We start from the raw sequence: 57,671 nt of genomic DNA on the forward strand, positions 1-57,671 counted from the left end.
TCGCCTTCAAACCTTCCAGCTTTAGTGCACGGAAGGGAGAAACGATCATCCTCCGGATATCCAAAACTGTTTTTAAGATCAGCAGGATCAAGGCCATGTTATGTGACCAACAGGGTAACGTACTAAGCGAGCAGCATCTGACCACAACGGGCGATCAAAAGTTATTCTATTTAAAATTCACCGACGACTTCCCCGATTTCGACAAGCTTAAAATCACAACGGATGAGCCGGGCGACCAGGAGTACGCCATTCATCGTTCAGCATTCATCATCCCTAGCCTCGAATTAGTGCCTCAGTAATAACCAGAAATTCAGTACCAAAGGAATCCAAATAAAATGGAAAACCTTCTGAAATATATTCACGCACTGACAGAATTTTCTGACGATAGTTGGAAACAGTTGCTGCCGGCATTAACTAAAAAAGAGCTCAGGAAAAATCAATTTTTGCTTAAAGCCGGAGACGTCTGCCATGCTCTCTTTTATATCGACAAAGGTTATTGTAAAAGTTACTATGAAGTCGATGGCATTATAAAAAATACCGGTTTCTTTTTTGAAAACGAGATCGCAACAAATATCAACAGCTTTGGCAGTGGGCAGAAATCGGCATATAGCATTATAGCCTGTGAGCCTTTAACTGCCATCTGCTTCGATAAGGAAAAACTATTTCAGGCATCTAAACAAACACCTGAAATCGAAACGTTAGGACGCAACTGTATCCGGCTATATGCGTCAAAGCAGGAAGAATTTTCAAACTTGTTTAAACTTTATTCACCCCAGGAGCGATTGGAATACATAGAATCTAAACATCCTCAAATCCTCCAACGCGTTCCGCTTACGCAATTGGCTTCATTCCTGGGCGTTGCCCGAGAAACGCTTAGCAGAATTAGAAAACGCCGCGCATTTTTGTGACGATCGTCACAGGTCAACGCGAAATGCATTTTCAAACTTTGCATAAAAATATATCACTATGCAAAAGTTGAAAAAAATAGATTCACAGACCAACATCCTGACCTGGTTTGAAATTCCTGTCGTTGATACAACAAGAGCGAAGAAATTTTATGAAACTATTCTTGACATTGAGATGACGACGCGTGCCTTTCCAGGAACCGATGAAGAACTAACCTTTTTCCCCTATGACCCCAGTGTCATACAAGCCACCTCAGGAAGAGTAACGGGTGTTTTAGCCAAGTCGAACACGAATTCTCCATCCGGCAATGGAACAATGGTTTACATCAATGCAAGTCCAAGCATCGAGATTGTGCTAAACAAAGTAACGCAGGCGGGAGGTAAAATCATTGTGCCCAAAACAGAAATGAACGCCGGCTATATAGCAGTCATTATGGATTCCGAAGGCAACAGGGTCGGGCTTCATGCAGAGCAATAAATAAAATCACACTCAGGCTGAGACTGCTTGCGTAGCGTTCTCAAAAAAATGGGCGGCAAACAAAAAAAGCATGTCGTTGTCCAACATGCTTTTTTGATTTCTTTTGATTTAGAAACGACTACTTATGGTACGCGTCAATTGGCTGAATGGTATCATCAGGGTTATACTTCAGCTCAGTTACCTTTATTGTTCTTAAATGCGTTTTATCTTCTGAGAACACGCTGTCATGGTAGAACAAATACCATTTGCCATTGATCTCAACAATGGAGTGGTGATTTGTCCAGCCCACGACAGGGTTTAAGATTACGCCTTTGTAAGTAAATGGTCCATAGGGACTGTCACCAATTGCATAAGCGATAAAATGGGTGTCGCCGGTAGAGTACGAAAAGTAATACTTGCCGTTGTATTTGTGCACCCAGGAAGCCTCGAAAAACCTTCTGTCGTGGTCACCGCCCAACAGCGGCTTTCCTTCCGGATCAAGAATTTTTACGTCCTTCACAGGTCCTGCAAAGCTTAACATATCCTTGCTCATTAATGCAACGCGCGGGCTGATCGCAGGAAGGCTGTCTTTTTTTAAATCGGTCTTTGACCCCGTAGAATCATATTTCCCATCGCTCCACCGCTGAAGCTGTCCGCCCCAGATACCACCGAAGTACATATATGATTTTCCATCTGTATCCGTAAACACGGCAGGGTCAATGCTGTAACTTCCCTTGATAAAGTTAGGCTCCGCCTTGAATGGGCCCGTCGGGGAAGCGCTTGTAGCAACGCCGATATGAAAAACGTCCTTCTTATCCTTAACCGGGAAGTACAAATAATACTTGCCATTTTTGAAAGCTGCATCCGGCGCCCACATTTGGCGGCCCGCCCAAGGCACATCTTTGATATCCAATGCCACACCATGGTCAGTCACTTTTCCGCCGATGCTATCCATCGACAGCACGTGATAATCTTTCATATCAAAATGGCCGCCTTCATCGTCCTGAGGTACGTTGGACTCTATGTCGTGGGAAGGATAAATATAAATTTTCCCATTGAACACATGGGCCGAGGGATCTGCGGTATACATGTGAGTCACCAGCGGCTCGTTTATCGGTTTTGGTAGTTCTTTTTTCGCAACAGAGTCCTGTGCGACAGAATCAGCTTCGTTTACAACCGTCTCGGTCTTTTTACCTTGACAGGCGCTGATTAGAAGCCCAATGGCGAGTAATGTGCCACCGGAAAATTTTAAATGGTTTTTCATTTTTAGTTAATTGGGTTTAATAAAAGCATTTCCAAGATAAATATTTTATCATTCGATTTATCCGAATTCATTATGAAAACAATACATTTAATAACCGTACAGCACGGGTCTTAACAATCCCACGAAAAGCAGAAGTTGAAGCTGTATAATCGTTAGATGAATATCAGAAAATGCATACGTGTCTTAAATTTTGTACTTCAGTTAACATCACCTCCTACAACCTTAAAGTAATGATAGCTAAACCAATCGTATTACAACTTTTCATTTTCATCTTTTTCATTGGCATTTCAGAAGCACAAGAACGGGTAATCAGTGCCAACAAAAGTCTTATTAGTTTGTCTGCCATTAAAGGTACGACAAGTCGATGTGATACGTTGATCCTTTTTTCAAATCGCGATTATAACATAAGAGATATAAAAATTGCAGGCACGCATGCATCCTATTTCCGTTTGACCAATAAATCCTTTTCAAAAATCTCCGTTGGTAAGCCGGCAAAAATCGCTCTCGTTTTCGAACCGCCTTCAAATTTTACTGGTATTGCAGAAGCATTTGTAAAAATCAATAGCAATACTTTAACGATACCACTTTATGGGCTCAGTACGCAAGGGCTTGAAGGTGAAAACGAGGCACCGTTGGCGCAGGTAGTGGAGGCTCTCGGACTAAAAATCAACCTCGGCTGGACCACGTTGGCAAATCACCTCCGGCCTGAATTACAAGGTGAAGAACTTACGCCGTCCCTTTTTGTGAAAGCAGATACAGGAACGGTAGTAATGATACCTGTTGCCCGTTACTCACCCGACTTTCCACTGAACTTTGGATACTACACTCAGGGAAATCATGGCCCCGTTCAACATCAAGCGGGTATATTGGCAGCGGCTGGAAATATTCCGGAGCACCAAACTTTGTATCCAGCCCTGGCAGAAGGCGCAACGTCTTTTGATCCGGGTGATAAACAATTCGGGTTTTATGCTACAAGCCCGGGGCATACGCTCTATTCTGAAGATATTTGGAACATGCTTTTTTATCCAACGCATGCCACCCATGCTATCCGCATTTACCCAGTGCGTGATAACACCGGAAAAACTATTCCCAATACCTATCTCGTTGGTATGGAGGAAGCTGCGAATGGTGATTATAATGATTATGTCTTCCTGGTGAAAAATATCAAGCCTGTAAACCTTTCAGAAAAATTCACTTCCCTGTTCAATGGCGAAAATCTTAACGGCTGGTATACCTGGCTAGAAGGTAAAGGAAAGAATAATGATCCTGAAGGAAATTTTACAGTCGCAAACGGAGAAATTGCTGACACAGGAAAAACACTTGGTTACATCATGAGTGAAAAAGCGTATGGCAATTATCATTTCACCCTAGATTTCAAATGGGGACAAAAGCGATGGCCGCCGCGTGATAACGCAAAACGCGATAGTGGCATTTGTTACAACGTACCGGCTGAGGAATCCGATAAGATTTGGCCACAATCCATTGAATGCCAGATTCAGGAAGGTGATGTTGGTGATTTTTGGCTTATAGGCTACAGCACTATACAGGTAGATAAAAAACAAAATGCACCACAACGTTATTCACAGATTGTAAAAAAGAAAGATGCCGAGAAACCAACCGGTGAGTGGAACACCGTCGAAGTAATTTCCTTCAACGGGAAATGTGTTCACATCGTCAACGGTGTTATTGTGAACTTCGGAGAGAATGCAAGCCTGATCGGTGGAAAAATTCTGCTACAATCCGAATACGCTGAGGTGTACTACCGGAATGTTAAAATCCGGGAACTGGGTTTGTAGTTGGTTAAGAGGTGAGGAATCAAAACACAAACCATCGGAAAAGCAAACACTATTTCCAGCAAGCCACGGCAATAGTCACTCGGCAGAGACTTGAACCTATTGTAGTTTTCCTCCCATCTCATAAATTTATTCAATGAATAAGATTATCTTAATTACCGGCGGGAGTCAGGGGATTGGTGCGGCAACGGCACGCCTGGCTGCCAAAAGAAATTATACTGTTTGTATAAATTATCACAAGAATGATGACGCGGCAAATAGCGTCGTAAAGGAAATTGAAAACGACGGTGGGCATGCGTTCGCCTTTAAAGCCGACATTTCAAAAGAAGCAGAAGTTCTCAGATTATTTAAACAGATCGATCATCAGATTGGAAGAATATCAGGGTTAGTGAACAACGCGGGTATCATTCTGCAACAAGAACGATTTATTAATATGACAGAAGAACGCCTTCAAAAAACTTTTGCTACCAATGTGTTTGGAAGTTTTTTATGCGCAAGGGAAGCCATTAAACGTATGTCGACGAAACTCGGCGGAGCGGGCGGAAGCATCGTCAACTTATCATCGATCGCTGCGCGATTAGGTGCACCGTTCGAATACATCGATTACGCAGCTGCCAAGGGTGCCATCGATACGATGACCATCGGATTAGCAAAAGAGATCGCGGACGAAAATATTCGTGTTAACGTTGTTCGGCCAGGTCTAATCCACACCGACATCCATGCAAAAGCCGGCGAGCCTGGCCGAATTGAACGTGTCAAGTCACTCATACCGTTAAAACGGGGCGGTCAGCCGGAAGAAGTAGCAAACATGATTCTTTGGTTGCTCTCGGACGAAGCTTCCTATGTTACCGGATCGATCTTTGACGTAACCGGTGGGAGGTGATGGTTGGGAAATGTAAGCGCCCGACATAAGCTAGTGCTGGGGCGTAGACTAGTGCTAAGGCTATACAAGTCGCATGAGATCTACACCTTTACCACCGACTACGAACTACCATTTATAACGACGATAGAAGGTAGTCCCGGCCATTAAACCTAAATCCGTTCTACTCCTAAACCGGGTTTATCCGAGCACATCATGAATCCATCTTTCAAAATGAATCCACCTTTTACGACATCGCGGCCGAGGTCGAAGCTGCCGTCGAGGTCGATGTACTTCGTGTTTGAGCAAGCAAATGCCGCGTGTAGGGCGGCAGTAATACTTACAATACTTTCGTCGTTACATCCCCAGAACAAGTCAATATTTTCGTGCAAAGCGATGTCAGCAATTTTCAAAGCCTGACTTACTCCGCCGCATTTCATCAGCTTGATGTTAAAAATGGCGGCTGCTTTCGGCGGCTTGATCAGCTCAATCGCATCGGCTGGTGTTATCAATGATTCGTCTGCTGCAATCACCTGTCTTACTTCCTTCGGCAGGCTTTTCATTTCGGAGATCTCTTTAGCGGGAAGCGGTTGTTCAATCAATTCCACATCGACATCATACGTACGTCCGTAAAACTGAATGGTTTGTTCGGTAGTGTACCCTTGGTTCGCATCACAACGGATGACAATTCCATTACCAAATTTCTCGCGCAGCTTTAAAACACGTTCTACATCTTCATCCAGGTCTTTTCCCAGTTTTACTTTGATTACCTTAAAACCACGCTTGATGTAATCCTGCGCTTCTTTCAACGTGTCTTCTACACTTTTTATTCCAATGGTATTTGACGTAGGAAGCTTCTTGATTTTTTGGCCGAGAAATTTAACCAACGGAATTCCTAAAAACTTGGTGAATGCATCATGCAACGCGATATCCAGCGCAGCTCTGGCGGAAGGGTTGTCAGGGAATTTTTTCCAGACTTCAAAATTAAGTTGATTGAATTCACGGATATCGCGCCCGATCAGGAACTGAATATTCTTTTCTTTTAATGCATCGAGACATTGATCTAACGTCTCCCCTACTACATATTCACTGGGGTTGCCTGCTCCAATGCCGGTCACACCATTGTCCAGTGTTATTTCCACAAAAGCGTTTTTTACCTCATCAATGGTTTTGAAAGCTATGGTATAGGGCTTTGTGTTTCCTAGGTCAACGCTCCAAACTTTTATGTCTTTAATTTTCATGCTGGAAGTGTTGAGGTGTTGAGGTTCGGAGTGTTGAAGTTGGGTGTTGTGTTCATCATGGTTTCTATTCTAGACTTTGGCTAAGCTATTTTTAATGAGTGTTTCAAAAATTGGTACAAGACCGCCAACACCATCTTCTAACGGTAGAATGGCGGGAATGCCTAGATCCTGTGCATATTTTTTTGCTGCAGCCCGGGCTTCCTGCTCTTTCATCTTTGCGCTATTGATGGTAACGGCTACGGTAGGCGCACCATAGATCTGGATCAAAGCAATTTCATCCTTTAAGTCAGGCAGGTAAGCGGGATAGTATTCCATATCCTTATATTGTTTTCGCGCCGGATTATGTTGTAATACAACGGCATCAGCATCCGCAGAAACGATCCACTCAGCGCCTGCGGGCCCGCTGGGGTTACGAAGCGATGATTGCCCTTCAATAAAAATGATATCCGGCTTGGCTTCATGATAACAGGTGACAACAGCATGTTCCATTTCGCCCGAAATAAAATCATTGAGGGTTGAATCGAAAACAAAACCATATTTGGCACCCTGCATCCATCCGGTTTGCCCGGTATAAATCATTTCCGCTTTGTACCCTGCCTTGCGCATTGCCTCCACCAAAAAGCGTGTGGTGGTACGTTTTCCCAAGGCACAATCTGTTCCCAGCACCGCGATTTTAGGGCATTTAACTTCCTTAATTTTCCCGGACCAGAAATGAAGATCTTTTACTTTTTTAGGCTTGCGAACGTCAATGATCTCCAATCTTTTTTCCTGGGCCAATGATACTAATTCGGGAATGTCAGAAACATATTCGTGCAACCCATTGACAATACTCAAACCTCCTTGTAATGCTTCTTTCATCACTTCACGAAGAGAATCTGGTATTACACCACCTTTCGTGGCAACACCCACGATACAATATTTCGCTTTCTGACCAGAGTTATTAAAATCCTCGACGGTTGCATAAATAGGTATCCTTCGTTTCTTGCCGTCCAAAACTTCACCAGCATCCTTACCTTGATTCTTGTCGTCTATTATTCCAAGAATTTCAAAGCGGTCAGTTCCTCTAATTAATCCATGTGCTGTTTTGGCGCTTGAGGTATCCAGGTATCCACCTGTGATAACAATGGCAGTACTTTTGTCCATGCAGAATTTTGAAGGCGGAAAATTACGGGTAATAAAACGAGTTTTCAAAGATGAAATCCGCACTTGTTTGTCCAAAATCTGATATTAAGGAAAATAAATACCGATAACGATTGATGGCCTGAATTTTGGTAACTTTGGCTAAATACGAAATGACTTATGAGAGTATTCGTTTTAGTCTTTGTTTTATGTACTGCGGGGTTGGTTTGTCAAGCACAAAGCATTGTAGGACGCTGGCAGCTGGTTAAACAAAGCAATTGTGTAGAGAGCGAATTGGGTGAAGAAGAAGCCGGCGTTAAAGAAATGGTGGACGACATGAAAGGTCTCTCGGGTGCAGAACCGCAGGTCCTCGAGTTTAAAGACAATAATACTGGATCCGAAAGCACAAAAATCATCAACAAGAAAAAGGATTATAACTCCAGGTCATTTCTTTACCGGTACAACCAGGAAACGCTCTACATACTGGATAAAAAATCCAGAACCATCATTGATGGCTTTACCGTCGAAAAAATAGATGGCGATTCCCTGATTATTTCGAACGTAGACCGCGTGTGCGAGACTAAAATCTTCGTGCGTTTAAAGTAACATAGCATCCTGGCTTCTAAAGCCCTGCGCCGGCTCGCAAAATATTTTAGGGTGCTGGAACCGCCCTTTTGCGACCAATGTTTTCCTACCTTTGCAAGATGGTAGAAACTGGTTCCAAACGTGATATCCGCAAACTCAAGCTTGAGGAGCTAACCGCGTTCTTTCAGCAGCACGGCGAAAAGCCATTCCGGGCCAAACAGGTGTACGAATGGTTGTGGAATAAATCTGCCAAGAACTTCGATCAAATGACCAATCTTTCAGTCGGCCTTCGGGATATGCTGAAAGAGCACTTCACGATCAATCACATCAAGGTTGACCAGATGCAGCGCAGTGCCGACGGTACAATAAAAAACGCCGTGATGCTCTATGATGGCATGGTTGTCGAATCAGTTTTAATCCCTACCGAAAAAAGAATCACTGCCTGTGTATCGTCGCAGGTCGGTTGCAGTTTAGCCTGTAAGTTTTGCGCTACTGCCAGGCTGAAACGTCAGCGTAACCTGAGTGCAGATGAGATTTATGATCAGGTGGTGGCGATAAAAGAACAATCAGAACTGTTCTTTGGCCGGCCGCTCACCAACATCGTGTTTATGGGTATGGGCGAACCGTTGCTAAATTATGCGAATGTAATTTCTGCCATCGACAAAATCACTGCACAGAAAGGATTGAACATGGCATCGAAAAGGATCACCGTTTCTACGGTGGGAATTGCAAAGATGATCATGAAGATGGCCGATGATGGTGTGAAGTTCAATCTCGCCGTTTCATTGCATGCCGCCTTGGACAAAACACGTTCTTCGATTATGCCGATCAATGACACCAATCCATTGGATGAATTGGCCGATGCGTTGCGCTATTGGTACGATAAAACCAAGCGTAAGGTAACTTACGAATATGTAGTATGGAAAAATATCAATGATACCGAGGCGCATGCACGGGCGTTGTTAAAATTTTGCAAAATCATTCCGTCTAAAGTCAACCTGATTGAATACAACCCTATCGATGATGGTGAATTTCAGCAAGCGTCAGAAGCATCTTTAAATATGTATATGGAACTTTTAGAAAGTAATGGTATCACCACGCGCATTCGTAAAAGTCGCGGCAAAGATATCGATGCTGCTTGCGGTCAGCTGGCCAATAAAACTTAATGATGCGTCTGCGCATCTAAAAAGCCAAACCCCGTACAAAAGCATGCTGTTAAGATGCCTTTCTAAAAAATATTATTTCATTGCATTGCTGCTGGCATTTTCAGTTCAGGGATTCGCGCAAAGAATAACGCATGGCATCGTCGTCGATTCGCTTACGCTTACACCGCTTCAAGGTGTTCATGTCAAAGTAAAAAATTCAAATAAAGGTACCGTTACCAACGACAAAGGCGATTTTAATATAACGACTACACCGGTGGATACTTTGATCTTATCACGGGTGGGCTACGTCGATCTGCAGCTTCCGTTGTTATTTGAAGAAGCTGACATTTTAATTCGATTAAGGGAACGGGTTCGCATGTTAAAGGAAATCACCATCAGCAGCACACGACTTGCTCCAAGTGAAATTGTGAGAACTACGCGAACCGCTCCACGAAAAATGTCGACGGCGGATGCGTTCTCTTCTCCATGGGAATATTTTAATAGGTCACAGCGCGATAAACGAAAGGTGGTTAAGCTGATCAACGAAAATAACCGTGTAAAGACTTATGTTGAGGTGGTACATGATCAGCTGCTGAGAGAAGAGATCATGGATGAGATGGGATTAACTGAAACAGAATTCTACTCAACGCTAGCGGAATTCAATAAGCAGAGTCAGGATATTTTATATTCGACAGATAAGCATGAGATAATTACCTCGATGAAATCTTTTTTTAAAATGCGGGTCCGGTAAAGTTATTTGCTTATTTAAAATAAGGAACCTAATTCCTCTTAAAAGGAAATTGTTACTCGCTGATCCTCCTGCACATCCTTCCCTGCTGATCAACGAATAACAACTAACCTCTCTGAGCTCCAACTATTGTGTTTTTTTAGTACCCGTGCAGGTGCCTGAATAATCCAGGAATCCTTCGGTTGTATAGGTAAAGTTTAGTTTGTCGCCGTTTAAGGTTCCATCGCCCCATACCTTGATAGTTTTACCGCTTTTTGGGTTTGTAAAGGACTGTTGTTTGATAATGATCTTGTTTCCGTCCACCGTAGCCTTTATCGGTACATTGAAAATGTCAGCAAAATTGTAAAGATCCAGGTCGCCATTTACACCGTTCGAAATGGTTACGTCGTACTCATAAATATATCCGCTGGCATTGCTCACATCTTCAACCGCATACGTACCAATAAATTGGGGGCGAGTATCTGGCTTTACTTCATCATCCTTAGAACAGCTGCTAAGGGTCAGCACCACGCCAATCATCAACAGAAACATGATGACTTCAGAGATTCTAATTTTCATTACTGGGGTTTCAATTTGCGTTTTCATTTGTTATTTGTTTTGAGGTTATTTTTAAATCTGTGTCTTACCACGCAAACCGCTCCGGCCGGATGCAAAATCGCATGATACAATTGGGACAAGGATTAACACAGATGGGACAAACACGGAAATTGAGCCAAAAAAGCAGATTTTTAGCGCAGGGAATGTCTGTTCGTTGGCGCGTTTAGCCGGAAAATATTATTCAGAAAAACAGGATGCCATAAATTGTATTCACAACATTTGGCAACTCCTTGAAATGTTAGTATGTGCCGGCGTTCTGCACTCATGAAATATTGACCTCATTCCATCGCTGGGTTGTGATCAAAAGCTTGCAAGCGGCTTTGGCTACCTTATACCTGCGTGTTTCACATTTTTTATTTGGAAGGACTTGAAACCTGCGGCTTTGAACCTGAAACAACGTACTCATTTGGTAGTACACCAAACAGCTCCTTGAAACACTTTGAAAAATAGGAGAGGTTGTTGAAACCCACCTGGTAAGCTATTTCACTGACGGTTCCGGATTTTCCGGCTAAGAGTTGGGCGGCACGTTGGAGCCGGAAGTTCCGGATAAACTCGTTTACGGATTTATCAGTCAGTGCCTTGATCTTTCGGAGCAGGTTTTTGCGACTCATTCCTATTTCTTCGGCAAACCGCTCTACAGAAAATTGTTGATCCGTCAAATGGGCCTCCATAATTTCCAAAGCGTGATTTAAAAAACGTTCATCCACGGAAGTAACGGATATATTTTTAGGCTGCACCGTAACCTCCCGGCTAAAGCTTTTCCGAAGGTTCTTCCGTTGATCCAGCAGATTTCTGATCCTCACTTTGAGCTCTTTGATGTGAAAAGGTTTGGTCAGGTATTCGTCCGCACCTAATTCCAGTCCTTCCAGTTTGTTCTCGATGGACGTTCGTGCCGTTAGTAAAATGAAAGGAATATGACTGGTTCGTTCGTCCTCCCTTATTTTGGTGCAGAGCGTAAAGCCATCCATTACCGGCATCATCATGTCGCTGAGGATCAAGTCTGGTATCAATTCAAGTGCTTTGTCAAAGCCTTGAGATCCGTTTTCCGCGACTATGATGTGATAATCGCGCTCCAGATTTTCAATTAGGAAAGATCTTAGATCAGCATTATCCTCTACGACCAGTATCAATGCGTCTGCAACCTCATTTTCATTTTCCAGCAAAACATTTAGTTCAGTTGTTGATATCGTTTCAACACTTTGATTTTCTGGCACCGCAAAATTTTGCTCTACAGTGACTTGTTGTTCCGGAACCCGCTTCAATGGTAGCTGTACCCTAAACGTTGACCCTTGTCCTTCGCTACTATCAACCCGAATGGTACCGTTCACCAACTGAACCAACTCTTTCACCAGGGACAGTCCAATACCACTGCCTTCAAATTCCCGGGAGCTTGAACTATCCACCTGATAGAAACGGTCGAAGATCTTATCGATTTCATTTGCAGGAATTCCAGGTCCCGTGTCACTAATGCTGATGGTAACAAGATCGTCAGAATTTTCACTGGGAAGGGTTACGTGTAAAGAAATGCGACCCCCGTCGGGCGTGAATTTGAACGCATTCGACAACAAGTTGTAGAGAACGGTTTCAACTTTGTCGTGATCGAAAAAAGTTTCATAAGCATTCCCTTGAATACTTAGTTCAAATTGGATGTTCCGACTTTCGGCAAGCGACTCAAATGAAGACGTAAGAACCCGTAAAAAGTAAATAAAATCTGAGCGCTGAAAATTTAGCTTCATTCCTCCTGATTCCAGTTTTGCCAGGTCGAGTAATTGATTGATCAGCTGTTGAAGTCTTTTTGCATTGCGGTGCATTCTTTCCAATTCGGTCAACCGGATATCCCGCGTTTCCTTCTCATCTATATATTTTTCAAGCGGACTTAATATAAGGGATAAGGGCGTTCTGAATTCGTGAGATATGTTCACGAAGAAATTTGATTTCACCTTATCCAGCGCTTTCAATTGCTCCGCATTTATTTTCAATTCTTCCGATTGTTCCGCTAGTTGAATATTTTGTTCGCGTATCGCCTTGGTTTGAAGTGCTACCTCCGCCTGAAGTGCTTCCTTTTCTCTCAACACACGCTGCAATCTCCAACGAACCAGACCCCAAACAAAAATAGCAGCGCCAATAAAATAAAAGGCGTATGCATAAAAACTTCTGTACCACGGTGGAGATATACTGAAAGCGAATTCCGCGGTACTTCCGAGTTGTTGCGCATAGTTCTTACTGCGAACCAAAAACTTATACCTTCCCTCCCACAACCGATTGTATTCTTTAATATTCTCAGAAGACCACGATGACCAATCATCATCAAACCCTTCCAACATGTATTGAAACTCATTATTCTCCGCTGCCGCAAAATTTGTGGAGGTAAATTCGAATCGTATCGAGTTTAATGAGTAGGGAAGCGTAAGATTTTGGGCCACACCATCGATGCCTTGAAAAAGGATTGAGTCATTAGGCAGGAGAATCTTATTCAGATGTGTATGAAAAGTATTTTTTGATGAAGATGACGATTCCGTTAATTCATACCGAACGATTCCGTCGGCGCCACCGTTCCACATCACTTCGTGTTCCTGGAAACTATTAACATGAACGTGTTCAAAAATTCTTGAGATATCATAATAGGCATGTGTGAACGAATTTCCAGATGGCGTTACCAATATTAATTGGCGATGATCTTTTGTCTTAAAGAAAAATCTTCCTGCATGATCTTCATCACTAGCCGGAAACGTATGTTTGGTTTTCAACCCGAATTTCTTCGCAAAAGCCGTATCCTCTCTAAATTGGTTATCAGCATAATCGAATCGAAAAATTCTCGATGAAATTCCAGTGCTGAAAATCTCTTCGTTTCCAATGGAATAAATCTTAAAATATCCTTCCGGCAATCCGTTTTTTTTATTTAAAAATGTCACCGTGTGCCGATCATAATCGACCACCCCATTTTTTTCCGGGAAAGTAACAAGTACCGCGCCTTGGGAATATGTGGCGAGCCATAGTTTGCCCGCATGCGTTTCGTTAAAACTTATATCGTCCAGAAATATATCCGGAATGTATCCTGCTTCGTGCCAGCGCCCTTTAGCAAAGTTTAGGGATAGTAGCCCTTTATTTTGTGCCACAATGATCCGGGTGCTGTCGCCCTTGAGTTGATGTATGGCTAATGACGGGGTCTCCCTTATTTTATGAATTTCATCTCCTACCATTTCAAATAACCCCATGTTTGAACCAATTAACATCCGTCCGGCGATCTTCAGCAAACCCCAGCAACTCATGTTGATCTGCGGGATCTTTTGAAACTGGGCGTGGTGCTGTGGAGCATCTCCATGTTTTAATACATACAGACCCGTGTTGGTTGTAACATATAGTTTATCGTTATAGCGGCAATAATTATTTATCGAACCATCAAGTCCGTTCTTGGTGTTAAAGAGGCTCAAGTGATTATTCACCTCCACTTTACTTATTCCGTTATCAAGGCAAAGCCATAGATTATCCTCCTGATCTGTCAGTAGGCCCAAAATGATGTTTGTCGGTAATCCGTTCTCTTTGTTAAGCAAATAGCGGATCTTGTGATCCCGATCCAACATGATAGCTCCTCCGTGACGCGTACCATAGACATACGAACCATCGGCCAACATTGTCCCACAGTATATTTGATTGGCTTTAAAAAAAGCATCTGCGTTGGTTTGAATTTTTTGAACGTTTACGCCGTCATATAAAAACAGTCCATCATATTGTGTGGCTAATTGAAGTTGATTTTTTTCAAAAGGAAGCGCATTGTAGATTCTTAGGTTTTTAAAATACTGCCCTTGTTCAATTAACGAGAATGAGTCGTTCTTCAACTCCATGATACCTGCACCGATTTCTTGTAAGAATATTTTGTCTTTCCACACGAAAGTGAAATGGTAAGCCTGGGGATCGGGCCATGGCCAGAAATTAAATTTTTCTCCATTCCAATAGAACAGACCGGTCTCAGATTCAAAATAAACGTCATTGTTAATGACATGCGTTTGCCAGATATTTCCCATCGAATGCAAATCAGTTTTCACTTTATCCAACAGTGAAATAAAAATGCGATTCCCGTTTTTCTGCTGTTCGAGGTATCCAAAATCATCCAGCGCTCCCACATAGATTTTTCCAGAATCATCCACCGCCATGGAGCGGACGACACTTTGCGATGGGGTTGTAATTAATGACCAAGCTTTTCCATCGAACATCAGTACACCGTCAGAATTGGAAAAAAACATAATGCCCTGCTTATCTTGAAAGCCACCCCAGTTCTGAAAAGCTGCGGCATATTCTTTGGGTGGATAATGTCGTTGGTACAGCATGCCGATCTCCTGTGATTGATGCGATTGAATCGGCCGGGCTGGGGAGGGCACAACCTGGGTATTTCCGGATAGTATCGGAATAAGAAATAAAAATGAGATGATGAATTTAAAACGCACGACTACTTGAGAGAGAAATACTGGAAGCGTTAACGTCAGATTTTTCCGATACTAAAGTCTGTTTAATTTCAGGAAGAACAATGGATGAACAATGGAATAATTTGCTACTGCTCTTCGAAACGACCCGATTTTTCCGTTAGTCGTATGCGATATATTATGGGGTTCTTTGCAAACGTACTGGTTCGTATTCCAGGTGAAGGTCCCATGCGCGGCGGGTGACTGGTTTCACTCGGCATAAGCGGCGCTAGTCTGGTTATTAATTTCTCCATCGCCTCTTCCGCTTCCTTATCTTTTAGTTCTTCGAAAGTTCCCCAGGCAATAACGCTTTTCCAGTTGGTCATGTTTTTCATGATATCTACTTCGAGACAGCATGCTGGATTTTCACGTAACATTTTTACTTTCATCCCTTCCACTGTATGTCCAAAAACAAACTCACCATCATAACAGTAAGTAACAGGAACCACATACATCTTTTGCTGGCTGCAGCACCCAAGCCTGCCAATCACATTGGATTTGAGAATGTCTTCAATTTGATCTTTGGTAAGTTCTCCTAGCATAAGTACGACAGTTCAAAAGTATGCCCCAAAGGTAGGAATATTTGTTAGGAAGTTGGCTGCTGCGAAAGCAGTTGTAATCCACGTTGAAACTTTAAAAGTTCTCTCGAGTTTTTTGTACTAAAAGAAGACCTGGATGACTCCATAAACGCCGACAGCGAAAATCGAAATCACGCTTATCCAGAAAGCGATGGTATAAAACTTACCCGACGGAATGATTTGCGTGCGTGTATACTTAAAATGGTAGGCACCATACACTACTATAAACAACATTAACGATCCAATTACGCCACCAGATAAAACCATCAGCACCGGCAACTCGATAAAGAGATACATAAACACCCACACGAAAGGAAAAGTCCAGGCTAAAACAGCGATCAGCTTTTTGCGCTGCGTAATATTAAAAAAATCGATCCATCCCAATTGACCGAAGATATCCGGAAACAATCGTGTCCAAAATGCTAACGTAGCATATACGCTTGAGAACAATACAAAGAATGCTCCCACCAAATAAACGTTTTTTACTCCTGCCCCCAGAGATTCCGTATAAATAAACGCGAGGGTATCGATCACTTCATTGCCTTGTGGAACTTCACCGCGGCTGTATAAAATGGCAGAGCCCAACAGATAAAATGAAACAGTCACCAGGGTGTAAATAATCATGGCGACCATCGCATCAAATTGCATGGTTGTAATCCAACCTTTAGCGCGTGTTTTCCAAGCTTCCGAGTTTTCACGCGGGCCAGTGTAAGCAGCATATCCTTTTTCCAAACACCAATAGTTGTAAGCAATAATTTCATCGCTGGCCACTCCCGTAATTCCAAACGCACCGATGGCAACACCCATTACCTCATTTGAGAGATTGAATTGCAGCCCCGCAAATACATCAGCGAAGGAAAACGCGTAGGCAGTAAACTGAACGAAGTACAAAGACGTAAGCGTAAGGATGGTGAACATGCCAATCATCAGCAATGATCCCTTCTCCACAATGCTGTAATTTCCTCTGAAAATAAGCGCGGCAACTGCAATAGCAACAATAAGGGCCCACGTCGTTATAGAAAAACCATCAAACAGTTTATTAAGAATAATTACGGTACCGCCGACCATGCCCCCCAGCTGAACGATTTTCAGAGACACGAAGAAAAAAATTATCCAGACTGTCCATCTGCCTTGTCTAAGCTGTGGCCCTGGCAACTTGTTAAATGCCTGCATCACAGTTTCACCCGTAAGAATGGTATGCCTGCCAAATTCCAGTTGAACAGCAACTTTAACGAGGCAGCTTACAATGATGATCCATAACGCGGCGAAGCCTGCTTTCGCGCCCAGGACAGTCGTTGCAATTAGTTCGCCAGAGCCGACAATGGATGCCGACAAAATAAATCCGGGGCCTAAAAATTTGATCTTGCCGATAAAGGATGCCGGAGGTTCCTTAACGGTATCCGCGGAAATAACGTAAGGATCTTTTTTCAAGTTGATGGCCCTTTGGAGGTTTGGTTGTTGGATGAAGGTATAGTAAAAGAAAGAAATCTTAAAACGTTTTATAAAACGAAAGTTGTTTATCCCTAAGACAAAAAAATACCCCAGGTAGCACCCCGGGGTAATAAAGTACCTAATTCTTATAAGAACGGCTAGCGAGCTCCGCCGCCCTGAATCACACTGAAATGCTTTTCCCAATTGTCTTCAACTTTCTTTGCGAGATCAGATTCGCCGTAACGATACAGAATGCGTTGAAGTTCTCCGAGAATAGCAACATTTAATTGAAGTTCCCTGCCATACTCGCGCTTTTGAATATAATAAGTTGCTAATTCATCTGAGCGCGCACTCATAACATTTGCAATCTCAAGAGCCTTTTCTTTTTCACCCACTTCAAAAAGCAAGCTTACTGTTTGGGCATTCGTATAATCAAATGGAATTGAATGATCTGGCATTTTAGCTAGATTATAAAGAACAACTTCGCGCGCCTTTGCTGTGTCGCCTTCTAAAATTAAAAACTCAGCGAGCGCATTGAAACTGCTTCTGTGATTCAGAAACATATTACGATAATCCTGATTGTAGTAAACTTTTGGATCGTCGGTATTTCTGAACTGGAATTTTTTCATCATGTTCTTATAACTCACCTTGGTGTTCACCAATTCCATTTGGTTGAATGGCCTTGGATTATAAATTGGAAGAATACGGTATGCATTACCTTCCTGTACAACGTACCGGCTAAGATCTACACTGAATTGTGCCAATGAAGTAGCATTTACATATAGCGGCCGTTCCCAATTGGCGGTGGCTAATACATCGAGCATGGCCAGGTCTTTTTTCTCCAAGCCTCCGGTCCTAACGCGCAAGCGCATCTCAGGAACGATGAGGCTATCCATTCCTTCAGGAACGATACCCATGCTCCTTATCTTTTCGACGTCGACCTTTAACACAATCTCCTTTGCGGGCAACATGTTTCGGTCACCGCCATAGTTCGGATGCAAAAGACTTTTGTTATTTTCTTTTACAAGCTGCAAGAACCGATGCAGATCCATTTGTTTAATGCCCGCATCATAAAAAGGCAGATAATCGTTCAGACCACTTTGTTTATAATTTTCCGCTGTCAGCGTATAGGGGAACGGTTCCGAGCTATAATGTTGACGCATGCTTTGCTGTATATACCAATCCGTGTTGTAATAGCTCAACACTATTACCCGGGTATCGGTGCGAACTCCTTCCACTTCCTGTGCATACCACAAGGGGAAAGTGTCGTTGTCACCACCGGTAAACAATATGCCATTCTGAGCACAGGACTGGAGGTAGTTTACAGCAGAGTCGACTGAGAAAAATCGGTTAGAGCGGTTATGATCGTCCCAACCGGCGACCGCCATGAGTACCGGGGCCGTTAATCCAATAAGGGTCGCAATGATCGCCGACGTTTTTATATTCTTTGTGAATTTTGTGAAGTATTCGGCCATCCCGATCACTGCTAAGCCAATCCAAAAACAAAAGGCATAATAAGAACCCGCATAAATATAGTCGCGTTCGCGCGGCTCCGTAGGCGGAGAGTTCAGGTATATTACCAGCGCTACCCCTGTAAGTACAAATAGCAAGGCGATGACAGCAAAGTTTTTCGTATTGTTAACGGATTGATAAAACATGCCGATGAGTCCTAGGATAAACGGCACCATAAAGAAATTATTCCGTCCTTTATTTTCCGCCAGTATCGTAGGAAGCTTTTCGAACCAGCCCAGCGGACTTAGCCAGTCGGCATTTTGAATATCGCTTTCCCTGCCCGCGAAATTGAAAAAGAAATAGCGCACGTACATCCATCCGATCTGATGCTGAAACATGAACCGCATATTATCGGAGAACGTGGGCTTCTCTCCTTCCGCTAAACCCAAATTCTCTCGGTAAATTGCTGCGTGATCGGGATCATTGCTCCAGATTCGCGGCAAAATTGTTTGCGATCCGGGGGCATAAACATATTCGAATTTACGGTCCTTTACTTCATAGCTGTCTTTTCCTTTTCTATAGGTTGCAGCACCTTCTTTATAGTCAACCGGCTGCGAGGTAAAATACGGCCCATATAATAGTGGCCGGCTACCGTATTGCTCTCTTTTTAAATAACTCACGAAGCTCATGACATCGGAAGGATCGTTTTCGTCGATGGGCGGATCATACGATGAGCGGATCACGACCATGGTATAAGAAGAATAGCCGATCAAAATGAATGCTGTGGCGGTAAGAAAAGTATTGAGTACAACTTTTTTGTTTTTCTGAGAATAAAGAATTCCCCAGATAAGCACAGCCAGTAGCAACAGTCCAAATACAATAACCCCTGACCCAAACGGAAGATTAAGACTGTTTACAAAATACAGTTCGAAGTAACTGGCCATCGTGGGCAATCCAGGTATTATCAATTCGTTGATGAAAAATATAATCATCAAGCTGATCAATAAAGTGGCGACTACCCCCCAGGTTGTAGGTGTTTTATATTTCTTAAAATAATAGATTAATGCTAATGCAGGGATGGTGACCAGATTCAAAAGATGGACGCCAATGGAAAGACCCATCATATAGAAAATCAAAAGCAACCAACGGTTCGCGGCTGACTCATCTTCTATTACTTCCCATTTTAACATGGCCCATACCACAAAGGCTGTAAAGAAAGACGACATACCATACACTTCCGCTTCAACCGCAGAGAACCAAGCCGATTCGGAGAACGTCAAGGCCAGTGCCCCAACAATACCGGCCCCCATGAGCAGCCAGGTTTTTTCTTCCGTCAGCTCTTTATCAGCAGTTATGTTCATCACCTTACGGCCGAACAATACAATCGACCAAAACAGAAAAAGAACGGCGAAGGAACTTGCCAACACGCTGGTAAAATTTATCCAGTATGCTACTTTCGTAACATCACCAAACGCTAAAAAGGAAAACAATCGCCCAATCATTAGAAACAACGGGGCGCCTGGTGGATGTGGAACTTCCAGCTTGTAGGAAACTGCAATAAATTCGCCGCAGTCCCAATAGCTTGCCGTCTCTTCCATGCTGATCCAGTACGTAATTAAGGCAACCGCAAAAACTGCCCAGCCTGTTATGTTATTTACCTTTTGAAATTTCATTCGTGAATCGTTATCTGTTAACCTTTCAGTTTTAGTCAGGCAATCAAGTCTGAGATCCCTCATCTCGCGTCCTGAAGCTTAAACCCATTAAATCAGGGCCGAAAATAGTGAAATTTTGCTTGTATGCAGGGTGCATTTATTTAGATTGGTATTTTCAGCGCATTATCTTTATCACATTGAAATCTATACCCTTTCTATCCTTAGCACCTCAGCACGCCAAAATCCGAAACGAAGTTCTGGAGGCAATAACGAATGTATATGACCGAAATTGGTTTGTGCTGGGAAATGAATTAGCGTCTTTCGAGAAAAAATTTGCTGACTTTTCGAACGTCCCTTTTTGTATAGGGGTGGGAAACGGGCTGGATGCACTTCTTATCGCACTGAAAGCATGTAACATCGGACCGGGGCATGAGGTTATCGTACCGGCTCATACCTTTTTGGCGACATGGATTGCCGTCATAAAAACGGGTGCGCGGGTCGTCCCCGTTGATTCTAATCCCGCAACTTTCAACCTCAATATCGATCGAGTCGGGGGTGCTATTACAAAAAAAACCAAGGCGATAATTCCGGTACACCTGTATGGGCAGTCTTGTGACATGACCGCCTTGTTAAAAGTTGCACATGATCGCGAAATCATGGTGATTGAAGATAATGCGCAGGCACACGGCGCCATGTGGGAAAATCAAATTACCGGAAGCTTCGGAGATTGCAGCGCAACGAGCTTTTACCCTGTGAAGAACCTGGGGGCGTTGGGTGATGGCGGTGCGCTGGTCACCCGGCATCATGATATCGCAGAATTTGCACGCCGATATCGGAATTACGGTTTTGACACAAAAAACATAGCAACCGGGCAAGGAATGAATTCCAGACTGGATGAATTGCAGGCCGCCGTTTTAAATGTCAAGCTGGCCTACCTACAAACGTGGAATGATGAGAGAATCAAGCTTGCGGCCACTTATTTAAAAGAACTAAACGATGTTGGCGACCTACAACTTCCGTCGTCCCACCCATTGGCCCATCATGTTTATCATCTTTTTGTTATTCGGACCAAAAAACGCAATGAGCTTCGCCAATACCTGGCTAGTCATCATATAGAGACTGCGATCCATTACCCGATACCGCCACATTTACAAAAAAGCTTTTATGAACTAAACTTTAAAAAAGGCGATTTTCCCATTACCGAGGCCATTACAGAAACAGCATTGAGTCTACCGCTATGGCCTGGCATGAAAGATGACGAAATAGCGTACGTTTGTGATGTCATAAAAGAATTCTTTAAATGACTCCGACTTTATAACACGTCGAACTGATTTACACCACTATTTATAGACGATCGAATAAAATATCAGCCACAAAAAGAATATCAGTATATAAGAACAAGAGACGATGATCCATACATATTTCTTGTCCTTTCGCGCGTAATGGTGAATGCCTTCAACCAGAAGAACCCAATACACAATTTCAAAAACATTCAAAGCTCTTAACGGGTATGCCCACCGTTTGTCAAGCGCTTCAAAATCGACAAAATGAATTAAAGAAAGCGGGTAAAAGGCACTGATATCGTTGTATGTAGGATCGGTCTCGACAGTCATGAACCATAAAATCTTCAAGATTTCCGGAACTAAAAAAATGTACTCAGCCGTTATTACCACTCCCCAACATTGCGTATACGTGACACGATAACCAAACATGAAACATCCGACCCAGATGACAAAAGCAATTACAGTAAACTTCCATAGGTAAACGAACGGGATAGACAGAAACTTAACAGCGCTTATGGCTCTAAGGATCATACCCTCGGGCCGGTCCTGCAAAAACTCAAAAGCAGCAGTTTCGTTTTCAATCAACGTTATTTTGATGTAAAGAAGTAATAGCGTAATAAGGCAAAGCAGTATAAATAGTAATCTTTTGTCGGCAGCAAAGAATGATTTAGTTTCGTGTTCCATAAGTGTTGTTGACGGGCGAAAGTTAAAGGTGTGTTTGGGTTTGACGTTCAGGTAACGCTTACGAGTTTATCGCCGGAAAGTTAATTCATGATGAATTATTCGTTAGTGAAAAATAGGAATAATAAGTTGATGCAGGGAACTGTGAGATGCATACCATGGGCTAAGTTATTGTTGAGTATCATTTTTCTATTGACGTTTGTTTCGGGTTCAGCGCAAACTATTGTCAAAGAGGCTACGACCAAGAAGGATACCACCATCATACTGATTTCGGATTTACATGTTCAATTGGAATGTACACAAGCATTAAACGACCTATATGATTTTAATTTTCCGAGGGCTGAACTCCAATTTAATTATTTAAAGGCCAAATTTCCCTGGCACCCACTTCCTTATTTTTTGATGGGACTAATTGAATGGTGGAAGATCATGCCGAACACAAAGGATACTTCGCACGATGATACGTTCTTCGCTTACATGGATACAACCATCTTTGTTGGAGAAAATCTTTATAAAAATCATCCTGCTTATAAAACCGAAGCTGCCTTTTTTCTCGCAGCAGCGTATGCTTTCAAAGGAAGACTATATGCTGATGAAGAACGGAAGAACTGGCGCAAAGCAATCTCGGTCGGTACCAGCGCACTTGACTATTTGAAATACGGAAAAGAAAAGGACGGACTTAATCCGGAGCTTTTATTTGGCGACGCATTGTACAATTATTTCTCGGTATGGGTACCTGAGAATTACCCCGCACTAAAACCTGTATTGTGGTTTTTTAAAAAAGGTGATAAGGCGTTGGGTTTGAAACAGCTTAAGGAGGTTTCTTACAACGCTTTTTATACACGCACAGAAGCGATGGTTTGGTTGATGCGCATTTTGAATAGTTATGAAAACGATCAACCGAGGGCATTTCAGATCAGCGAGTATTTGCATACCACTTATCCTAACAACCCATACTTTCACCGTTATTACGCGCGTATGCTCTATTCCATGGGACGATTTACGCAAGCGGAACCTGCCTGCAAAAACATACTGATGAAGATTGACAGCGGACAAGTAGGCTACGAAGCAACCAGCGGGAGGTACGCAGCATTCTTCCTGGGGCAGATATATGAAGCCCGAAAAAAACTCGACGATGCCAAAACTTATTATCAGCTGTGTATGAAATATGCTGAACAAATCGGCGCCACTGAATCGGGATACTATCTATATTCCATGATCGCACTCGGAGAAATTGCCGAACGCCAAGGTAATAAAGCCGAAGCAAAACGCTGGTTTAAGGATGTCAAGAAAAAGTCAAATCGCAAGGACGAAGCATTCAAAGACGCCCGCAGACGGCTCCGGAGAATGGAAAAGGGAGATTAAAAAACGTAATCTTTACTACAAACTTACAGCACCCCATCCGATTGTTGCTTGTTAGTATCTAAAGCGGGAAATTACTTCGAAATTCATAATCCCCTTTGAAAGTCTGCAATCAGATTGTTACACCATGTTTGCTGGCGTTTGTTTCAACCGGCAAAAGCAATTACAGTGCCTTGCGTGTGCATTCACTTATCAATCAGGGGCCTTTCAAAAAAATTTACGAATATAAATCGTCAGGAAAAGGTTTGTGCAGCACAGTAATTGGAGATAGATGACCAAACCTAATTTACAATCTTCCCCAGTTCTTCCGAAACCCACCGTATTCTTTCCCAATCTCGACGGTCTCAGGTTTTTTTGTTTCCTGGTGGTCTTTCTTTTCCACAGCTTCTATACGGAATATGATCATATTAAAAGTTCTTCCACCTATCTCTTTGTCAGATCGTTTCTGTTCAAGAACGGGAACCTGGGTGTCAATTTCTTTTTTGTACTAAGTGGTTTTTTAATCACTTACCTTCTGCTGAAGGAAAAGGAATTCTACGGGAAGATCAATGTTTTGAATTTCTGGAAACGGAGAATCCTAAGGATCTGGCCGCTGTTTTTTGCCTGCGTATTTTTTGGATTTGTAATATTTCCCGTGCTGAAAAATTTATTAGGTCAGGAATCCGGTGAATCAGCAAATGTCTTTTCTTATCTCACATTCCTCAATAATTTTGACCTTATAAAAAATGGTCTGCCCGATGCATCGGTGCTTGGCGTTTTATGGAGCGTCGCGATAGAAGAACAATTTTATTTTGTCTGGCCCTTGCTCCTCATTGTGATCCCCAGCCAGAGTTATAAATATGTTTTTTTTGTCATTATTTTTTTGACCTTAGTCTTCAGAGGTATTTTTGACAATTCTGTGTACAACGAGTATCATACTCTTTCGTGTATTGGGGATATGACCGTGGGCGGCCTCGGCGCGCTTCTGATCCATACAACGACGCTCGACAAAAAAATTGCAACTATGGCCAAAGGTTATATTGTAGCATTATATGCTGCCGTTGTTCTGATTTTTTTATTTCGCGATACGCTACAATCGTCTTATTATCTCATACGCGTTTCCGAGCGAATTCTAATTGCAGTAGTGTTTTTGATGGTTATCCTTGAACAGAACTACGCGAAAAATTCATTGTTTAAAATGGGCAATTTTAAATTGTTGTCTGAATTGGGCACGATATCGTATGGGCTATACTGCCTGCATTTTATTGGAATACTCGTCACTACCAACACCTTCAAGATACTTCATTTCAACAATCATCTTTGGCAGGTGTTAATTTTAGAGACCACCTTTGCTTTGGTGATTACCGTAATTATTGCCAAACTGAGTTATCGATACTTCGAGTCACCATTTTTGAGACTTAAGCATAAGCTGTCGTTTATTCGTACACCTGAAAAGTAATTATCGCATTGGAACTTCGGGATATTATAGTAACACCTCTTCTGATCATCATCATCTTTACGGTTGCCTATATTATAAGGCCGAGGGTAACGGATGAGATAACACGTAAATATTTCATCCCGGCATTATTTGTGAAAATTGTAGGAGCGCTCGCCGTTGGCATCATTTATCAATTTTATTATGGCGGCGGCGATACATTTAATTACCACACTCATGGAAGCAGACATATTTGGGAAGCATTTACTGACTCACCAATTAAAGGACTCCGGCTCCTTACTAACGATGGTAAAACTTATACAGACATCTATAAATACTCTTCAAAAATTATATTTTTTTCAGACCCTCAATCCTTTGCCATTGTAAAGATCGCCGCAATTTTTGACCTGATTACATTCTCGGCCTATTCTTCTACAGCCATTCTCTTTGCCATATTCAGTTTCATTGGCATGTGGATGTTTTTCTTAACATTTTATGAGCAGTATCCCCAACTTCATCGCTGGCTGGCCATTGCTGCGTTTTTTATTCCCTCGGTTTTTTTCTGGGGATCTGGACTGTTAAAAGACACGGTTACCATGGGATGCCTCGGCATTGCAACGTACCAGGTGTATCGGATTTTAATAAAAAAGAAATTTGGCATCCGCCATATTTTACTCTTAGCACTCGCGCTTTATGGCATTTACAGTATAAAAATTTACATCATTCTAACTTTTTTGCCAGCTGCGATTGTGTGGGTTTTCCTTGCCAACCTTGACGCTATCCGCTCACCAGTGCTAAAAATTATGCTGGCTCCTTTCATGATTAGTTGTGCAATTGCCCTCGGATACATTGCCATGTTAAAGGCCGGTGAAGATCATGCAAAATACTCGCTTGAAAATGTTGCCATGACGGCCAAGATTACCGCATACGATATTGGCTTTTATACTGGTCGCGATGCTGGCTCAGGATACTCTCTTGGTGAGTTGGATGGCACGTTTGGTTCAATGGTAAGGCTTGCGCCGCAGGCTGTCAATGTTTCGCTCTTCCGGCCTTATCTATGGGAGGTTAAGAATCCATTTATGCTCCTGTCAGCATTGGAAAGTGCTTGTCTTTTAGGATTAAGCCTGTACATTATTTTTAAGAAAAACATTGGATTGCCTCAAGGTCTTACCAATCCAAATGTTGTCTTCGCATTAGTCTTCTCAGTAGCCTTTGCTTTTGCAGTGGGCGTTTCAACTTTCAATTTTGGAACGTTAGTTCGTTATAAAATTCCCTTGCTTCCTTTCTTCGTAGTTGCCCTCATTTTAATATGGCATCACTCAAACAGGGATAAAAAATTACCGGTATTGGAAAGCACAGAATAATTTTCCAAAATCGTTCTCCTGCCATTTTCGCCCATGGTTTTCCTGAGTTCGGGATCCTCAATAAGTCTTCTTATTGCATTTTCCCATTCATCAGGTGTACTGCAAAGAAATCCATTGACACCCTGATTAATGATTCTTGAATTAACCCCTACCGGTGAAGCTACCGCCGGATTGCCCAGCGACATATATTGAAGTGCCTTGAAGCCACATTTTCCTTTTGCCCATTGGTCATCGGGTAATGGCATGATCCCAATATCGATTTGCATCAGATCCTGAATCTCTGTTTCACTGTTCCAGGTGACAAATTTAAAAGACGGAACGGCCTTGAGTGAGGGTGCCTGATCTGCGATAACCACAAATTCGGCTTCCGGATAATCCAGCAAAATTCGCTGTAGAACAACTTCGATTTCCTTCAGATATTTCAACGTTGAATGGGATCCCGTCCAGCCTATCCGTATCGTATCGGGCGCTCGGTTAATTGTTTTATATAATGCCGGGTTATGAAGATTTACGGTGTCAATGGTAGTTGGATTATACACTACATTCTTATTGTATAAGGCTGCATAGTTGCATAAATATTCATTGCCGCAACTAACCTTATGAGCCCACCGGGAGATTGACGCCACTTTACTGCGCCACTTGGCAAGTCCTAAGATCCATGGTTCATGGAGACGGTCAGTAAGCCATATGGCGTCGTCAAAATCGTAGATAATTTTTCTCCTGAAAACTTTTGCCAACAGCCATTCAAAAACCGGCGGGCCTAATGGAGTAACTTCACGATGAATAAAAACAAAATCATACATCGGTGATTTAACAAGAACTATCATCCTTTTGGCAAACCCGGCAACAATGGTTTTTACTTTTGTAAGCGGCCTACCAGACTTGAAAAAAACCTTCCAGTTCGAAGAATCCAAAAAACTTTGCGTCGTATAGGCATATCCGTGGTCGTTCAGGATGTCGAAATATTGCTCAAACCGGAATCGCTGAGAGGGCGATTCATGTAAGGGATAAGGAACAAGGAACAATATTCGTCTGGACATAAAGTAATTTACATGAATAATTTACTTTTTAACTGATTTCATAACTCTCGGCTACTGCAGGCAAATTGGCGTGGTCATCAATTCCTGATACCTTAGCAATAAACAACCAAAAAGATAATTTCTTGATTTCAAATCTTACACAAGCGCAAGAGCAGCAAGAATTCGTTGTCGATGCTGACAAGCGAAGGCTATTCGATTTTCAGGAGATATGGCATTACAAAGAGCTTTTTTATTTCTTCACCTGGAGAGATATAAAAATCAAGTATAAACAAACAGCGCTGGGATTCTTATGGGCAATTTTACAACCCCTGCTCATGATGGTCATCTTTACCTTCTTCTTTGGCCGGGCACTGAATGTGCCATCTCAAAATCTACCGTATCCTGTTTTTGTTTTTTCAGGATTGTTGCTGTGGAATACCTTCTCCACAGGTCTAACCAACTCGGCTAACAGCATGATCAACAATGCTCAGATTATTAAGAAGATTTACTTTCCACGACTCGTTATTCCCGTATCTTCTATTCTGGTAGCAGTGTTTGACTTTATGATGGCATTCGTTCTATTTATTCCCATCCTAATTTTTTATCAGCAGCCTGTTGCCTTTTCGGCACTGTGGAGCTGGCCACTGGCCATATTGGTTACGCTTACCGCAACCCTTGGGCCAGGCACACTGTTAGCAGCATTAAACGTAAAGTATAGAGACTTTCGTTATGTGATACCTTTTTTGGTGCAAGTGCTGTTTTTCCTAACACCCGTGATCTACCCGGTGTCCATGTTAAAATATCCGGTCCTGCAATATGTTATTGTTTTATCTCCTATGTATGCAGCCATAGAACTTTTCCGATATCCGTTAACGGGAGCTGAGCTAAATTCAACGTTTATACTTTTGAGTCTCGCATCCAGTGTAATCATCCTTTTTGCGGGACTTCTATATTTCAAAAGGACTGAAGATTTTTTTGCTGACTTCGCTTAATCGATTTGAAGGTGAAACCAATTTTAGAAGTACATCATTTAGCAAAGAAATATAAGATAAAACATCTTAGTGGTGGATACCTGAGCTTACGCGAGCGAATGCTAACTGCATTCAAGCCTGGCAACGGTAAGGCTGAAGATTTTTGGGCAGTCAATGATGTATCGTTTGAAGTGCAGGCGGGGGAATCCATTGCTATTATTGGGCATAACGGCGCTGGGAAATCTACGCTGCTTAAAATACTTTCCAAGATTACGCCACCGACTAAAGGCAAAATAATTACCCGCGGAAGAATGGCCAGCCTCCTTGAAGTTGGAACCGGTTTTCATCCTGAATTGACCGGGCGTGAGAACATATTTTTTAATGGTTCTTTGTTGGGTATGAAACGGAAAGAGATCGAAGCAAAATTTGATGAGATAATTGATTTCGCCGGTGTAGAAAAATTTCTAGATACGCCTCTGAAACATTATTCCAGTGGAATGCAACTGCGTCTGGCCTTTTCGGTAGCAGCATTTTTAGAACCTGAAATATTGGTGATTGATGAAGTACTGGCAGTAGGTGATGCTGAGTTTCAAAAAAAATGTCTCGGGAAAATGGAGGACGTGAGCAAAAGCGGAAGAACAATTCTTTTCGTAAGCCATGACCTTGCTGCTGTTGAAAAACTTTGCCCGAAAACCATCTTACTTAAAGATGGAAAAATCCACATGGCTGATGACACTGGCAAAGTGATTAATCACTACCTGCACACCAAACTGAAAGCTTCTGTATCCAGAGAATTAACGACAGGATTAAGATTGATTGAATTTCATTTGGGGTCGGACAGAATTGTGTCAAACGCAACCATACCTTTCGACATTGTTTTAGAGCACGATGGCGACAGACCGGTGATAAACGAATTTTGCATTATTATTTACACGTTGCGGGGATTCAGAGTCGCCATTCTTGATTTGAGGAACTATGCTAATCAATTTGAATATATCGAAAATCGCGTTCGCATAACTGGTTCCATCGTTAAACTTAATCTCGTAGAAGGTGAATACACTGCCAGCCTTCATTATGGAATAAATTTCACAGTAGGCGAAGCTTCCGATCTTGCGTCCATTAGTGTGTCCGACGACTGTAATACCTCTGTAAGAAAATATCAGCCCCAATACCGAGGTGTCATGGAATTGGATTTTAAAGTGAATTAAAATTTTTAGCACCCTCCTCAACAGTAATGAAGTCTAATCCCAATATATATTAGAATCCAGATGGTTAAACAGGTCACAAAACAAATATTGGGTCTCTTCGGGCTTGAAGTCCGGAAAAGTAATACACCAAGATTTAATACGCTTGGCTTTTATGGAATTCCCTATGAGGAATGGGAACAGCGGCAAAAGAAATATTATCTTAAGCTTTTCGATATAACGGTAAATGATGCAACCTCCCCCCTGATTGCCGGATATGATATGGCCAAACGCATAATAGTGAACGGAGGGGGCAAGTTTACATATGATGCTAACGGAGCACTGCTTCTATCTATTCAGGGTGTACGGTTCTATGTCAATTTCACAGACGAATTATTTGTAATTCATGAAGTGTTTGTGTCCGGGGACTATAATTTCAAAACACGCGATGAAGTGGTTGTCATCGATATTGGATTAAATATTGGCGCCACTGCATTATTCTTTTCGAGACAAAAAAATGTTCGCAGGGTATATGCGTATGAATTATTTGAACCTACTTACCTCGAAGCTCAACGCAATCTTGCGCTGAACGATGCCAGGAAAATCACAAGCTTAAACGTAGGCTTAGGAAAAGAAAACAAGCAACTGCAATTACCTTACTCCATTACCAGTAAGGCAAGGATGGGGTTGAATGGATTACCTGCCACAGAAAAATTTCCGGATGCTAAGTTGGTAAACGTTTCGTTGATCGATGTCGCAGAAGAAGTCATTAGAATAAACAAGCTTGAGCCCGGCGTGAAAAAAATTTGTAAGATGGATTGCGAAGGGGCAGAGTTTGAAATTCTTGAACAACTGTTTAAAAAAGATGTCATTGACTTGATTGACTTTTACATTATTGAATGGCACAATAATGATACTTCAGATATAGAAAATCAATTTTTAAGAAAAGGGTTTGATCTTACCAAATCAACATTTGAAGATGGTCAAACGGGGTTAATCCACGCGCATAAAAGTAAATCCTCATAACCACTTTTTATGAGGACACAGTTTGATAAGAAAAGATTTGTCAGAACGTTGCCATCAAATGTAAGGGAGCAGGATAAGGTGTATTTTGAAAATCTAAGACACTATGATTGTCCTGCTCTAAAGATCTATCAGTTTCATTCTGTAAATGTCTTACCAGACAGCACCTTATTTAAAGGAATATTCCCACTGAAGATAAGTTTTCTCTTTTTTCGAAAGAGGATAAAACATCATAACATCAAAGGAATTATTTTCATTTTGTTGAATTGGAAGAAAAGGAACCTGCGTGCAGAATGTCCTTATCTTCTCATTCATGATGGCTGGACACAGAACTACTATCATTGGATTACCCAGGCACTGCCTCGGCTAATATTAGCCCAACAAGCAAATAACCCTTTTATACTGCTTCTTCCCGAAGATCACCAAACCGAGTTTCATATTGCTAGTTTGAAATTATTGAATGTTGAATCCTGGCAAACCCTGGAACGCAAAGAACAATACTATACAATTGAGAATCTTTGGTATGCAACACGCGACATTCAAATTGGCGACTACAATGATGATCTAATTATTACTCTGCGTGACAAATTGATTGCAACACCAATCACAGGAACGCCCCGGAAATTGTTTATTCGCAGGGTATCACAAGATAAAAGACGCATTCTTAACGAAGCCGATGTACTTCAAACTTTTTTGTCTTTTGGGTTTGAGATTGTGGAATTCGAACGACTATCATTCACTCAACAATTGGCGCTCCTGCGGGAAACAACCGTATTGGCGGGTGTTCATGGTGCAGGTCTGACGAATATGATATTCATGCCTAGTCGTTCCGTTGTTTTCGAGCTGACTACAAAAGTGAATGGAGAAAATTATTATTATTATTCATTAAGCAACGCGCTATCGCACAAATATTATTACCAGGCTTGTGACACGGATCAGGCAGGGGAAGTGCAAGACGCAAATTTGATGGTTGATATTCACACACTTCAGGACAATATCACTTTAATGCTTACGTGATGAAACAGATTAGTGGTATATATACGATACGTGATACTCCTCAGCCACACTATTGGGACATTGTGTTTGAGTGGGAGGATGAGCTGTCAAGTACTTTAAATGTACCCCTGATTCCAGTGGGAAAGCGTTACGATCAAATCTACAAGCCGGGGTTATTCAAGAAAATATTAAACCGTCTAAATGCATACCAACGATGCGATCAATTCTTTTTTAGTCCAGAAAAATACTATGTCGCCTTTCATATTGGTCCAGCAGGCGTATATTCATTTTACACACGCAACAATGTAATTCCCATTATCATTGATTTTTGGAAACATGAAGATCTTCGACGACTGGAATCCGTCTTCGCGATCTGTCCTGTCGTATTTGTCACCAGCCGTGAGGTATATGACTATCTGAAAGAAGCTGGAGTAAAACTAACGATAGAGCTTCTTTCCTTGTCGTTGCCGGATAAATATTTCAATCAGTCCGATGGACTTTTTCGAGATATCGACATCATACAAATGGGGCGAAGCAACGCCACGTTAGATGAATTTATGACACAGTATCTAAAAGATTATCCTGCAACGCATTATGTATGCGCAAAGAAAACAGGAAACAATGTCAACATCGTTTCAAATAAATCCGGGGTGTTGGGTGTTTTTAAAAACAGGGAAGACTTCATTGGTTTACTCAAGCGATCAAAAGTCAGCCTGGTATCAGCTCCAGGTCTTGATGAAGACAAAGTCCGTACGGGAGGTTTCGCGCCAGTCACGCCTCGCTTTCTTGAAAGTGCTGCGTGTGGTTGCAAACTAATTGGAATTTATCCTGACAATGCTGATTTCAACCATTATGGCATAAAGGAAGTTTGTGTTTCTGTAAAAAATTACGACCAGTTTAAGAATATTTTAACGTCGTACCTGGAAGCCAAAACAATTCCTGACCACGGTGCTTTCCTGCAAAAGCATTTAACAAGTAAAAGGGCAAACGAAATGTTAAGTAAACTATAAACTAAATGACTGAGCAAGTTTCAATTGTTGTAACCTCCATTTTTGAACCTAATGCATCACTGCAGGAACTGGCCAGAGGTGCAGCACAAAATGGCTGGGAGTTCCTTATTGTTGGAGATTCAAAATCGCCAGCAAATTTTTTTCTTAAGGGCGCGCAATTTTTTAATGTTGAAATGCAACGCAAATTCAATTTTCAACTTGCGGCGTTATGCCCCATTGGACACTATACCCGTAAAAACCTTGGATACCTTCTTGCTATTAAGAATGGCTCCGCCATCATTGTTGAAACCGATGACGATAATATTCCTGTCGAAGGTTTTTGGGTCCCGCGCACCAAGTTTTTAAATTCAATGGAAATAACGGGCCAGGGCTGGTATAATGTCTATTCACTTTATAGCGACAGACCTATTTGGCCCCGCGGCCTACCACTCGAGAATATTCTCCAAAATGCAACGGTAGAACTAAGCACAAACGGCAAAGATTATTTTAGCCCAATCCAGCAGGGGCTAGCTGACGGAAACCCGGATGTCGATGCTATTTTTCGAATGACACATCTCCTTCCACTGAACTTCAATAAACGTCAACAGCCCATCAGGCTTGCAAAAGGGCTATGGTCTCCCTTTAATAGCCAGAACACAACATGGTACAAGGAAGCTTTTCCATTGCTATACCTTCCATCTTATTGTTCATTTCGCATGACTGACATCTGGCGGAGTTTCGTTGCACAGCGAATTGCATGGGAATGCAACTGGCAGCTAACTTTTCATGACGCCACCGTATTCCAGGAAAGAAACGAGCACAACTTGTTGCGGGACTTTGAGCAAGAAGTTCCTGGATACTTATTCAATAACAAAATCAAGCAAATACTTGAAAATGCACCGCTACGGAGTGGTGTTGAGCACATCGCTCATAATCTGCGCGTTTGCTATAATGCGCTGATAAAGGAAAACATTATTTCGAGCAAGGAGGAAATGGAGTTGCTGGATGCCTGGTTACATGACATTGAAAAATGGAGTTGATTAAATAAACATGACTGCAGTAGAACAAAAACTTGCGCTGAACCTTAGGAGGTTTTTCAGAATTGGTCTTGGCTTCAAGGATAAGTTTGAAACAACTTCCGACAACTGTGACTACTTTGAACAGTCTGCATCTGATCTTATACGCGACGGACTTGCATCGAATGCGCCATTTGCAGTTTCAAGATTTGGTCACAGCGAGCTGCGCGCACTATTAACTTATCTCCATATTCAAGAAGACACATCCGAGTTTCGCAAATTATTATCCTTTATAAAGGGTGATAAAGTTGAGCCCTGGTGGAATAAAAATACCTTGAAGATAATCACACACAATGCCGGATTGTTTCCAAAAGATATTCAAGTGATTGAAAATTTTTGCGAATTAATTCTGAGAGACATGAAAGAGATTGATGTATTGGGTAGCTGGCTTGGTGGTGAAATGTGGATTAAGGATATGATGCCTGATACTAAATTCATGCGCTTCCATGATTTTTATCATTTTCTCCATCGTGACCCGTGGACAACGGCACTCAAAGACAAAAAAATTTTAGTGGTTCACCCGTTTTCAAAATCAATACAAAGTCAGTACAAAATAAAAGACAAAATTTTTTCCGGTGCGCATACCCTTCCCGATTTTGAATTGATCACTTATAAGGCCGTTCAAAGTATTGCCGGAAATAAACCTGAGGGGTTTAACACCTGGTTTGAAGCACTGGATGCCATGAAAACTGATTTTTCAAAAATAGATTTTGATATTGCCATATTGGGCTGTGGCGCTTATGGAATGCCACTCGCAGCTTCGATTAAAAGGGATCTAAGGAAAAAGGCTGTACACCTTGGGGGAAACACTCAGATATTGTTCGGAATAAAGGGAAGCCGGTGGGAAAGCGATCCGAATTTCAGTCATATATTTAATTCATATTGGATTAAACCCCTGCCGGAAGAAACGCCTGCCGGACACGTCACAATAGATAGCAACTGCTATTGGTAAACTAACATGCATGGAGAGCCTCGAAGAAAATGCGCCTTTCTTTTCCATTGTCGTACCCACGTATAATAGGGCGGTGCGACTTCTTGAGGCTATTAAAACCATTCTTGCGCAACAATATTCATCTTATGAAATAATTGTAGTTGATGATGGTAGCACGGACAACACAAAGCTTGTGATTTCTGAAATGTCCGAGAAAATTCCAAGCATCAGATATTTTTTTAAAGACAACCAGGAAAGAAGTATTGCGCGCAACTATGGGATTATGCAGGCCAGGGGCAAGTATGTTGGATTTCTGGATTCAGACGACGTTCTGTATCCCAACCATTTAAAAGTTGCCTATGAATTACTGCAACGTAATAGTTTTCCAGAGGTTGGTCATTTGGGTTACGAGTTCGTGGATGAGCAGGGTGCCCGAATCCTCGTCAGAAATACTTTCGATAATTCATTTAAGGAAAAATTAATTGACGAAAATATTATTCATGGAAATGCGATCTTCATCCGAAGGGACATTGCAACGGAAATAAATTTTATTCCCAGTTCATCAGCAATTCTTTCGGAAGATTGGTATGTATGGTTAAGGCTGGCTGCGCGGTATCCATTCTATTTCGACAACACAGTTACCTCCGCAGTGGTGCAACATGAAGCACGCAGCTTGATGAATATCAACCCAGATAAGTTAATTGCAAGTACTGATACCATTGTTGCGTACCTAAAAAAAGATCTCCCATTTCTTAGAGCGTATAAGCATAAGATCGCTTATCATTTTGCAAATCACTACACCTTTCTAACGTTAATTCTATCGTTGACAAAAGAAAGGAGATTCGATACAATTAAATATTTACTAAGAGCAATACGGTATGACCCTACCGTTATTCTTCGAAAAAGGTTTCTGGCATCTGTTAAGCATTTTTTTTAACGAACTACTGCGATCAGTATACATTTGATGAATCAAGTAACGATAATAATTATTGAATTGAAGTTGTGATAAAAAAGCTGCTCCGAGACAATATCATTATAAATCCGATTTTACGAATCGTGATAAAAACAATTCATTGTTCTCTTACACCTATAGAGAAACTAACATCATTATATCGCATTTACGGAGTCGTTACTATATGCATAGATAATATATCCTTTAAAATCTATTCAAAAGCTGATGATCATATCGCCAACGAGCTTTTCTATAACAATGGGTACGAAGCCCAGGAATTTCAGCTTATAAAAGCCTTGACAAAAAAAAGCAGGTATTTTATTGATGTCGGTTCCAACACTGGTATCTTCTCGATTTATAGTGCCCTGACAAATAAGGATCTGAACGTCGTGAGCATCGAGCCACATCCGAGTAACTATAGAAGATTACTTCAAAATGTTGAAATCAACAAACTAACAAACATCAAAGCTTTTCCAAATGCAGCCGGGTCAACTGAAGGAACGGTAGAATTTACAATTCCGAAGGATCTAAGCATATCCACCACTGCATCTTCAAATGCAGCTTATACAAAGAACTTCCATAACATTGAATACACAACAATTGCCGTCCGGCAGAAAAAAGTGGACGACCTTCTCGCTGAGTTACCAATCACCCAACGGGATGTTATTAAGATTGATGTGGAGTACTATGAATTGGAAGTTTTAAAAGGCGCTGAATCCATTTTAAAATATAAACGACCGCTGGTAGTAATTGAAATCCTGGAATACGAAATTCTAATCAGTCAATTTCCCGCCATGAAAGGGAAAATCGATGCTACGCACGCTGACAAGATTTTTAATTTCCTTATGCATCTCGGATACTACTGTTATTCCATTGATCAGAATGGCCTAACTTTCCTGCATTCGCCCGAGCGGCAACAGAACAGGAATTTTCTATTTACACCAATCAGACTTTTACAACATACCTATGCGCATAGTGAAATCGATAAGGTATTGCAGGAAATTTCAGAATAACAACTTTGTGAATGATGCAGCAGGTATATTAGTGACTCAGTTGAACAAACCTAAATGAAGAAAAAATCAATTTTATTAGTTATACCGAATTTAGGCAAAGGTGGCGCACAACAGGTTTTTCGTGATCAACTTGAATTTTACTCGAAGCATTTCAATACCATAGGCTGTGTTTTTAATTGGGATGACACCTTTGAAGATGACAGGCAATCGAACATTATCTCTCTCGATGTACCGGCAGGAAAAAGTGGGTTTGATAAAATTGTTTCCTTTTGGAAAAGAGTTGCCGCGTTAAAAAAAATTAAACAGGAACACAACATCGATTTTTCCATCAGCCATTTAGAGGGTGCGGATTATGTGAATGTACTCTCGAGGCTTAATGACAAAATAATTTGCTGGATCCACGGCACCAAAGCTTACGACGAAAATATCCAAGGCATTTTGGGCACGCTTCGAAAGAAGGTTTTAATCCCCGCCGCGTATAGACGGGCTGATAAAGTTATTGCCGTGAGCGAAGGCATCGGCGCCGAACTCAACGAAGTTTTTAATATTCCTAGTTCAAAAATCAAAACGATTTATAACAGCTTTGTGTTGGATGATATTTTTACCAAGGCGACACAATCGGTATCCCGGGATATCCAAGAATTATTTTCAACCCGTTCGGTATTGATAACTCATTGCCGGCTATCGCGTCAAAAGAACTTATTTGCGTTGGTCGATATTTATATAACGCTTAAAAAAGAGTCGAATTCAAGATTGATGATATTAGGTGATGGTGAGCTGAGGGATGCATTGTTGAATTACTGCAAGGCAAATAATCTCACAGTTTATTCGGTGTGGGACGCAACCCAGTCATTTAACCTGAATTACGATGTATACTTTCTTGGTTATGAACGAAATCCATATCCCTATTTGCATCGAGCGTCATTATATCTGATGACCTCTTCCTGGGAAGGATTTCCATTAGCGCTATGTGAAGCGATGGCGTGTGAGGTCCCCGTTGTCGCTGCCGACTGTTACACCGGACCAAGAGAAATTATTTCACCCGGATTGGCATCCAATCAACCCATCACGTCACCTGTTTTTTCTCCGTGTGGCATTCTAATGCCGTTGGCCGAAAAAGAAAATTTAAGCCAGTGGACTTCTACGATTATTGCTGTCATGAATAACGCCGAGCAGCGCAGACAGCTGACTTCAAAAGGTAAAGAAAGGGTCTTGGCATTTGACCGTAAAAACATCCAACTGAAATGGTTAAATCTTATTAATCAATATCACGAGCATTGAAATTATTCATGAGAACCAATGTTTATATTTTCGGAAAAGAACGGTGGCGTCGGTATAACTTTGCAACGATGGCACTATGTCATTGCTTAAAAAAATGAACTCCGCAGACAAACGCATGAGCAAGCCCAGTATATTAATCATTGAGAATTCAATAGCGATTACCGGTGCGCTTAAATCCATCATTCGCAGTTCGCAAGGTCTGGCAGATAATTTTAATTTCATTTTTATTTTACCTAAGCAAAGCAGGGCCCTATCGTTTGTTCGTGAACAAGGTTTTGACGCATATGAATTACCGATGAAGGAATTAAGAAAAAACTTTGTTTCATTAATTGGTTACGGCCCTTCACTTTTTTATAACTCGTTCGCGCTGTATCAGATCACCAAGCGCCTTAAGGTTGACTTACTGGTTGTCAACGATTTTTATAATTTAATTGCCACAGGATATAAGATCCTCGGTGGAAGAGCTCCTTACATTTGCTATGTCCGTTTCCTTCCTTCAAAATTTCCGAAACAGCTGGTTAAATTCTGGTGCGCTTTGCATCACCGTTATGCGATGGCGACTGTTGCCGTATCTGAAGCTGTAAGAAAGGAATTGCCTTACCAGGAAAAGGTTGTAGTTATTGGCAATGAGCTACCAGCCGAAGAGGTTGCATTGTCTTCAACGCTCAACTGTAACACTATACTCTACCCTGCAAATTATATTCAAGGCAAGGGTCACGAATTTGCCCTTGAGAGTTTCGCGCGAGTGTCTCGAAGCCATTCGCAGTGGAACCTTCGGTTCGTCGGCGGTGATATGGGATTGCAGAAAAATAAAGATTTCAAAAAATATTTGATGGCATTGGCAAACCGCCTTAACCTAGAGGACCAGGTTTCGTTCCATGATTTTTCCAATAATATCTCCAATGAATATCTTCATGCTGGCATTGTTCTCAATTTTTCTGAGTCAGAATCATTTTCCATGACGTGTCTGGAAGCTATGTATTATGGCCGGCCCGTAGTCGCCACCCGAAGCGGCGGACCCTCGGAAATTATTGATCAAAACGAAACCGGCATCCTGGTGAACCTTAAGGATATTGATGCAATGGCCAATGCTATCGATTATCTGATCAAAAATCCTGAGCGACGTCAATTGATGGCATCTAAGGCTTATGAAAGCGTGAGGCAAAAATTTTCATTCTCCAATACGATTGGGAAACTCGAAAAGCTTTATCAAACTGCTGTAAAAGATTATTAGCCTAAAATTCTTTAAGGGCCGTTTTTTCAAAACAATTATAATTTTATCTTATTTTTGACCGAATTTTATTTGGACCTTCCTTTTTTATGAAAACACTTAAGCTGGACAACACAGATCGAAAAATTCTGGAAATTCTTCAGGCGAACTCTAATATCACGAATGCGCAACTGGCGAAGGAAATCGGATTGTCGCCGGCTCCCACACTGGAACGCGTCAACAAACTGGAATCATCCGGTGTGATAAAAAGTTATCACGCGGTTGTTGATACACGGAGCATTGGACTTGGAGTGAGTACTTTTGTCATGGTTACGTTAAAAGGCCACAACAAAGAAAACATCGAAAAATTTATTAAAGCCATCCAGATAATTGATGAAGTCATTGAATGTCATCATATCACAGGAGCCGGTGATTTTATTCTCAAAATAGTTGCTGCTGATATTGCAGCATATCAGCAATTGATGCTGGAGCAAGTATCAAACATTGAAGTCGTCGATAGTCTTCAATCCTTGGTAATTCTTTCTACCTTTAAAGACAGTAAGTCGATGCCAATACCGAACTAATTCGGATTTATATTTAACGTTCCCCATCGCCAGACGGTTTGACTATCGATAACTAACAGATAAGATTAGCAATATTTTTTATGGTAGCTGACAAGACATTGATATTGGACACCCGTAAGGTGAAGCAGAAAATAAAACGCATGGCGTATGAAATTTTTGAACACAACTTCAAAGAAAAAGGTGTTGTAATCGCTGGCATTGAGGGCCAAGGCTATGTTCTCGCTGAACTTCTTGCGAAGGAAGTGCAACATATTTCTCCATTAGAAATTAAACTCGTTAAAGTAAGTCTTGATAAACTTGCACCTCAGCAAAGTGAAATAAAAGTAGATTGTGATTTAAAGGAGCTGAAGAAAAAATGTATTATACTGGTCGACGATGTGCTAAACACAGGCCGCACATTTGCCTATGGAATGAAACCATTCCTTGCTGTCGAAGTAAAAAAAATTGAAACAGCTGTACTCGTAAACCGTAGTCATACGCTGTTTCCAATTTATCCGCAGTACACTGGTTACGAGTTAGCCACGACTATCAAAGACCACGTGGAAGTCAACCTCAGTGAGGGAACCGTATATTTAGTCTGACGTTTTAAAACGGAAGTCGAAATGCAGGCAACACTTATAAAAACAATTGACTTTGAATTTGCCCGCATTTGGCAGACGTAACTTTGAACTTTAACCTCAATCGAATGTCCTCACATAAGGCAGAAATCAAACGAATCACCACGCATCAACTTCGCGAAATGAAAAATCGCGGTGAAAAAATTGCTATGCTAACCGCCTACGACTTTAGTATGGCAAAGATCATAGATGGTGCAGGAATTGATATTATCTTAGTCGGTGACTCGGCATCCAACGTTATGGCTGGTCACGAAACGACCTTACCTATCACGTTGGATCAAATGATTTATCACGCTGCATCCGTCGTGCGTGCGGCTAAACGCTGCCTCGTAGTTGTTGACTTACCGTTTGGAACTTACCAGGGAAGTTCAAGTGAGGCATTGCGTTCGTCTATTAGAATAATGAAAGAATCGGGTGCTCATGCCGTTAAGTTAGAAGGAGGAAAAGAAGTGAAGGAATCGGTGGATAGAATTTTAAGCGCAGGCATTCCGGTAATGGGGCACTTGGGTTTAACGCCGCAATCTATATATAAATTCGGCACATATACTGTCAGGGCAAAAGATGACGCAGAAGCCAGCAAACTAATGGAAGATGCCAAGATGCTTGAGCAATGCGGCTGTTTTGGAATCGTCCTTGAAAAAATTCCGGCCGATCTTGCCAAGAATGTTTCTTCCTCCATTTCAATACCGACCATTGGTATTGGTGCCGGTCCGGATTGTGATGGGCAGGTTCTTGTTATGCAGGATATGTTTGGGATTACAAAAGAATTCAAGCCACGTTTTCTAAGAAGATATGCCGACTTGCATAAGATCATGACAGATGCAGTTACCCGTTACATTGGAGATGTTAAGTCTAAGGATTTTCCGAACGAGAACGAAAAATATTAAGACTTAAGATAGCTCTTTGGACGAGGTTACCTAGTGCACCAGAACAACTATGGTCTTCGAATTGTCCGCGTTGTAGAAACCCTTAATTGTGTTATATGAAATTTCGGGGATTGGAATTTAACATTAACTGCCAGGAAACCTACATAAGTTCATTTGCCAGGTTTGCCAATTCGGACCGTTCGCCTTTCTCTAACGTGATGTGGGCGTATAACTCATGATTCTGCAATCGGTCAATGAGTGTAGACAGTCCGTTACTTTGTGAGTCCAGATAAGGTGTATCGATCTGATAAATATCGCCCGTAAAAATAATTTTTGTGTTTTCTCCAGCGCGAGTGATAATCGTTTTAACCTCGTGAGGTGTTAAGTTCTGGGCTTCGTCAACGATAAAACAAATATTGGATAGACTGCGCCCACGGATGTAGGCAAGCGGCGTAATCATCAATTTTTCCTGATTCACCATTTCAGTGATGCGGGAAAATTCTTTGTCTGTTTCGTTATACTGATTTTGAATGAATTTCAGATTGTCCCACAAGGGTTCCATGTATGGATTTACCTTCGACTTTATATCACCAGGGAGATATCCAATGTCTTTATTGCTCAAGGGAACAATAGGCCGAGCAAGGTATATCTGTTTATATTCCTTTTTTTGTTCCAGTGCTGCAGCCAATGCAAGCAAGGTCTTTCCTGTGCCCGCAACGCCTTGAATTGAAACTAATTTAATCTCTGGTTTAAGAGCGGCATGAATCGCAAATGTCTGCTCTGCATTTCTTGGTTTTATACCATAGACAGCACGTTTCTCGACATGCTCTAACATTTCGTTAAATGGATTGTAATAGGCTAAAGCCGATTTCTTTCCGCTTTTTAAAATGTAATAATGATTTTTGACCGGCGTCATTTTATCCAACATTTCACCCGGCGGGCAATACCCTTTTTCATAAAGCAGGTTAATCATGTTGGCGTCGACTTCTTCAACGATCGTCTTTCCGGTATATAACGAAGAAATGTTTTGTACTTTTCCGGTAGTGTAATCTTCAGACTGTAAACCAAGTGCCTTTGCTTTAAGCCTTAGATTCACATCTTTAGAAACCAATATTATTTTTTTGTCTTTGGCTTCTTTTTGCAACTGGAGGGCTGAATTCAAAATCCGGTGATCGGGTTTCTCTTCATTAAAAATCTTGTTAGCGTCAATCGCGCTCTTAGTGTCCATCAGCACTTTAAAGTGACCCTTGCCTTTCCCATTGATGGGATTCCAATTATGAAGCATTTGCCCTTTCGCCAACTTGTCGATCAGACGAATAAATTCGCGGGCCTCAAAATTTTTGGTGTCGTTGCCTTTTTTAAAATTATCTAATTCCTCCAGCACCGTGATCGGAATGCCTACGTCATGTTCATCGAAGTTTAGAATGGAGTTGTGTTCATAAATAATAACTGACGTATCGAGGACGAATACCTTCTTTTCCTTTTTGGTTTTTGCCATGCTTCACAAAGAACTTGTTTACGAAATGTAATGAATGGAAATGAAAACCTGTACTAATTTTAAGTTTTTTTGGCCTCGATAGGACTTATCGTTTATTCGATAGCGCCTTCCATAAATGGTTTACTTGTCGGTCGTGAAGGTTATCGTTCGCCGATAAAGAATAGGCTTCAACCAATTAGGAAATTTTTCAGCTGCTTGGTTATTAAGTTAACCTTTCACCGCATACAAATCACCCTTTTCACTTGGAATGATTTTCAATACATTGGCAAGTACAAGCAGAATTAATTTTCGCGAAGCATACAAGCGATTCAATCCACTAAGGTTAACAAACTCTTTCAGCGTGATCACCTTTTTCTGATCCAAATATTGCATTAAAATTTTTTCATGTTCGCCATAGTGAAAACGGACATCTTTCATGCGCTGTTTCCGCTTCACAATCTCCCTTAACTCCCGGCTTGCTTTTATACTTTTGTCGTCAACCCGAACAAATGACTCTTTGCTTTTATTTTCCCCAAGAATGTAATGAGGTTTGCGTTTGCTTTCGGGTACCTCATATTGAATAACTGTTCTGGCATTCCCAATTGGAATAATGGTTATCGCGTATTGTAAGGCAGGCCGCACCTTTTTCAAAGCTTCATTCATGACATGCAGCTCATCTTCAGGATATTTTAATCCTGCGAGGGTTCCATCATCACCAATTCCTATTAACAGAATGCCGCCATGAGTATTAGCGAATGCAATCATTTCACGCGCAATTTTTTCCGGATAGGTTGCCTTGCGTTTAAATTCTAATGTAGCGCCTTCACCATGAGAGACCAATCGCTTAAGCTGCTGTACCTGCGTCGGATTTAGCGGAAAAGATTCATGTGATTTCATCGTGGCCTTAAAAGATAAGCGCTCTAAATAAAAATTCCCAAACATCAAACTTTCGCGAAGTTGAAAAAAATAGTTAGAATTTTCTTCTGCCCATAATCTCATCGTCCTCATCATCACCTTCGTCAGGTTTTGGAAGGGTAAACATGCTGCTCAATAGATCTTTAAATTGTAAACCAGCTGTGAGCGAATGTTTACTGATCAAACTATATTCTGCAAGACCATGAAGCGCGAACTCCATCAAAAATAAAGTAGTTGCTACATCCTGGTTAGGATGAAATTCTTTTACAAGGTCTCTCAATCCAGGAATCGCATTAATTTGTTTTTCAAATTCACTTTGACTCATGTCATGCAATAAGTCAACCGTGTTTCCTTCGCCGAACCAATTTGAAATTTTCCTGTACGGACTTTTCTCCTTTTGCTTTCTGAATTTATCCGGATCGGGGAAATAATTTACAAACTGCGTACGCAACGCTTTGCCTACTAAATTCTGAGCCACAATGCCCGGCCCTTCCTGCTCACCCTCATACACCAATTCTACTTTTCCCGTGATCGCAGGGATAACACCAACAAAATCGAGCACTCTTATTTGCGCGGTTTTTTCATTGTTCAAAATGCTTCTCCTCTCGGCGGATGCAACTAAGTTTTCATAGGCTGAAATAGTAAGGCGCGCAGATACTCCACTCTTTGAATCGACATACTCACTCTTGCGCGCTTCGAAGGCAATCTGCTCAATCAGGTCCTTTGCAATTTCGTTTACTGAAACAAGTCGCCGCTGCTCGGCTTTAAGACGCGCTTCTTGCTGCGTTATATGTTTTCCAATCTCTAATGTTTTTGGATAATGCGTGATGATCTGACTGTCAATCCGGTCCTTTAAAGGTGTTACGATACTTCCACGGTTGGTGTAATCCTCAGGATTTGCTGTGAATACAAACTGAATATCCAAGGGCATCCGGATTTTAAAACCCCGTATCTGAATATCACCTTCCTGCAAAATATTAAAGAGTGCAACCTGAATTCTTGCTTGTAGATCGGGCAATTCATTGATGACAAAAATACTACGGTTGGAACGTGGTATTAATCCAAAGTGAATAACACGTTCATCAGAATAAGGTAGTTTGAGGGTAGCAGCTTTGATCGGATCCACATCACCGATCAGATCTGCTATAGAAACATCTGGCGTTGCGAGCTTTTCTGAATAACGTTCCTCTCTATGCAGCCATGCAATAGGCGTTCCTTCACCCATCTCAGCGACCTTATCTTTACCAAATCTTGATATTGGATAGAAGGGATCATCATTTAATTCCGAACCCGCAATCACAGGAACGTACTCATCCAGCAAATTAACCATCAAACGTGCTAACCGAGTTTTTGCCTGTCCGCGTAAACCGAGCAGATTTATATCATGGCCTGCGAGTATGGCGCGCTCCAGATCTGGAATTACGGTTTCTTCATAACCCCAGATGCCTTCAAATACCGTCTGCTTATTTCTTAATCTGCTAATGAGATTTTCACGGAGCTCCTCTTTAATTGATTTTGATTTGTATCCTGAACTCTTCAGTTGAGCCAGCGTATTTATTTTTGAATGATCCATTCTATGAAATTAATTTAACTAGGGTATCAATCGCAGCTCGGCAATGAGCCATCGATCATGGACGTTGCACTAACTATAAATTCTTCCTGCGATTTCTTTTGAAATCTTCAAACACCAGATTTCCCAATCCTTCCAGGTTGCTATAATAAGCGTTGCCATTATTTGCTTTAGTAAAATCGCGAACAAAAGCTTTTAAGTAGGGATCCGTTGCAATCATAAAGGTTGTGACGGGTACCTTCAGCTTTCTTAATTGTCCTGCAAGGTTTAACGTCTGATTTAAAATTTTCGGATCAAGTCCGAATGCATTTTTATAATATTTAATTCCTTGTTTTATACACGTTGGTTTACCATCCGTGATCATAAAAATCTGTTTATTTGAGTTCTTCCTTCTGCGAAGTATATCCATCGCCAATTCCAATCCTGCCACGGTGTTGGTATGATATGGACCTACCTGAAGATACGGAAGATCTTTGATTTCAATTTGCCATGCATCGTCGCCAAATACCAGAATGTCGAGCGTGTCTTTAGGATATTTTTTTGTAATCAGCTCGGCCAACGCCATGGCTACCTTCTTGGCAGGCGTAATCCGATCTTCACCATACAAAATCATCGAATGTGAAATGTCTATCATTAACACGGTGGAGGTCTGTGTCTTGTATTCGCTTTCCATCACTTCCAGGTCTTCTTCTGTCATGAAAAAGTTGTCCAGCCCGTGGTTGATCTGCGCATTCCTCAATGAATCGGTGACCGAAATCTGGTCTAATGTATCCCCGAATTCGTAGTCCCTTCTTTCAGTGGTTTGCTCATCCCCGCGGCCGCTATGAGATGTATTATGCTCTCCCGATTTTGATTTTTTAAGTTTACCGAAAATTTCCTCTAAGGCCGACTGTCTTAATCGTTGCTCGCTCTTGGCGTTCAGCTTAAATTCCCCTTTGGGGCCTTCATCCGTGATGTACCCGTTTCGTTTTAAATCTTCAATAAAATCTCCGATTCCGTATTTATCATTCGTGAGACCATACTGGCGGTCTACTTCTGTAAGCCATTGTAATGCCTCGGCAACATTACCAGAAGTAATTAAAATAAGCTGCATAAAAATTTTAAGCAGCTTGTCAAAGTCACTTTGGGCTTTTTCAGGTGGTGGTGTGTAGCGGGAAAATCTGTAACCTAGCATTTTGCGTCACTTATTCATACTTAACCCTTAATTGCAATATTCTGTTCGACACCAGCCTTTATTTTCTAAAAGGTTGGGCATTAAAATGAGGCACGAATTCATTAACCCAAAATACTGATTTCCTTTTGGATAAAAACAAAAAATTGCCTCGAAAGGTAAGACTGATAATGGGATTGGGTTTAGTGATGGTGCTTAACACCCAGGTTCTTTTCCTTCATGGTACCATAGATATAGTCCCAAAGGGGAGATGAGACACCAAAAATTGTTTCTCCATTTTTATAATGATGAATACCGTGATTCACCCACAAAAATTTGAAAACATTTTTTGGTGGTGCAAACGCATGAACCATGTAATGGATGGCAAGATATGCAGCATACCCAACCAAAAATCCTGGCAAAAATGAAAACACAAAATCACCCATGACTAATCTGAACAACAACAATAATATAGTTGCAATAGTCACACTTAACAGCGGAGGCATGGCAAGCCGGTCTTTATCTTTAGGGAACTCGTGATGCACGCCATGAATGGTATATTGAAGTTTTGCGCGCAGCTCCGAATATGTTTTCATATGAAAAACATACCGATGCGTTACATATTCTACCCAGGTAAACGCGATAAATCCTACTAAAAACATTCCCACCGTCGTGGCAACTGAAAGATTGGTGTGCGTTGCACTCCAAATTAACAGCCCAATTGAATAAACAGAAAAAATACTTAACGGGATGGCAATGTGGGTTCGCGTCAACTTCTCCAGCACAGGGTTTTGGAAGAGCTTTTGCGTTCCTTTATTCTTCGGTGTAACTTCCTTCGTCATAAAACATTCATCTTAAAGTATACAAATCGCTCACCCTTAATGTACGTCATATTGTAGCTTTGGATGCAGTTTTTTCTAGTATTTTATGATAATAGTTTTCATACAGCGGTAAAATTTTGCTGATATCAAATTCCTGTGCCCGCTTTAAAGCATTTATCTTGAAAGTGGGCAAATTGTTTTTATCCAGGACAAACAATGATTTGCGTGTCATGTCTTCAACATCTCCCACCGAACTCAAAAAACCAGTCACGCCCTGAACATTTAGCTCAGGTAAACCGCCTGCATCTGAACTGATAACAGGAACTTCACATGCCATCGCTTCGAGCGCTGCTAAACCAAAACTTTCCTTTTCTGAAGGCATTAAGAACAGATCCGCCACGGAAAGGACTTCTTCAACCGCCTCCAGCTTCCCCAAAAAACGCACATCATCGGATATCGCGAGTTCGCGACACATCGCTTCTGCTCGGGTTCTCTCTGGGCCATCCCCTATTAATAAAAGCTTACTGGGAATTTCCTGATGAAGATTGGCGAATACTTTAATTACGTCCTGAACCCGCTTTACTTTTCTAAAATTCGAAGTATGTACCACCAAAGCTTCGTCTTTGGGACAAATGGCTTTTTTAAAGTGCTCTTTTTTCTGTTTCTTAAATTTCTCAAGATCGACAAAGTTAGGTATCACTTCAATGTCATTGGTAATCTGAAAGGACGCATACGTCTCACTGCGCAGATGATTAGAAACGGCGGTAACACCATCCGATTGATTGATGCTGAAAGTGACCACAGGTTCATAAGAAGCATCTTTACCAACCAGCGTTATGTCCGTGCCGTGAAGCGTAGTAACAAAAGGTATTGAGATACCGTGAGTCTTCAAAATCTGCTTGGCCATGTAGGCAGCCGAAGCATGCGGAATGGCATAATGGACATGCAGCAGATCCAATTTTTCATTTTTCACCACACTTACCATTTTGCTGGCTAGCGCAAGTTCGTATGGCGGAAATTCAAATAAAGGATAAGACCGGAAATCTACTTCGTGATAGAATAGATTTTCATTCAGAAAATCCAATCTCGTAGGCTGAGAATAGGTGATGAAATGAATTTTGTGACCTTCTTTAGCTAGTGCTTTTCCGAGTTCGGTAGCCACTACGCCGCTTCCACCAAAGGTTGGATAACAGACAATTCCGATATTCATTTTTCAAATAATAATAGTTGGTGTGTGGGTAAGCGTGTGTGTTATAGCTTTTTGTTAACCAAGATCATCGGTCACTTCTTTGACGAATATGTTTGAAAAATATTGTAAGTATAATGAAAGCGAATCTCGTTTAGTAATCGTATTTACAATAATCGAAAATGGACTCATAAACCACATCTTGTATGCGAGAACGTATATTGCTCGTGATTAGTTTTCCGCTTCTATCAGGATATACACGGTTTGAAAGAAAAATATAAACCAGATCAAATTCCGGGTCAATCCAAATACAGGTTCCCGTAAAACCCGTATGTCCAAACGTACTGGGCGAAGCCTTTAGTGATGTCGGACTATTCCATTCACTTTGAACGGGTTTATCCCACCCTAAACCCCGCCGGCTTTTGTCGAATTGCTTGGCCGTAAACAAGTTTACAGTTTCCGGTTTGTAATATTGATATCCACCATACGACCCTTCCTGCAATAACATTTGACCAAGTTTGGCCAAATCAGTTGCATTGCTGAATAATCCGGCGTGCCCTGCCACACCCCCCATCATGGCTGCCCGCTCATCGTGTACCGTCCCAGCTATGTGCGTCTTTCTATATATTTTATCGTCTTCGGTTGGCGCTATTTGCTGCGCCGGAAATCTCTTCAACGGTGTGAACCCTGTCGTATAGGCTCCCAGTGGTTCGTAAAGATTTTGTGCAAGAAACTCATCGATGGGCTGATTAAAAATTCTTTCGGCCAACCGCTGAAGTAACAAAAAACCAAGATCACTATACTGGTAGGAATACGGTGTTCGTGGCGGCTTATTCTGTAATTTGGACTCGCCTATCCATGACCATACCGAATCTCTTAGAAGGGGGGCGGCATATAAATCGGGCGAAACCTGAAGTGGATAGACGTCGCTCTGTACGCGACTGTAATACTGCGGCAAAAAAACATTGTCTTTCACGGTTTGTGTCCACATCGGAATAAATGGCACAAGTCCAGCCTGATGCGTAAGCATTTCCACCAACGTTATATCTTTTTTATTGGTGTTCTTTAGTTCAGGCAAATAGTAAGACAATTTTTTATTTAAGTCGATCAGTCCCTTTTCATACATGAACATAACCGTTTGAAGCGTCGCTGACACTTTGGTAAGTGACGCTAAATCATAAATATTTTCCTCTTTTACAGAATCGGCTGGCTCGTAAGTCAGGCCTCCGAATGACTTGTCGTATATTACCTTACCCTTGCGTGCGACCAGAATTTGGCAGCCGGGCGTTGCATGGGTAGTGATTGCCTCATCGACAATGTTTTTAATTTTTTCCAACGTTTTACTGCTCATGGCAGCATCTTCAGGAAGGGAATACGTGAGCCGTCTGAGTGTTTCTGTTTCCAATCCGGTTCCCGCGGCAGCGGAGGCCGAAAACGTATACGGCAAAACACCATTTGCTTTAAGGCCGCCAAAAATAACCTGCGGAATAGCACGCAGGGTTTCCGACACCGCTGCATAGGCAGTTATGATGGTAACATTTGGAATGTTCTCCTGCAAAAAGCTCTCGTTTCCAAAATCGCATAATATGATTTCGTGCGCCGAGCTATACCGTTGTATTTCTGCCTTAATCTTTTGGATGACACCCGCCGAGGTTTCCGGAAAAACACCGATGATTATGGTGTGCTGTTGTTTTTTAAAAGCGTCGAAAAGCGAGTCAACATTTGAATTTTCGCTAAGAGGGAAATAATCAGGATGAACATATTTTAAAATGTACTGATAAAATTCTCCTGACTTACGGGCCGTAGTATTGATATAAACAAACCGTTTATTTTCTAATGTTGAAATGGGCACTACTTGTTGTTGGTCTTGAATAACTGTGACGCCCGCTTCATAGAGTTTCTGGCTCATCACTTGCGCTTCAGAGGAATTTAATTTTGCTAAGAGATTGTCCGTGGTAAGTGTCGTGGTGCGCCACAAACCAGCGTCATACTTGGCGGCTAATATTTTCCTTACGCTCTTCGTTAAAAGGGTTTCATAACGCTCTTCCTTTTTTATCAAACGTTTTATTTTCCTGATTGCTGGCCCGACGTCTTCAGACGATATCAACAGATCATTACCTGTCTGAAAGGCAAGCAGTGCATCATTTCCCTTGCTTTTTTCATCTCCTTCTTCTTTCGCCGATAAGTCTATTAGGGTAAGTCCTTGATAGTTTGTCTCTTTTTCTAACCAATCTCCAGAAAACAACAACGAAATGGTTGGCGCATCAAATTCATTTTTTCTAACCAGGTTTTTATCTTGATAAAAAAGCGGGAATTTTGCGGGCGCTGTCATGACACCAGCAATTTTATTTTCAAATAAATTGTAAAAGGACAATGTTTTGGAGGTATCGACACTCAATTGCATAACTGGAAAATCCTCTTTGACGTCTAACACGGTGGCTCCATTAACAGTAAAATTTTTCACCACAGCGAGCATGCCATGATCCTGAAGTCCTTTCATAAAGGCTACCGACCTGGATGCAACACGTTTGTTATCTTGCCCAAAAGAATAATGACTCAGGGAATCTCGAAAACTTTCGGCGACAGTTGCAAAAGGGGAAATATTCATATGTGCTCCAAGCAACCTCATTTTTCTGGCAATTTCCCGGCCGGTAAAATAGGCTGCGGAATCATTTCTCGAAGCACCTATGATATACGCATCTGGAAAATGTATTGTACTATCGCGGCGCTGGCCAATGCCAACTGGTGCGGCTTGTGCAATCAGTAAAGGAATCTGGGAAACATGCTGTAACCGGTTTGTGATATTAGCTTGCTGAACAGGGCCTAAAGAATCAAAAACAACTCCTCCGACTTCTTTGCTTTTAATCTGACTTTCAATCTTTTCAATGGCAGCTTTGCTAACCCGTGATGGAACAGGGACCATGAACAGCTGACCAATCTTTTCGTCAATGCTTAACGAGTTGAAGACACTATCCACCCACGCGTTTTTATCAGGCTGCGCCAGCGATTGCCCTGATATTCCGCAAATCATCAGAATATATACAAAAACTTTTTTCAACATCCCCACGTTGAGTTTTGAAATGGATAATTATACACGCAACTTTATGCGGCCTTCAAGTTATAAAATTAGTTAATCGGTAAAAGATGATTTATGTATGAACGGGAATTGGATGAAATTTCAAAGATAAACCATCGCTGTAGATAAAAGTTCATTGCCAGGATTTTAATTAATTCAAGCTGGCAAGGCGTAATTCTATAGAGAAACAGTCGTCCAACATCCCAAGCCAGTCGGCTGGTTATTACATTCCATCCTCGTAAAGATTTTACATATGAAGCTACCTCAGTTATTTACAAAGACGCCAAACTATAAAAGATTTGCATATACGCCCAGGCACTACGATCCAGCTGAAGAGGAACGCAAGGAACGAGAAGAACGGATTCGTAAAGAACTCGGCGCAGACGTGCCTGGCAAGCAAGAAGAAGATGAAATTCACGGCTATAGGAAAAGAATAGCCGGCTCGTTTCGGACTGCAAAAAAAACAGTTACCGTGCAAAGAGATCCTTCAGCCACCATGCTAAGGCTCATTATATTAACGGTGCTTACCATTGGACTTATTGCTTTCATCGAATATGGCCGAGTCGCTTTGTATGGCCTGGCAGTTGTATTTGTACCTTTTTATTTGTACCTAAAGTTCAGGAAGTTCAGGCGCTAAATCTGCACTTTAAATTTTGACCTTGCGCGACCATTCATGCCTGACATCATCCAACTATTACCGGATTCTATCGCAAACCAAATTGCTGCGGGTGAAGTCGTGCAGCGTCCTGCTTCTGCTGTAAAAGAATTGATTGAAAATTCCATTGATGCAGATGCTACTCATATCAAATTAATCATCAAGGAATCTGGCAAGACATTGCTTCATGTTATCGATAATGGCAAGGGAATGTCTGAAACGGACGCACGGATGAGCCTCGAGCGGCATGCTACTTCCAAGATTAGAAAGGCGGAAGATCTATTTACACTATACACCATGGGCTTTCGCGGCGAGGCACTTGCTTCCATTGCAGCGGTTTCCCAAATGGAAATTAAAACCCGGCTCGCTGATCAGGAATTAGGAACGCTATTGGTGGTAGAAGCGTCAGATGTTAAAAAGCAGGAACTCATAGCATGTGAAAAGGGAACGAGCATTTGTGTAAAAAATCTTTTTTATAATATTCCCGCGCGAAGAAATTTTTTAAAATCAAATGCGAGCGAATATCAACATATTCTTGACGAGTTTCAGCGGCTTGCACTTTCACATCCAGACATCGCTTTTCAATTCATTGAAACTGATTCATTGGAGTACGATCTTCCCCCCGGAAAATTAAGCCAACGTATCGTTAATATCTTTGGAAAAGCTTATCAGGAACAATTAGCAGCATGTCAGGAAGAAACTCCGTTAGTTAAAATAACGGGTTATGTAGGACAACCTCAGTTTGCCCGGAAAAAAAGAGGCGAACAATTTTTATTTGTTAACAAACGATTTATCAGAAGCAATTATCTCAATCATGCTGTTATGACTGCATTTGAAGGTTTGCTCCCTGAAAATACATTTCCGTTTTATGTTCTTTTCATAGAAATCGATCCTAAACACATCGACGTCAATGTTCATCCTACAAAAACAGAGATAAAATTTGATGATGAACGTGCTGTTTACGCCGTCGTGCTTTCATCGGTACGTCAGGCTATAGGTACGCATAACCTGACTCCTGCGATTGATTTTAATGCGGATGTTAATATCATTGCCAAGTTGAGCCAGGCTGCCAATCAATCTAAAGAAGTATATTTTGAAGAGCGCTTTGGCTCAGGAGTGCAACGATCGAACCGTGATCATTGGGAAAAACTTTATGAAGGCGATGAATCAAAATCATTTTTTCAGCAATCCAATCCTCCTGCACAACCGGTTCAAACGTTGCGTTTCGAAAGCGCATTGAATCAATCCTCAAGTGGTGACATCGTTGAGGAGAAAATATTATGTCAGCTTCATCAAAGATATATTGTCAGGCAAGTGAGATCAGGCATGATGATTATCGATCAACAGGCTGCACACGAACGAATTTTATTCGAAAAATATTTAAGCCAGTTCAAGACTCATTCTTTAGCCAGTCAACAGAGTTTGTTTCCGCAAGCAATCACCTTTGGTGCCGCCGATTTCACATTAATCTTGGAAATGCAACCGGAAATCGAAGCTTTAGGATTTAAAATAGAGGTATTTGGCAAAAATACGTTTATTGTAAATGGAATACCGGGGAATGTCTCAACTGGACGCGAAAAGGAATTATTCGAAGGGTTAATTGAACAGTTTAAAATGAATCAATCTGAACTTGCCATTCCCATACGTGAAAACCTGGCTCGATCGCTTGCAAAACGGGCGGCCCTTAAAAGTGGACAAAAATTGGAGCGGGAAGAGATGCAATCTATTGTGGATACTTTATTTGCTTGTTCTACACCCAATTATGCGCCTGATGGCAAACCCACCTTCTTTATTTTTGGGTTGAATAAAATAGAAAGTTACTTTCGGTAGACTATACTTGAAACTATGTTAAGACTCACACCTGTAGTTAGAAATATAATAATGATCAATGTGATGATATTCATCGCTACATTGGTTGCACCAAAAGGAGATTTTAATTATTGTTTTGGTGCCGGCGCCGGATTTTCCGATTATCTCAGACACGATGTTATCACCGGCTATTTATCCATGTGGAATGTGCGCACAGATTGTTTCAAACCTTATCAGTTGTTCACTTACATGTTTGTGCATGGTGACTTCTTCCATATTTTCTTCAATATGCTGGTGATGGCCTCAACTGCTCCTGTACTTGAAAATTTCTGGGGTCAAAAAAGATTTTTGATGTTTTATTTAGTAACAGGTATTGGTGCCGGCGTGTTTCATTTACTTATAAACCTGTTTTTCTTTGAAAACATCACCTATGGAACAATGTTGGGTGCCTCGGGTGCCGTTTATGGAATATTGATGGCCTTTGGTATGATGTTTCCTAATATGGAGATGAGATTACTCATTCCGCCTGTATCATTAAAAGCAAAATATTTGGTTTGGGTTTTAGGGGCAGTTACCTTCTTACTGAGCGGCGCCGGTGTTGCACATTTTGCTCACTTAGGTGGTATTGTTTTCGCCTTTATTTTGTTACGTATTTGGCGCCATAAAAATGGCACTTACTTTTAGGTACTATGTTCGACGATTTTAAAAATGCTTTTCAACGCTATAATAATGCACATGTTCAACTGATCATTATTAATGTCATAGTTTTTTTAGCGCTGGCAGTTATACTCGTATTTTCAAAAGCGTTACAGGTTCCAGACGTTTTTGACGTCATCCATGATCAGCTCGCAATTCCCGCACCCATTCGCGAATTTCTTCAAAAGCCGTGGACCATTATTACTTATGCATTTGTTCACGACTTATCCGGGATATTTCATATTCTATTTAACATGCTGGTATTTTACTGGTTTGGAAAATTGTTTGTTGAATACCTGGGGAGTGACAAGCTGATTGCTTTATACCTGCTTGGTGCCCTTGCAGGAGGTATGGCTTATTTATTGGTCTACAATACTGTTCCATTTTACATCGAACGCATTGGAACTTTTAATGGAATGGTTGGTGCGTCAGCGGCTGTGTACGCTATCGTAGTAGCTACTGCGACGCTACTGCCGGATTATACTTTCTTTCTTTTGTTTCTTGGACCAATACGCATCAAATACATCGCTGCTTTTTACATTGTTGTTTCTTTTTTAGGATCCGTGGGAGAGAACGCCGGCGGAAATGTGGCTCACTTAGGTGGTGCCTTAATCGGCTTTGTGTACATCAAACAGCTTCAGGCAGGAGTCAACTGGGGAACCTGGATAACAGTTACCATCGATTGGTTCAAGGGGCTTTTCAGGGCCAGGCCCAAAGTTAAAGTCACCTACCGAAAACAGTATACGGACGCCCAAAAGCCAAAAGCAAAAGCGTCTATTTCACAGGACGAAATTGATGCGATCCTCGACAAGATTTCAGACGCCGGCTATGAAAGCCTCACCAAGGAGGAAAAGGAAAAATTGTTTAACGCCAGTAAAAAATAACTTATTTCATTTTCCGGCTAAACTCAACTCAGCTTTCACTGTTACTTTTCTAAAATAAAATTGCGCAAAAGCCCGGACTCCCAACGCTGCAATGAATGGAACTAACGCATAATGTAAGTTCTGGGGCCACAACGGCCAGCCTAGCAGGGTTACAACGATCAAAATAGTTGCAAAAAGAAAGTAATTGGTGAGCCATTTCCGCGGTTTAAAGAGCGCCATACCAGCCACAAAATGAAATGGAAAAGCCCAAAGCAGATTAAAATTATTTGCCGCCGCGTTGTGATTAGTGAAGAACCACAAAAACACAAGCAGCAACCCAATTAATCCTGTTACGATAAACAAAGTTGCATCAAACCATTTTGAAAGTGCCTTTCGTTTAAAATCCCAAATTGTCAATGCAATTGCTACGAAGGAAATAAAACCCGTCAAATACAACGGGTGCGGTAACCCGTCGGCCGGCTCTTCTTCTCTCGCCTCATAGGTTATAATTTTTTCCTTGACCAGCGGAACAATCGTACCATTCTTTTTTATGGTGGCGTGATCAAATCCCGATTCCACATAATCCGGAAGGAACATATATTCCAATGGTGCTGCTTTCTTATCCATCGGTAGCCCTAGACAAATATCAATTCCAAGATCACCCCAAGGCTGCTGGCGTTTAATATAAATGTCAGTAAGCTCACGGATGCTGAGGTCGGTAGTGATGTGCGTTTCATCAAAAGTCACCTCATCACCCAATGCTTCAAGCAAAACATCGCGAATTTTTGTTGAACAATTGTTATAAAAGTAATCGTACAGGTAACTGGCATTTTCGGGGAGCGCATTCCGTTGAAGATAAGCAAACAGTTTCTGTTTCTGCTGTTGTGTTAGATCTAAAACCTGCTCATGAATAAACCGGTTCTCATAGATATATCTGTTTTCGAATCGCGGGTAGTCCTCAATGCCTAGTCGATATAGATTATTTCCCCGCGCAAAATTCAGGTAGAAGTTAGGTTGATTAAAATCGAACAAACCATAATTACAAGCAACGTCGATTCCCTTTACAGGATCGTAAATACGAAAGGCGCTATGTCCAAAAGCCGAATACAACTCTTCCTGATAGGGGCCACAGGTAAGCACAGAAATAAATGCCTGTTCCGACAATTGAGCTTTACTAGTGAAGGGAATAAAGAGGAGCAGCCAAAGAATTCGTTTCATCAGGGAAAGATAAAGTTTATCTGGTAATTCTTAAAAAGCCAAGTAGTTCCTAGATACGGGCAATGTGCTATGCTCAATTCTTACCAATATTACCTATTAACCGCTAACTTACCCCGATGATCGGAGGTTTTCAGGACAGTCTAAACATGATTTCCAGGTTAACACCTAAACGTTTGGTGAATGCTTCCCGTATTTTTTCCAGCTACCAATTTTCTAGATGGACTGGCACCCCAGCTATTAAAGGGATGCCCATCAGTATTGCTTTCGAACCAACGACTTCCTGTAATCTCCGTTGCCCGGAGTGCCCCAGTGGTTTACGATCGTTTTCCCGGCCCACAGGGATGTTGAATTCGGACTTGTTTCGGGATGTAATCGATCAGCTAGCACCAACGCTGAATTATCTTACTTTTTATTTTCAGGGTGAGCCCTATCTTCATCCGCAGTTTTTAGCAATGGTAAAATATGCATCAGATAAAGGTGTGTACACCGCAACGTCTACCAATGGGCATTTTTTGAAAGATGACGTAGCTAGGGCAACCGTCGAATCTTCGCTTGACAGACTCATCATTTCTATAGATGGCACAACGCAGGATACGTATCAGTCTTATCGCATCGGCGGTTCATTAGAAAAGGTGATTGAAGGAACGCGGCATATAATTTCCTGGAAGAAAAAATTAAAATCAAAAACACCACAAGTTGTTTTTCAATTTTTGGTAGTAAAACCCAATGAGCATCAAATACCGGAGGTTTATGCAGTAGCTAAGAAGTTGGGTGTCGATCAGGTGGTGTTGAAGACTGCGCAAATCTATGATTTTGAAAAAGGATCGAACTTGATCCCGGAACAACAACAATATTCCAGATACAAGAAGAACCAAAATGGTACTTATTCGATAAAAAATAAACTCGACAATCATTGCTGGAAAATGTGGCACAGCTGCGTTATTACCTGGGATGGAAAAGTTGTGCCTTGTTGTTTTGACAAAGACGCCCACTTTACTTTGGGCGAGCTCACCAAGCAATCGTTCGCTGAAATCTGGTATGGCAATGCCTACAAAGAATTCAGAACTACCTTATTACGATCCAGACGTGAAATAGAAATTTGCAAAAATTGTACGGAGGGTACAAAAGTGTGGGCT

The 57,671-nt window shown here is 41.6% G+C and carries 49 protein-coding genes (2 of these 49 running past the window's edge); 31 read left to right on the forward strand and 18 right to left on the reverse strand.

The annotated features are described in order from the left end of the window. The 3 genes in view from P2W71_RS20270 to P2W71_RS20280 are tightly spaced (at most 58 nt apart) and all read left to right on the forward strand, a layout consistent with a single transcriptional unit that may run on beyond the window. On the forward strand, positions 1–299 hold the 3' portion of the coding sequence (locus P2W71_RS20270; protein ID WP_276373151.1) for a hypothetical protein. 295 nt of this gene lie to the left of the window's left edge; 299 of the gene's 594 nt are visible here — the last part of the coding sequence; the start codon falls outside the window, past its left edge; it ends in the stop codon at positions 297–299. Between the two features lie 36 nt (positions 300–335). Next, positions 336–908: a Crp/Fnr family transcriptional regulator gene (locus P2W71_RS20275; protein WP_276373152.1), complete on the forward strand. Its 573-nt coding sequence runs from the start codon at positions 336–338 to the stop codon at positions 906–908. A gap of 58 nt (positions 909–966) precedes the next feature. After that, positions 967–1,383 (forward strand): VOC family protein, encoded by a 417-nt coding sequence (locus P2W71_RS20280; RefSeq protein WP_276373153.1) that lies wholly within the window; start codon positions 967–969, stop codon positions 1,381–1,383. A 118-nt stretch (positions 1,384–1,501) separates the two neighbouring features. On the opposite strand, the gene P2W71_RS20285 is transcribed toward P2W71_RS20280, so the two are convergent. After that, positions 1,502–2,626, reverse strand: coding sequence for a glycoside hydrolase family 43 protein (locus tag P2W71_RS20285; RefSeq protein ID WP_276373154.1), 1,125 nt, complete (start codon positions 2,624–2,626; stop codon positions 1,502–1,504). Positions 2,627–2,856: 230 nt separating this feature from the next. On the opposite strand from P2W71_RS20285, the gene P2W71_RS20290 reads away from it, so the two are divergent. Both P2W71_RS20290 and P2W71_RS20295 read left to right on the forward strand, forming a co-directional pair. Beyond that, positions 2,857–4,422, forward strand: a complete 1,566-nt coding sequence (locus tag P2W71_RS20290; protein ID WP_276373155.1) for a DUF1080 domain-containing protein — start codon at positions 2,857–2,859, stop codon at positions 4,420–4,422. Between the two features lie 133 nt (positions 4,423–4,555). After that, positions 4,556–5,302 carry an SDR family oxidoreductase gene (locus tag P2W71_RS20295; RefSeq protein ID WP_276373156.1) on the forward strand — a complete coding sequence of 249 codons (747 nt, stop codon included), beginning with the start codon at positions 4,556–4,558 and terminating at the stop codon, positions 5,300–5,302. Between the two features lie 149 nt (positions 5,303–5,451). Here the strand turns inward: P2W71_RS20295 and P2W71_RS20300 are convergent, their stop codons facing one another. After that, the gene (locus P2W71_RS20300; protein WP_276373157.1) at positions 5,452–6,519 is read right to left on the reverse strand and encodes a dipeptide epimerase; all 1,068 of its coding nucleotides are present in this window, start codon (positions 6,517–6,519) and stop codon (positions 5,452–5,454) included. A gap of 69 nt (positions 6,520–6,588) precedes the next feature. Continuing rightward, positions 6,589–7,662, reverse strand: coding sequence for a DUF1611 domain-containing protein (locus tag P2W71_RS20305; protein ID WP_276373158.1), 1,074 nt, complete (start codon positions 7,660–7,662; stop codon positions 6,589–6,591). A gap of 156 nt (positions 7,663–7,818) precedes the next feature. Here P2W71_RS20305 and P2W71_RS20310 point away from each other — a divergent pair, with 156 nt between their 5' ends. From P2W71_RS20310 to P2W71_RS20320, 3 genes are all read left to right on the forward strand, one after another. Continuing rightward, positions 7,819–8,244, forward strand: coding sequence for a hypothetical protein (locus tag P2W71_RS20310; RefSeq protein WP_276373159.1), 426 nt, complete (start codon positions 7,819–7,821; stop codon positions 8,242–8,244). 98 nt (positions 8,245–8,342) lie between these two features. Continuing rightward, the gene (gene rlmN, locus P2W71_RS20315) at positions 8,343–9,389 is read left to right on the forward strand and encodes a 23S rRNA (adenine(2503)-C(2))-methyltransferase RlmN (protein ID WP_276373160.1); all 1,047 of its coding nucleotides are present in this window, start codon (positions 8,343–8,345) and stop codon (positions 9,387–9,389) included. A gap of 43 nt (positions 9,390–9,432) precedes the next feature. Continuing rightward, the gene (locus P2W71_RS20320) at positions 9,433–10,119 is read left to right on the forward strand and encodes a carboxypeptidase-like regulatory domain-containing protein (RefSeq protein WP_276373161.1); all 687 of its coding nucleotides are present in this window, start codon (positions 9,433–9,435) and stop codon (positions 10,117–10,119) included. A 123-nt stretch (positions 10,120–10,242) separates the two neighbouring features. On the opposite strand, the gene P2W71_RS20325 is transcribed toward P2W71_RS20320, so the two are convergent. From P2W71_RS20325 to P2W71_RS20345, 5 genes are all read right to left on the reverse strand, one after another. After that, the gene (locus P2W71_RS20325; protein WP_276373162.1) at positions 10,243–10,701 is read right to left on the reverse strand and encodes a hypothetical protein; all 459 of its coding nucleotides are present in this window, start codon (positions 10,699–10,701) and stop codon (positions 10,243–10,245) included. Between the two features lie 365 nt (positions 10,702–11,066). Then, positions 11,067–15,155, reverse strand: coding sequence for a hybrid sensor histidine kinase/response regulator transcription factor (locus P2W71_RS20330; RefSeq protein ID WP_276373163.1), 4,089 nt, complete (start codon positions 15,153–15,155; stop codon positions 11,067–11,069). A 104-nt stretch (positions 15,156–15,259) separates the two neighbouring features. Further along, the gene (locus P2W71_RS20335; protein WP_276373164.1) at positions 15,260–15,712 is read right to left on the reverse strand and encodes a pyridoxamine 5'-phosphate oxidase family protein; all 453 of its coding nucleotides are present in this window, start codon (positions 15,710–15,712) and stop codon (positions 15,260–15,262) included. A gap of 117 nt (positions 15,713–15,829) precedes the next feature. Continuing rightward, the gene (locus P2W71_RS20340; protein ID WP_276373165.1) at positions 15,830–17,179 is read right to left on the reverse strand and encodes an Nramp family divalent metal transporter; all 1,350 of its coding nucleotides are present in this window, start codon (positions 17,177–17,179) and stop codon (positions 15,830–15,832) included. Positions 17,180–17,337: 158 nt separating this feature from the next. Then, positions 17,338–20,304, reverse strand: coding sequence for a DUF2723 domain-containing protein (locus P2W71_RS20345; RefSeq protein ID WP_276373166.1), 2,967 nt, complete (start codon positions 20,302–20,304; stop codon positions 17,338–17,340). A gap of 176 nt (positions 20,305–20,480) precedes the next feature. Here P2W71_RS20345 and P2W71_RS20350 point away from each other — a divergent pair, with 176 nt between their 5' ends. After that, positions 20,481–21,587, forward strand: a complete 1,107-nt coding sequence (locus P2W71_RS20350) for a DegT/DnrJ/EryC1/StrS family aminotransferase (protein ID WP_276373167.1) — start codon at positions 20,481–20,483, stop codon at positions 21,585–21,587. Positions 21,588–21,623: 36 nt separating this feature from the next. On the opposite strand, the gene P2W71_RS20355 is transcribed toward P2W71_RS20350, so the two are convergent. Then, entirely contained in the window at positions 21,624–22,250 is a 627-nt protein-coding gene (locus P2W71_RS20355; protein WP_276373168.1) for a hypothetical protein, read from the reverse strand. A gap of 105 nt (positions 22,251–22,355) precedes the next feature. Here P2W71_RS20355 and P2W71_RS20360 point away from each other — a divergent pair, with 105 nt between their 5' ends. The 3 genes from P2W71_RS20360 to P2W71_RS20370 all read left to right on the forward strand — a co-directional run bounded on the left by P2W71_RS20360 (position 22,356) and on the right by P2W71_RS20370 (position 26,387). Continuing rightward, on the forward strand, positions 22,356–23,612 hold the full coding sequence (locus tag P2W71_RS20360; protein ID WP_276373169.1) for a tetratricopeptide repeat protein: 1,257 nt from the start codon (positions 22,356–22,358) through the stop codon (positions 23,610–23,612). 268 nt (positions 23,613–23,880) lie between these two features. Continuing rightward, a complete protein-coding gene (locus P2W71_RS20365; RefSeq protein WP_276373170.1) occupies positions 23,881–25,047 on the forward strand; it encodes an acyltransferase in 1,167 nt (388 codons plus the stop codon). Between the two features lie 8 nt (positions 25,048–25,055). Continuing rightward, positions 25,056–26,387, forward strand: coding sequence for a hypothetical protein (locus P2W71_RS20370; RefSeq protein WP_276373171.1), 1,332 nt, complete (start codon positions 25,056–25,058; stop codon positions 26,385–26,387). Here the strand turns inward: P2W71_RS20370 and P2W71_RS20375 are convergent. After that, positions 26,339–27,427: a glycosyltransferase family 4 protein gene (locus P2W71_RS20375; protein WP_276373172.1), complete on the reverse strand. Its 1,089-nt coding sequence runs from the start codon at positions 27,425–27,427 to the stop codon at positions 26,339–26,341. The genes P2W71_RS20370 and P2W71_RS20375 overlap by 49 nt on opposite strands. A gap of 122 nt (positions 27,428–27,549) precedes the next feature. Here P2W71_RS20375 and P2W71_RS20380 point away from each other — a divergent pair, with 122 nt between their 5' ends. The 14 genes from P2W71_RS20380 to panB all read left to right on the forward strand — a co-directional run bounded on the left by P2W71_RS20380 (position 27,550) and on the right by panB (position 41,120). Next, positions 27,550–28,398, forward strand: a complete 849-nt coding sequence (locus tag P2W71_RS20380; RefSeq protein WP_276373173.1) for an ABC transporter permease — start codon at positions 27,550–27,552, stop codon at positions 28,396–28,398. An 11-nt stretch (positions 28,399–28,409) separates the two neighbouring features. Next, entirely contained in the window at positions 28,410–29,585 is a 1,176-nt protein-coding gene (locus tag P2W71_RS20385) for an ABC transporter ATP-binding protein (RefSeq protein ID WP_276373174.1), read from the forward strand. 60 nt (positions 29,586–29,645) lie between these two features. Beyond that, positions 29,646–30,587, forward strand: a complete 942-nt coding sequence (locus P2W71_RS20390; RefSeq protein WP_276373175.1) for an FkbM family methyltransferase — start codon at positions 29,646–29,648, stop codon at positions 30,585–30,587. A gap of 9 nt (positions 30,588–30,596) precedes the next feature. Then, entirely contained in the window at positions 30,597–31,601 is a 1,005-nt protein-coding gene (locus tag P2W71_RS20395; protein ID WP_276373176.1) for a glycosyltransferase family 61 protein, read from the forward strand. Next, a complete protein-coding gene (locus P2W71_RS20400; RefSeq protein ID WP_276373177.1) occupies positions 31,601–32,590 on the forward strand; it encodes a hypothetical protein in 990 nt (329 codons plus the stop codon). The genes P2W71_RS20395 and P2W71_RS20400 overlap by 1 nt, the downstream gene beginning before the upstream one ends. Positions 32,591–32,595: 5 nt before the next feature. Continuing rightward, on the forward strand, positions 32,596–33,609 hold the full coding sequence (locus tag P2W71_RS20405; protein ID WP_276373178.1) for an STELLO glycosyltransferase family protein: 1,014 nt from the start codon (positions 32,596–32,598) through the stop codon (positions 33,607–33,609). 10 nt (positions 33,610–33,619) lie between these two features. Further along, positions 33,620–34,597 carry a hypothetical protein gene (locus tag P2W71_RS20410; RefSeq protein WP_276373179.1) on the forward strand — a complete coding sequence of 326 codons (978 nt, stop codon included), beginning with the start codon at positions 33,620–33,622 and terminating at the stop codon, positions 34,595–34,597. A 10-nt stretch (positions 34,598–34,607) separates the two neighbouring features. After that, on the forward strand, positions 34,608–35,513 hold the full coding sequence (locus tag P2W71_RS20415; protein ID WP_276373180.1) for a glycosyltransferase family A protein: 906 nt from the start codon (positions 34,608–34,610) through the stop codon (positions 35,511–35,513). 119 nt (positions 35,514–35,632) lie between these two features. Beyond that, entirely contained in the window at positions 35,633–36,541 is a 909-nt protein-coding gene (locus P2W71_RS20420) for an FkbM family methyltransferase (protein WP_276373181.1), read from the forward strand. A gap of 54 nt (positions 36,542–36,595) precedes the next feature. Further along, positions 36,596–37,822: a glycosyltransferase gene (locus tag P2W71_RS20425; protein ID WP_276373182.1), complete on the forward strand. Its 1,227-nt coding sequence runs from the start codon at positions 36,596–36,598 to the stop codon at positions 37,820–37,822. A 94-nt stretch (positions 37,823–37,916) separates the two neighbouring features. Beyond that, positions 37,917–39,056 (forward strand): glycosyltransferase family 4 protein, encoded by a 1,140-nt coding sequence (locus tag P2W71_RS20430; RefSeq protein ID WP_276373183.1) that lies wholly within the window; start codon positions 37,917–37,919, stop codon positions 39,054–39,056. An 86-nt stretch (positions 39,057–39,142) separates the two neighbouring features. Then, entirely contained in the window at positions 39,143–39,616 is a 474-nt protein-coding gene (locus P2W71_RS20435) for an Lrp/AsnC family transcriptional regulator (RefSeq protein ID WP_276373184.1), read from the forward strand. 80 nt (positions 39,617–39,696) lie between these two features. Further along, the gene (locus tag P2W71_RS20440; protein WP_276373185.1) at positions 39,697–40,197 is read left to right on the forward strand and encodes a phosphoribosyltransferase family protein; all 501 of its coding nucleotides are present in this window, start codon (positions 39,697–39,699) and stop codon (positions 40,195–40,197) included. Between the two features lie 104 nt (positions 40,198–40,301). Then, positions 40,302–41,120 carry a 3-methyl-2-oxobutanoate hydroxymethyltransferase gene (panB, locus tag P2W71_RS20445; RefSeq protein ID WP_276373186.1) on the forward strand — a complete coding sequence of 273 codons (819 nt, stop codon included), beginning with the start codon at positions 40,302–40,304 and terminating at the stop codon, positions 41,118–41,120. Between the two features lie 139 nt (positions 41,121–41,259). Here the strand turns inward: panB and P2W71_RS20450 are convergent, their stop codons facing one another. The 7 genes from P2W71_RS20450 to P2W71_RS20480 all read right to left on the reverse strand — a co-directional run bounded on the left by P2W71_RS20450 (position 41,260) and on the right by P2W71_RS20480 (position 51,279). Further along, positions 41,260–42,597, reverse strand: coding sequence for a PhoH family protein (locus P2W71_RS20450; protein WP_276373187.1), 1,338 nt, complete (start codon positions 42,595–42,597; stop codon positions 41,260–41,262). Between the two features lie 207 nt (positions 42,598–42,804). Continuing rightward, entirely contained in the window at positions 42,805–43,473 is a 669-nt protein-coding gene (locus P2W71_RS20455) for an ATP-binding protein (RefSeq protein WP_276373188.1), read from the reverse strand. Between the two features lie 73 nt (positions 43,474–43,546). Then, positions 43,547–45,064, reverse strand: coding sequence for a magnesium chelatase (locus P2W71_RS20460; protein ID WP_276373189.1), 1,518 nt, complete (start codon positions 45,062–45,064; stop codon positions 43,547–43,549). A gap of 73 nt (positions 45,065–45,137) precedes the next feature. Beyond that, complete coding sequence (locus P2W71_RS20465; RefSeq protein WP_276373190.1) at positions 45,138–46,235, reverse strand: VWA domain-containing protein; 1,098 nt, start codon at positions 46,233–46,235, stop codon at positions 45,138–45,140. A 179-nt stretch (positions 46,236–46,414) separates the two neighbouring features. After that, a complete protein-coding gene (locus tag P2W71_RS20470) occupies positions 46,415–47,053 on the reverse strand; it encodes a sterol desaturase family protein (RefSeq protein WP_276373191.1) in 639 nt (212 codons plus the stop codon). A 46-nt stretch (positions 47,054–47,099) separates the two neighbouring features. Next, entirely contained in the window at positions 47,100–48,242 is a 1,143-nt protein-coding gene (gene bshA, locus P2W71_RS20475) for an N-acetyl-alpha-D-glucosaminyl L-malate synthase BshA (protein WP_276373192.1), read from the reverse strand. Between the two features lie 130 nt (positions 48,243–48,372). After that, on the reverse strand, positions 48,373–51,279 hold the full coding sequence (locus tag P2W71_RS20480; RefSeq protein WP_276373193.1) for a serine hydrolase: 2,907 nt from the start codon (positions 51,277–51,279) through the stop codon (positions 48,373–48,375). 268 nt (positions 51,280–51,547) lie between these two features. Between P2W71_RS20480 and P2W71_RS20485 the strand changes: the two genes are divergently transcribed. Genes P2W71_RS20485 through P2W71_RS20500 form a run of 4 tightly spaced genes read left to right on the forward strand, consistent with a single transcriptional unit; the run spans position 51,548 to position 55,338 of the window. Continuing rightward, a complete protein-coding gene (locus tag P2W71_RS20485; RefSeq protein ID WP_276373194.1) occupies positions 51,548–51,931 on the forward strand; it encodes a hypothetical protein in 384 nt (127 codons plus the stop codon). A 36-nt stretch (positions 51,932–51,967) separates the two neighbouring features. Next, on the forward strand, positions 51,968–53,779 hold the full coding sequence (mutL, locus tag P2W71_RS20490) for a DNA mismatch repair endonuclease MutL (protein WP_276373195.1): 1,812 nt from the start codon (positions 51,968–51,970) through the stop codon (positions 53,777–53,779). 15 nt (positions 53,780–53,794) lie between these two features. Then, on the forward strand, positions 53,795–54,442 hold the full coding sequence (locus tag P2W71_RS20495; RefSeq protein ID WP_276373196.1) for a rhomboid family intramembrane serine protease: 648 nt from the start codon (positions 53,795–53,797) through the stop codon (positions 54,440–54,442). 5 nt (positions 54,443–54,447) lie between these two features. Continuing rightward, a complete protein-coding gene (locus tag P2W71_RS20500; RefSeq protein ID WP_276373197.1) occupies positions 54,448–55,338 on the forward strand; it encodes a rhomboid family intramembrane serine protease in 891 nt (296 codons plus the stop codon). A 6-nt stretch (positions 55,339–55,344) separates the two neighbouring features. Here the strand turns inward: P2W71_RS20500 and P2W71_RS20505 are convergent, their stop codons facing one another. After that, positions 55,345–56,535 (reverse strand): DUF4105 domain-containing protein, encoded by a 1,191-nt coding sequence (locus tag P2W71_RS20505; protein WP_276373198.1) that lies wholly within the window; start codon positions 56,533–56,535, stop codon positions 55,345–55,347. A 116-nt stretch (positions 56,536–56,651) separates the two neighbouring features. Here P2W71_RS20505 and P2W71_RS20510 point away from each other — a divergent pair, with 116 nt between their 5' ends. Next, positions 56,652–57,671 carry the 5' portion of an SPASM domain-containing protein gene (locus P2W71_RS20510; RefSeq protein ID WP_276373199.1) on the forward strand. 3 nt of this gene lie beyond the right edge of the window, so 1,020 of the gene's 1,023 nt are visible here — the first part of the coding sequence; it begins with the start codon at positions 56,652–56,654; its stop codon lies off the right edge, out of view.

Origin of the sequence: Chryseolinea sp. H1M3-3 (assembly GCF_029360725.1) — a bacterium.
In the GTDB taxonomy this organism is placed as follows: Bacteria; Bacteroidota; Bacteroidia; order Cytophagales; family Cyclobacteriaceae; genus Chryseolinea.

Bases quoted from the DNA above. Each gene is read 5' to 3' on its own strand.
- P2W71_RS20275 (WP_276373152.1), top strand. From the start codon at position 336: ATGGAAAACCTTCTGAAATATATTCACGCACTGACAGAATTTTCTGAC.
- P2W71_RS20280 (WP_276373153.1), top strand. From the start codon at position 967: ATGCAAAAGTTGAAAAAAATAGATTCACAGACCAACATCCTGACCTGG.
- P2W71_RS20285 (WP_276373154.1), bottom strand. From the start codon at position 2,626: ATGAAAAACCATTTAAAATTTTCCGGTGGCACATTACTCGCCATTGGG.
- P2W71_RS20290 (WP_276373155.1), top strand. From the start codon at position 2,857: ATGATAGCTAAACCAATCGTATTACAACTTTTCATTTTCATCTTTTTC.
- P2W71_RS20295 (WP_276373156.1), top strand. From the start codon at position 4,556: ATGAATAAGATTATCTTAATTACCGGCGGGAGTCAGGGGATTGGTGCG.
- P2W71_RS20300 (WP_276373157.1), bottom strand. From the start codon at position 6,519: ATGAAAATTAAAGACATAAAAGTTTGGAGCGTTGACCTAGGAAACACA.
- P2W71_RS20305 (WP_276373158.1), bottom strand. From the start codon at position 7,662: ATGGACAAAAGTACTGCCATTGTTATCACAGGTGGATACCTGGATACC.
- P2W71_RS20310 (WP_276373159.1), top strand. From the start codon at position 7,819: ATGAGAGTATTCGTTTTAGTCTTTGTTTTATGTACTGCGGGGTTGGTT.
- rlmN (WP_276373160.1), top strand. From the start codon at position 8,343: ATGGTAGAAACTGGTTCCAAACGTGATATCCGCAAACTCAAGCTTGAG.
- P2W71_RS20320 (WP_276373161.1), top strand. From the start codon at position 9,433: ATGCTGTTAAGATGCCTTTCTAAAAAATATTATTTCATTGCATTGCTG.
- P2W71_RS20325 (WP_276373162.1), bottom strand. From the start codon at position 10,701: ATGAAAACGCAAATTGAAACCCCAGTAATGAAAATTAGAATCTCTGAA.
- P2W71_RS20335 (WP_276373164.1), bottom strand. From the start codon at position 15,712: ATGCTAGGAGAACTTACCAAAGATCAAATTGAAGACATTCTCAAATCC.
- P2W71_RS20345 (WP_276373166.1), bottom strand. From the start codon at position 20,304: ATGAAATTTCAAAAGGTAAATAACATAACAGGCTGGGCAGTTTTTGCG.
- P2W71_RS20355 (WP_276373168.1), bottom strand. From the start codon at position 22,250: ATGGAACACGAAACTAAATCATTCTTTGCTGCCGACAAAAGATTACTA.
- P2W71_RS20365 (WP_276373170.1), top strand. From the start codon at position 23,881: ATGACCAAACCTAATTTACAATCTTCCCCAGTTCTTCCGAAACCCACC.
- P2W71_RS20375 (WP_276373172.1), bottom strand. From the start codon at position 27,427: ATGTCCAGACGAATATTGTTCCTTGTTCCTTATCCCTTACATGAATCG.
- P2W71_RS20390 (WP_276373175.1), top strand. From the start codon at position 29,646: ATGGTTAAACAGGTCACAAAACAAATATTGGGTCTCTTCGGGCTTGAA.
- P2W71_RS20395 (WP_276373176.1), top strand. From the start codon at position 30,597: ATGAGGACACAGTTTGATAAGAAAAGATTTGTCAGAACGTTGCCATCA.
- P2W71_RS20400 (WP_276373177.1), top strand. From the start codon at position 31,601: ATGAAACAGATTAGTGGTATATATACGATACGTGATACTCCTCAGCCA.
- P2W71_RS20405 (WP_276373178.1), top strand. From the start codon at position 32,596: ATGACTGAGCAAGTTTCAATTGTTGTAACCTCCATTTTTGAACCTAAT.
- P2W71_RS20410 (WP_276373179.1), top strand. From the start codon at position 33,620: ATGACTGCAGTAGAACAAAAACTTGCGCTGAACCTTAGGAGGTTTTTC.
- P2W71_RS20415 (WP_276373180.1), top strand. From the start codon at position 34,608: ATGGAGAGCCTCGAAGAAAATGCGCCTTTCTTTTCCATTGTCGTACCC.
- P2W71_RS20425 (WP_276373182.1), top strand. From the start codon at position 36,596: ATGAAGAAAAAATCAATTTTATTAGTTATACCGAATTTAGGCAAAGGT.
- P2W71_RS20430 (WP_276373183.1), top strand. From the start codon at position 37,917: ATGAACTCCGCAGACAAACGCATGAGCAAGCCCAGTATATTAATCATT.
- P2W71_RS20435 (WP_276373184.1), top strand. From the start codon at position 39,143: ATGAAAACACTTAAGCTGGACAACACAGATCGAAAAATTCTGGAAATT.
- P2W71_RS20440 (WP_276373185.1), top strand. From the start codon at position 39,697: ATGGTAGCTGACAAGACATTGATATTGGACACCCGTAAGGTGAAGCAG.
- panB (WP_276373186.1), top strand. From the start codon at position 40,302: ATGTCCTCACATAAGGCAGAAATCAAACGAATCACCACGCATCAACTT.
- P2W71_RS20450 (WP_276373187.1), bottom strand. From the start codon at position 42,597: ATGGCAAAAACCAAAAAGGAAAAGAAGGTATTCGTCCTCGATACGTCA.
- P2W71_RS20455 (WP_276373188.1), bottom strand. From the start codon at position 43,473: ATGAAATCACATGAATCTTTTCCGCTAAATCCGACGCAGGTACAGCAG.
- P2W71_RS20460 (WP_276373189.1), bottom strand. From the start codon at position 45,064: ATGGATCATTCAAAAATAAATACGCTGGCTCAACTGAAGAGTTCAGGA.
- P2W71_RS20465 (WP_276373190.1), bottom strand. From the start codon at position 46,235: ATGCTAGGTTACAGATTTTCCCGCTACACACCACCACCTGAAAAAGCC.
- P2W71_RS20470 (WP_276373191.1), bottom strand. From the start codon at position 47,053: ATGACGAAGGAAGTTACACCGAAGAATAAAGGAACGCAAAAGCTCTTC.
- bshA (WP_276373192.1), bottom strand. From the start codon at position 48,242: ATGAATATCGGAATTGTCTGTTATCCAACCTTTGGTGGAAGCGGCGTA.
- P2W71_RS20480 (WP_276373193.1), bottom strand. From the start codon at position 51,279: ATGTTGAAAAAAGTTTTTGTATATATTCTGATGATTTGCGGAATATCA.
- P2W71_RS20485 (WP_276373194.1), top strand. From the start codon at position 51,548: ATGAAGCTACCTCAGTTATTTACAAAGACGCCAAACTATAAAAGATTT.
- mutL (WP_276373195.1), top strand. From the start codon at position 51,968: ATGCCTGACATCATCCAACTATTACCGGATTCTATCGCAAACCAAATT.
- P2W71_RS20495 (WP_276373196.1), top strand. From the start codon at position 53,795: ATGTTAAGACTCACACCTGTAGTTAGAAATATAATAATGATCAATGTG.
- P2W71_RS20500 (WP_276373197.1), top strand. From the start codon at position 54,448: ATGTTCGACGATTTTAAAAATGCTTTTCAACGCTATAATAATGCACAT.
- P2W71_RS20505 (WP_276373198.1), bottom strand. From the start codon at position 56,535: ATGAAACGAATTCTTTGGCTGCTCCTCTTTATTCCCTTCACTAGTAAA.